At 70.0% G+C, this 54,639-nt stretch carries 56 protein-coding genes (2 of these 56 only partly in view); 34 read left to right on the top strand and 22 right to left on the bottom strand.

The window, feature by feature from the left end; all coding sequences use genetic code 11:
- The 7 genes from C8P66_RS10085 to C8P66_RS10115 form a co-directional block, all read right to left on the bottom strand.
- Positions 1 to 58, bottom strand: partial view of an acyl-CoA dehydrogenase family protein gene (locus tag C8P66_RS10085; RefSeq protein ID WP_111398132.1) — the 5' portion only. 1,043 nt of this gene lie to the left of the window's left edge; only the first 58 of its 1,101 coding nucleotides appear in the window; the start codon lies at positions 56 to 58; the stop codon falls past the left edge of the window.
- 21 nt (positions 59 to 79) lie between these two features.
- Positions 80 to 733, bottom strand: a complete 654-nt coding sequence (locus tag C8P66_RS10090) for a 3-oxoacid CoA-transferase subunit B (RefSeq protein ID WP_281271342.1) — start codon at positions 731 to 733, stop codon at positions 80 to 82.
- 61 nt (positions 734 to 794) lie between these two features.
- Positions 795 to 1,484, bottom strand: coding sequence for a 3-oxoacid CoA-transferase subunit A (locus C8P66_RS10095; RefSeq protein ID WP_111398133.1), 690 nt, complete (start codon positions 1,482 to 1,484; stop codon positions 795 to 797).
- Between the two features lie 18 nt (positions 1,485 to 1,502).
- Positions 1,503 to 2,363, bottom strand: a complete 861-nt coding sequence (locus tag C8P66_RS10100) for a MaoC family dehydratase (RefSeq protein ID WP_111398134.1) — start codon at positions 2,361 to 2,363, stop codon at positions 1,503 to 1,505.
- Entirely contained in the window at positions 2,353 to 4,506 is a 2,154-nt protein-coding gene (locus tag C8P66_RS10105) for an acetate--CoA ligase family protein (RefSeq protein WP_111398135.1), read from the bottom strand. Before C8P66_RS10105 ends, C8P66_RS10100 begins: the two co-directional genes overlap by 11 nt.
- Positions 4,507 to 4,573: 67 nt before the next feature.
- Positions 4,574 to 6,397 (bottom strand): EAL domain-containing protein, encoded by a 1,824-nt coding sequence (locus C8P66_RS10110; RefSeq protein ID WP_111398136.1) that lies wholly within the window; start codon positions 6,395 to 6,397, stop codon positions 4,574 to 4,576.
- Positions 6,398 to 6,535: 138 nt separating this feature from the next.
- Complete coding sequence (locus C8P66_RS10115) at positions 6,536 to 7,945, bottom strand: lytic transglycosylase domain-containing protein (RefSeq protein WP_111398137.1); 1,410 nt, start codon at positions 7,943 to 7,945, stop codon at positions 6,536 to 6,538.
- 364 nt (positions 7,946 to 8,309) lie between these two features.
- Here C8P66_RS10115 and C8P66_RS24700 point away from each other — a divergent pair, with 364 nt between their 5' ends.
- The 5 genes from C8P66_RS24700 to C8P66_RS10140 all read left to right on the top strand — a co-directional run bounded on the left by C8P66_RS24700 (position 8,310) and on the right by C8P66_RS10140 (position 13,015).
- Positions 8,310 to 8,867, top strand: a complete 558-nt coding sequence (locus C8P66_RS24700) for an outer membrane lipoprotein (RefSeq protein ID WP_111398138.1) — start codon at positions 8,310 to 8,312, stop codon at positions 8,865 to 8,867.
- 89 nt (positions 8,868 to 8,956) lie between these two features.
- Positions 8,957 to 9,808: an ABC transporter permease gene (locus tag C8P66_RS10125; protein ID WP_111398139.1), complete on the top strand. Its 852-nt coding sequence runs from the start codon at positions 8,957 to 8,959 to the stop codon at positions 9,806 to 9,808.
- 4 nt (positions 9,809 to 9,812) lie between these two features.
- Positions 9,813 to 10,547 (top strand): ABC transporter ATP-binding protein, encoded by a 735-nt coding sequence (locus tag C8P66_RS10130; protein ID WP_245903409.1) that lies wholly within the window; start codon positions 9,813 to 9,815, stop codon positions 10,545 to 10,547.
- A gap of 42 nt (positions 10,548 to 10,589) precedes the next feature.
- The gene (locus tag C8P66_RS10135) at positions 10,590 to 12,131 is read left to right on the top strand and encodes a glycosyltransferase (protein ID WP_111398141.1); all 1,542 of its coding nucleotides are present in this window, start codon (positions 10,590 to 10,592) and stop codon (positions 12,129 to 12,131) included.
- Positions 12,128 to 13,015, top strand: a complete 888-nt coding sequence (locus C8P66_RS10140) for a glycosyltransferase family protein (RefSeq protein WP_111398142.1) — start codon at positions 12,128 to 12,130, stop codon at positions 13,013 to 13,015. Before C8P66_RS10135 ends, C8P66_RS10140 begins: the two co-directional genes overlap by 4 nt.
- Before the next feature lie 13 nt (positions 13,016 to 13,028).
- Here C8P66_RS10140 and C8P66_RS10145 read toward each other — a convergent pair whose 3' ends face one another.
- The 7 genes from C8P66_RS10145 to C8P66_RS10175 all read right to left on the bottom strand — a co-directional run bounded on the left by C8P66_RS10145 (position 13,029) and on the right by C8P66_RS10175 (position 20,619).
- Positions 13,029 to 13,988 (bottom strand): NAD-dependent epimerase/dehydratase family protein, encoded by a 960-nt coding sequence (locus C8P66_RS10145; RefSeq protein WP_111398143.1) that lies wholly within the window; start codon positions 13,986 to 13,988, stop codon positions 13,029 to 13,031.
- A 12-nt stretch (positions 13,989 to 14,000) separates the two neighbouring features.
- Positions 14,001 to 14,981: a GDP-mannose 4,6-dehydratase gene (gene gmd, locus C8P66_RS10150; RefSeq protein WP_111398144.1), complete on the bottom strand. Its 981-nt coding sequence runs from the start codon at positions 14,979 to 14,981 to the stop codon at positions 14,001 to 14,003.
- Positions 14,982 to 14,987: 6 nt separating this feature from the next.
- Positions 14,988 to 16,205 carry a glycosyltransferase family 4 protein gene (locus C8P66_RS10155; protein ID WP_111398145.1) on the bottom strand — a complete coding sequence of 406 codons (1,218 nt, stop codon included), beginning with the start codon at positions 16,203 to 16,205 and terminating at the stop codon, positions 14,988 to 14,990.
- The gene (locus C8P66_RS10160; protein WP_111398146.1) at positions 16,202 to 17,278 is read right to left on the bottom strand and encodes a glycosyltransferase family 4 protein; all 1,077 of its coding nucleotides are present in this window, start codon (positions 17,276 to 17,278) and stop codon (positions 16,202 to 16,204) included. The genes C8P66_RS10155 and C8P66_RS10160 overlap by 4 nt, the downstream gene beginning before the upstream one ends.
- Before the next feature lie 79 nt (positions 17,279 to 17,357).
- Entirely contained in the window at positions 17,358 to 19,484 is a 2,127-nt protein-coding gene (gene fusA / locus C8P66_RS10165) for an elongation factor G (protein WP_408882035.1), read from the bottom strand.
- Positions 19,485 to 19,612: 128 nt separating this feature from the next.
- A complete protein-coding gene (dksA, locus tag C8P66_RS10170) occupies positions 19,613 to 20,029 on the bottom strand; it encodes an RNA polymerase-binding protein DksA (RefSeq protein ID WP_111398148.1) in 417 nt (138 codons plus the stop codon).
- A gap of 137 nt (positions 20,030 to 20,166) precedes the next feature.
- Complete coding sequence (locus C8P66_RS10175; protein ID WP_111398149.1) at positions 20,167 to 20,619, bottom strand: flagellar assembly protein FliX; 453 nt, start codon at positions 20,617 to 20,619, stop codon at positions 20,167 to 20,169.
- A 197-nt stretch (positions 20,620 to 20,816) separates the two neighbouring features.
- Between C8P66_RS10175 and C8P66_RS10180 the strand changes: the two genes are divergently transcribed.
- The 10 genes from C8P66_RS10180 to otnC are packed head-to-tail and all read left to right on the top strand — an operon-like array spanning position 20,817 to position 28,682.
- Complete coding sequence (locus C8P66_RS10180; protein ID WP_245903423.1) at positions 20,817 to 21,881, top strand: flagellar basal body P-ring protein FlgI; 1,065 nt, start codon at positions 20,817 to 20,819, stop codon at positions 21,879 to 21,881.
- Positions 21,881 to 22,159 carry a rod-binding protein gene (locus C8P66_RS10185; RefSeq protein ID WP_111398151.1) on the top strand — a complete coding sequence of 93 codons (279 nt, stop codon included), beginning with the start codon at positions 21,881 to 21,883 and terminating at the stop codon, positions 22,157 to 22,159. The genes C8P66_RS10180 and C8P66_RS10185 overlap by 1 nt, the downstream gene beginning before the upstream one ends.
- Positions 22,156 to 22,560, top strand: a complete 405-nt coding sequence (locus C8P66_RS10190) for a hypothetical protein (protein ID WP_111398152.1) — start codon at positions 22,156 to 22,158, stop codon at positions 22,558 to 22,560. Before C8P66_RS10185 ends, C8P66_RS10190 begins: the two co-directional genes overlap by 4 nt.
- A gap of 52 nt (positions 22,561 to 22,612) precedes the next feature.
- A complete protein-coding gene (locus tag C8P66_RS10195; protein ID WP_245903411.1) occupies positions 22,613 to 23,407 on the top strand; it encodes a RibD family protein in 795 nt (264 codons plus the stop codon).
- Positions 23,404 to 24,384, top strand: a complete 981-nt coding sequence (locus C8P66_RS10200; protein WP_111398153.1) for a zinc-dependent alcohol dehydrogenase — start codon at positions 23,404 to 23,406, stop codon at positions 24,382 to 24,384. The genes C8P66_RS10195 and C8P66_RS10200 overlap by 4 nt, the downstream gene beginning before the upstream one ends.
- A gap of 15 nt (positions 24,385 to 24,399) precedes the next feature.
- Positions 24,400 to 24,813 (top strand): 6-pyruvoyl trahydropterin synthase family protein, encoded by a 414-nt coding sequence (locus C8P66_RS10205; protein WP_111398154.1) that lies wholly within the window; start codon positions 24,400 to 24,402, stop codon positions 24,811 to 24,813.
- Entirely contained in the window at positions 24,813 to 25,859 is a 1,047-nt protein-coding gene (locus tag C8P66_RS10210; RefSeq protein ID WP_111398155.1) for a glycosyltransferase family 4 protein, read from the top strand. Before C8P66_RS10205 ends, C8P66_RS10210 begins: the two co-directional genes overlap by 1 nt.
- Positions 25,856 to 26,740: a methyltransferase domain-containing protein gene (locus C8P66_RS10215; RefSeq protein WP_111398156.1), complete on the top strand. Its 885-nt coding sequence runs from the start codon at positions 25,856 to 25,858 to the stop codon at positions 26,738 to 26,740. Before C8P66_RS10210 ends, C8P66_RS10215 begins: the two co-directional genes overlap by 4 nt.
- A gap of 59 nt (positions 26,741 to 26,799) precedes the next feature.
- The gene (gene otnK, locus C8P66_RS10220; protein ID WP_111398157.1) at positions 26,800 to 28,050 is read left to right on the top strand and encodes a 3-oxo-tetronate kinase; all 1,251 of its coding nucleotides are present in this window, start codon (positions 26,800 to 26,802) and stop codon (positions 28,048 to 28,050) included.
- Positions 28,047 to 28,682, top strand: a complete 636-nt coding sequence (gene otnC / locus C8P66_RS10225) for a 3-oxo-tetronate 4-phosphate decarboxylase (protein ID WP_111398158.1) — start codon at positions 28,047 to 28,049, stop codon at positions 28,680 to 28,682. Before otnK ends, otnC begins: the two co-directional genes overlap by 4 nt.
- Here the strand turns inward: otnC and C8P66_RS10230 are convergent, their stop codons facing one another.
- The 4 genes from C8P66_RS10230 to C8P66_RS10245 all read right to left on the bottom strand — a co-directional run bounded on the left by C8P66_RS10230 (position 28,683) and on the right by C8P66_RS10245 (position 33,307).
- Positions 28,683 to 29,147 (bottom strand): GNAT family N-acetyltransferase, encoded by a 465-nt coding sequence (locus C8P66_RS10230; RefSeq protein WP_211314104.1) that lies wholly within the window; start codon positions 29,145 to 29,147, stop codon positions 28,683 to 28,685.
- Between the two features lie 81 nt (positions 29,148 to 29,228).
- Positions 29,229 to 30,068: a hypothetical protein gene (locus C8P66_RS24110; RefSeq protein ID WP_211314105.1), complete on the bottom strand. Its 840-nt coding sequence runs from the start codon at positions 30,066 to 30,068 to the stop codon at positions 29,229 to 29,231.
- A gap of 453 nt (positions 30,069 to 30,521) precedes the next feature.
- Positions 30,522 to 31,649 (bottom strand): bifunctional 2-methylcitrate synthase/citrate synthase, encoded by a 1,128-nt coding sequence (locus C8P66_RS10240; RefSeq protein ID WP_111398159.1) that lies wholly within the window; start codon positions 31,647 to 31,649, stop codon positions 30,522 to 30,524.
- Between the two features lie 134 nt (positions 31,650 to 31,783).
- Entirely contained in the window at positions 31,784 to 33,307 is a 1,524-nt protein-coding gene (locus C8P66_RS10245) for an MmgE/PrpD family protein (protein WP_111398160.1), read from the bottom strand.
- 112 nt (positions 33,308 to 33,419) lie between these two features.
- Between C8P66_RS10245 and C8P66_RS10250 the strand changes: the two genes are divergently transcribed.
- The 7 genes from C8P66_RS10250 to C8P66_RS23535 all read left to right on the top strand — a co-directional run bounded on the left by C8P66_RS10250 (position 33,420) and on the right by C8P66_RS23535 (position 38,946).
- Complete coding sequence (locus C8P66_RS10250) at positions 33,420 to 34,346, top strand: LysR family transcriptional regulator (RefSeq protein ID WP_111398161.1); 927 nt, start codon at positions 33,420 to 33,422, stop codon at positions 34,344 to 34,346.
- 37 nt (positions 34,347 to 34,383) lie between these two features.
- Entirely contained in the window at positions 34,384 to 35,790 is a 1,407-nt protein-coding gene (locus tag C8P66_RS10255) for a dihydroorotase (protein WP_111398162.1), read from the top strand.
- Positions 35,790 to 35,990: a hypothetical protein gene (locus tag C8P66_RS10260; RefSeq protein ID WP_111398163.1), complete on the top strand. Its 201-nt coding sequence runs from the start codon at positions 35,790 to 35,792 to the stop codon at positions 35,988 to 35,990. Before C8P66_RS10255 ends, C8P66_RS10260 begins: the two co-directional genes overlap by 1 nt.
- A gap of 10 nt (positions 35,991 to 36,000) precedes the next feature.
- Entirely contained in the window at positions 36,001 to 36,951 is a 951-nt protein-coding gene (locus C8P66_RS10265; RefSeq protein WP_111398164.1) for an N-carbamoyl-D-amino-acid hydrolase, read from the top strand.
- 11 nt (positions 36,952 to 36,962) lie between these two features.
- Positions 36,963 to 37,928, top strand: coding sequence for an N-carbamoyl-D-amino-acid hydrolase (locus C8P66_RS10270; RefSeq protein ID WP_111398241.1), 966 nt, complete (start codon positions 36,963 to 36,965; stop codon positions 37,926 to 37,928).
- A 189-nt stretch (positions 37,929 to 38,117) separates the two neighbouring features.
- Complete coding sequence (locus C8P66_RS23530) at positions 38,118 to 38,546, top strand: hypothetical protein (RefSeq protein ID WP_146422802.1); 429 nt, start codon at positions 38,118 to 38,120, stop codon at positions 38,544 to 38,546.
- Between the two features lie 4 nt (positions 38,547 to 38,550).
- A complete protein-coding gene (locus tag C8P66_RS23535; RefSeq protein ID WP_158537195.1) occupies positions 38,551 to 38,946 on the top strand; it encodes a hypothetical protein in 396 nt (131 codons plus the stop codon).
- A gap of 90 nt (positions 38,947 to 39,036) precedes the next feature.
- Here the strand turns inward: C8P66_RS23535 and C8P66_RS10275 are convergent, their stop codons facing one another.
- Entirely contained in the window at positions 39,037 to 39,678 is a 642-nt protein-coding gene (locus C8P66_RS10275; protein ID WP_111398165.1) for an aspartate/glutamate racemase family protein, read from the bottom strand.
- Positions 39,679 to 39,796: 118 nt separating this feature from the next.
- Here C8P66_RS10275 and C8P66_RS10280 point away from each other — a divergent pair, with 118 nt between their 5' ends.
- From C8P66_RS10280 to C8P66_RS10295, 4 genes are read left to right on the top strand one after another with little or no spacing between them, the layout of a single operon-like run.
- On the top strand, positions 39,797 to 40,252 hold the full coding sequence (locus C8P66_RS10280; protein ID WP_111398166.1) for a DUF983 domain-containing protein: 456 nt from the start codon (positions 39,797 to 39,799) through the stop codon (positions 40,250 to 40,252).
- A 7-nt stretch (positions 40,253 to 40,259) separates the two neighbouring features.
- Entirely contained in the window at positions 40,260 to 40,730 is a 471-nt protein-coding gene (locus C8P66_RS10285; protein WP_111398167.1) for a UPF0262 family protein, read from the top strand.
- 28 nt (positions 40,731 to 40,758) lie between these two features.
- Positions 40,759 to 41,847, top strand: a complete 1,089-nt coding sequence (gene mtnA, locus C8P66_RS10290; RefSeq protein ID WP_111398168.1) for an S-methyl-5-thioribose-1-phosphate isomerase — start codon at positions 40,759 to 40,761, stop codon at positions 41,845 to 41,847.
- Positions 41,848 to 41,874: 27 nt separating this feature from the next.
- Positions 41,875 to 42,834, top strand: coding sequence for a hydroxymethylglutaryl-CoA lyase (locus tag C8P66_RS10295; protein ID WP_111398169.1), 960 nt, complete (start codon positions 41,875 to 41,877; stop codon positions 42,832 to 42,834).
- Here C8P66_RS10295 and C8P66_RS10300 read toward each other — a convergent pair whose 3' ends face one another.
- On the bottom strand, positions 42,835 to 44,034 hold the full coding sequence (locus C8P66_RS10300; RefSeq protein WP_158537196.1) for a Bcr/CflA family efflux MFS transporter: 1,200 nt from the start codon (positions 44,032 to 44,034) through the stop codon (positions 42,835 to 42,837).
- 232 nt (positions 44,035 to 44,266) lie between these two features.
- On the opposite strand from C8P66_RS10300, the gene C8P66_RS10305 reads away from it, so the two are divergent.
- From C8P66_RS10305 to C8P66_RS10315, 3 genes are read left to right on the top strand one after another with little or no spacing between them, the layout of a single operon-like run.
- A complete protein-coding gene (locus C8P66_RS10305; protein ID WP_111398171.1) occupies positions 44,267 to 45,142 on the top strand; it encodes a transporter substrate-binding domain-containing protein in 876 nt (291 codons plus the stop codon).
- 24 nt (positions 45,143 to 45,166) lie between these two features.
- Positions 45,167 to 45,853 (top strand): amino acid ABC transporter permease, encoded by a 687-nt coding sequence (locus tag C8P66_RS10310; RefSeq protein ID WP_111398172.1) that lies wholly within the window; start codon positions 45,167 to 45,169, stop codon positions 45,851 to 45,853.
- A complete protein-coding gene (locus C8P66_RS10315) occupies positions 45,850 to 46,530 on the top strand; it encodes an amino acid ABC transporter permease (protein ID WP_111398173.1) in 681 nt (226 codons plus the stop codon). The genes C8P66_RS10310 and C8P66_RS10315 overlap by 4 nt, the downstream gene beginning before the upstream one ends.
- 3 nt (positions 46,531 to 46,533) lie before the next feature.
- Here C8P66_RS10315 and C8P66_RS10320 read toward each other — a convergent pair whose 3' ends face one another.
- Entirely contained in the window at positions 46,534 to 46,947 is a 414-nt protein-coding gene (locus C8P66_RS10320; RefSeq protein ID WP_111398174.1) for a rhodanese-like domain-containing protein, read from the bottom strand.
- A 156-nt stretch (positions 46,948 to 47,103) separates the two neighbouring features.
- On the opposite strand from C8P66_RS10320, the gene C8P66_RS10325 reads away from it, so the two are divergent.
- The 5 genes from C8P66_RS10325 to C8P66_RS10345 all read left to right on the top strand — a co-directional run bounded on the left by C8P66_RS10325 (position 47,104) and on the right by C8P66_RS10345 (position 53,828).
- A complete protein-coding gene (locus tag C8P66_RS10325) occupies positions 47,104 to 47,727 on the top strand; it encodes a TetR/AcrR family transcriptional regulator (RefSeq protein ID WP_111398175.1) in 624 nt (207 codons plus the stop codon).
- Positions 47,728 to 47,805: 78 nt separating this feature from the next.
- On the top strand, positions 47,806 to 48,891 hold the full coding sequence (locus C8P66_RS10330; protein ID WP_111398176.1) for an efflux RND transporter periplasmic adaptor subunit: 1,086 nt from the start codon (positions 47,806 to 47,808) through the stop codon (positions 48,889 to 48,891).
- 7 nt (positions 48,892 to 48,898) lie between these two features.
- Complete coding sequence (locus C8P66_RS10335; RefSeq protein ID WP_111398177.1) at positions 48,899 to 51,985, top strand: efflux RND transporter permease subunit; 3,087 nt, start codon at positions 48,899 to 48,901, stop codon at positions 51,983 to 51,985.
- Between the two features lie 153 nt (positions 51,986 to 52,138).
- The gene (locus tag C8P66_RS10340) at positions 52,139 to 52,969 is read left to right on the top strand and encodes an ABC transporter ATP-binding protein (RefSeq protein WP_245903413.1); all 831 of its coding nucleotides are present in this window, start codon (positions 52,139 to 52,141) and stop codon (positions 52,967 to 52,969) included.
- Positions 52,959 to 53,828 (top strand): ABC transporter permease, encoded by an 870-nt coding sequence (locus C8P66_RS10345; protein ID WP_111398178.1) that lies wholly within the window; start codon positions 52,959 to 52,961, stop codon positions 53,826 to 53,828. The genes C8P66_RS10340 and C8P66_RS10345 overlap by 11 nt, the downstream gene beginning before the upstream one ends.
- Here C8P66_RS10345 and ypfJ read toward each other — a convergent pair.
- Positions 53,825 to 54,639, bottom strand: partial view of a KPN_02809 family neutral zinc metallopeptidase gene (gene ypfJ / locus C8P66_RS10350; RefSeq protein WP_111398179.1) — the 3' portion only. The gene runs 13 nt beyond the window's last position; 815 of the gene's 828 nt are visible here — the last part of the coding sequence; the start codon falls outside the window, past its right edge — the gene reads right to left on this strand; the stop codon is at positions 53,825 to 53,827. The genes C8P66_RS10345 and ypfJ overlap by 4 nt on opposite strands.

A 54,639-nucleotide genomic window follows, 5' to 3' on the forward strand; every position in this document is an offset into this window, starting at 1 on the left:
TGTCACGGATCATGCGGATGCTTTCCGCGCGATCATCCTCGGCCAATTGCTGGCTCATGCCTGTCGTTTCCTCTTGTCGTCAGTCGGGGAGGTGAAGCTTCGCCCCGGTGCGGGCCTGCAACGCGTCGAAGCTCACGCCCGGCGCCATCTCGCGCAGGAGAAACCCCTGGGGCGCGATGTCGATCACCGCGAGGTTGGTATAGATCCGCGTCACCGCCTTCAGCGCGGTCAGCGGGTAGGAGCAGGTCTCGACCAGCTTGGGCTGCCCGTCCTTGGTCGTGTGTTCCAGCACGACCCAAAGCCGCTTGGCCCCCGCGGCCAGATCCATCGCCCCGCCCACGGCCGGGGCCGTGTCGTTGTTGCTGGTCGCCCAGTTGGCGAGGTCGCCATTCTGCGCGACCTCGTAGCCGCCGAGCACGCAGAGATCGATGTGCCCGCCGCGGATCATCGCGAAACTGTCGGCGTGGTGCACGTAGCTGCCGCCGGGCTTGAGCGTGATATAGGCCTTGGAGGCATTGATCAGCCAGGGCTGGATATCCTCCCGCGCCGGGGCCGGGCCGACGCCGAGCACGCCGTTCTCGGATTGGAAGATCACCTCGCGGTCCGCGACATGGTCGGCGACCATGGTCGGGATGCCGATGCCGAGGTTGACGCACCAGCCCTCGGGGATGTCGGCGGCCACGCGGGCGGCCATCTGCGCGCGGGTCAGCGGGGGGCGGGCCAGCGGGATCATGGTGGGCGGGATCATGGTGGGCGGGATCATGGTGGGCGGGATCATGGTGGGCGCGTTCATGTCACTTCCCCTCGATCGAAGGATCGCCATAGGGCAGGTGCAGAACCCTATCCACATAGACGCCCGGCGTCACGACATGCTCCGGGTCGATGTCGCCCAGGTCGCGGATATGCTGGGCCTGCACGATGGTGAGGTCCGCGGCGGCGGCGACCACCGGGTTGAAGTTCCGCCCGGCCTGGCGATAGGTGAGATTGCCCCAGCGATCGGCCTCCCAGGCCTCGACCAGCGCCACGGCGCCGCGCAGCGCGCGTTCCAGCACATAGATGCGGCCGTCGATCTCGCGCTCCTCCTTGCCCTTCGCCAGCAGGGTGCCAGCGGCGGTGGGGGTGTAGAAGGCGGGGATGCCGGCGCCGGCGGCCCGCATGCGCTCGGCCATCGTGCCCTGCGGGCAGATCTCAAGCTCCAGCTTGCCGGCCTTGTACAGCTCCTCGAACACCACCGAGCCGGCGCTGCGCGGGTAGGAGCAGATGATCTTCCGCACCCGCCCCAGGGCCATCAGCTTGGCCAGGCCCTCGCGCCCGGCGCCCGCATTGTTGGAGACGATGGTGAGGTCCGTCGCCCCATGCTCGATGAGCCCGTCGATCAGCGCATTCGGCGTGCCGACATGGCCAAAGCCGCCGAGCAGCACGATGCCGCCATCCGGCACGCCGGCCATGGCATCGGCCATGGTTTGAACGATCTTGTTGATCACGCGCGCATCATCCTTCTCTCAACCCGCGAAGCGGAAACGGCCGTTGCTGACGACCACCTTATCGCGCTCGACTACGCGGGCGCGGAACGCCGCCCCGCCATCCTGGTGCCAGATTTCAGTGCGGATCGTCTCCCCCGGATAGACCGGGGAGGAGAAGCGCAGGTCCATCTCGCCGAAGCGCGCCGGATCGCCCTCGCACAATGCCAGGACCAGCGCGTGGCAGACCACGCCGAAGGTGCAGAGCCCATGCAGGATCGGCCGCTCGAACCCCGCCCGGGCGGCGAGGCCTGGGTCCATGTGCAGCGGGTTGTAGTCGCCGTTCAGCCGGTAGATCAGCGCCTGCTCCGGCCGTGTCGCGAGGTCGAGCGACAGCTCCGGCGCGGCGTCCGGCTCGGGATGCGCGACCTTGACCGGGCCGGTGTCGCCGCCGAAGCCGCCGTCGCCGCGCATGAAGGTGGTGCTGGTCAGGGTCGCGAGCTTCTCGTCGGTCGCGCCATCCAGCACCACGCGCTCGGAGTAGAGCAGCGCCCCCTTCCCGGGGCCCCGATCCACGAGGCCGGTGACGCGGGTGCGCCCCAGGATCTCGCCGGTCACCGGCAGCGGCTTGTGGATGGTCAGCCCCTGCTCGCCATGCACGAGCTTCACCGCATCGACGCCTGTGGCGGGGTCGCCGAGCCAGAAGCCCGGATAGCCCAGCACGACGGCCATCGCGGGCAGCGCGATCAGTTGGCGCTCATCCAGGAAGCGCAGCGCCGCGGTGTCCATCGGGTCCTGCCCGATGCCGACCGAGAGGGCGTAGAGGATGGTGTCCTTGGCCGTCCGCACCTCGCGGATCTCCGGCACCGGCCAGTTCAGCAGCGTCGTCGCATCAATGGCCATGCGGCCCTCCCCCGATTTCAATCACCGCATCCGCGGCCCAGGCGCCCTGCCCGGCGGGCAGGACCAGCATCGGATTCACATCCACCCCCAGCAGCGTCGGCCCCGCCCCGGCGGCGAAGCGCGACAGTACGGAGAGTGCTGCCGCCAGCGCCGGCACATCCGCCACCGGCCGCCCACGCGCGCCATCCAGCAGCGGGAAGCCGCGCAGCGAGCGGATCATGGTCTCCGCCTCCTCCACGCCGAAGGGGCAGCGGCGGAAGGCGGTATCCTTGAAGATTTCGATGAAGATGCCGCCCAGGGCGACCATCGCCACCGGCCCGAACACCGGATCGCGCAGGATGCCCATGGCGATCTCGACGCCGCCGGAAATCTGGCGGGCGACGAGCACGCCCTCGATCCGCGCCTTGGGCGCGGCCGCCGTGGCACGCTCCATGATCCGCGCGAAGCCGGCCCGCACCGCCTCCTCGTCGGCGACGCCAAGCAGCACGCCGCCGATCTCCGATTTATGCAGGATGTCGGGCGACAGGATCTTCATGACCACCGGGAAGCCGATGCGGGTGGCGGCGGCCACGGCGGCCTCCGCATCGGCGCAGGCGAATTCCTCGACGATGGGGATGCCGGCCTCGGCCAGGATCTGCTTGGCCACCGCCTCGGTCGGCGTCACATCGGGCAGTTCGATCTCCAGCGCCGGCGGGGGTTCCGGGGCCGGGATGGCGAAGGCCTGGCCGAAGCGGCCCATCGCGGCGGCCGCGACCACCGCCCGGGTCGGGTCCTCGAAGCAGAGGAAGCCATCGGCTTCGTATTCGCGCAGGCGTTCGACGGGGGCGACGATCGACAGGATCCAGAGCCGGTCGGGGTGGGCATCGCGCACCGCCTTCAGATGCCGCCGCAGCTCCGGCGCGACCGTCGAGGACGCCCCGACCTGGGTGAAGAAGGCGATCACCGAGGCATAGCCGCCATCCTCGACCATGCTGCGGGTGAAGTCGCCGACCAGCGTCATGTCGTTGAAGATATGCGCGGTGCAATCGACCGGGTTGCGCGGGCTGCTGAAGGGGATTTTCGCGCGCAGCGCATCCTGCGCCGCCTGCGGCATCGGCGGCATCAGCAGGCCGAGGCTCTCCGCCGCATCCGAGATCAGCACCCCCGCGCCCCCGGAGACGGTGACGACGCCGAGCGTGTTCACCGCCGGATAGACCTTCTGGGTCGCGGCATAGGCGATGTCGAGCAGCTCCTCGGTGGTGCGGGCGCGCACGACGCCGGCCTCGCGCAGCACCGCATCGGTCACCGCGTCATCGCCCGCGACCGAGGCGGTGTGGCTCTGTGCCGCCGCCTGGCCGAGCGCGCTGCGCCCGACCTTCATCATCACCACGGGCTTGCGATTGGCCCGCGCCAGGGCCAGCGCCTCCAGGAAGCGCGGGCCGTCCTTGATGCCCTCGGCATAGGCCATGATCACATCGACCTCGGGCGCCGTGGCCATCCAGCCGATCACCTCGGCCAGGCCGACATCGGCCTCATTGCCCGTGGTCACCAGCAGCGGCGTGCCGATGCCGCGGTCGCGGGCGATGGCGAAGAGATGCGTGCCATAGGCGCCGGACTGGCTGGCGATGCCGATGCGCCCGCCATTGGTCCCGGCGGCATGCGGCCAGCCATTCTCGAAGCTGGAGGAGAAGATCCCGTAATGCCCGATCGCGGCATTGAACACGCCGAGGCAGTTCGGCCCGAGCATGCGGATGCCGTGGCGCCGGGCGATCGCCAGCAGCTCCTCCTGCGCGCGGGCGCCGGCGGCATCGACCTCGGCGAAGCCCGCGGTGAACATGATCGCGGCGCGGCACCCCTTGGCGCCCAGCGCCCCCAGCGCCTCGGCCGCCGCGGCGGCGGGCACGGCGATGATGGCGACATCGGGGACGACCGGCAGATCGGCGATGGAGGCATAGGCGGGCAAGCCCTGCACCGTCGCGCGGCGCGGGTTCACCGGCAGGATCGCCCCCGTGAAGCCTTGGTCCAGCATGTAGGAGATGGGACGGCCGCCGATGCGGGTCGGGTCGTCGGAGGCCCCGATCACAGCGACCGAACGCGGCCGGATCAGCGGGTCCAGTGCCGAAAACCCAGGCGCCCCAGCCCCACCCGTCGCGTCATCCGCCATGCCAGTGCCCCAAGTCGTTTCCCTCGCACTTCTCTGCCCCGCTGGGCAGCGATGGGCAAGCCGGGGATCAGCCCAGGGGCGGCGCGAACAGGGCCGTCAGGCGGGCCTCGGGCATTGGGGCGCCGAGCAGGAAGCCCTGCACCGCCGTCGCGCCCGCGGCGGTCAGGAAGTCGAGCTGCGCCTGCGTCTCCACCCCTTCGGCGACGGTGCGGATCGACAGCGCCTGGCCGAGCTGGATGATCGCCCGCACCACCGCTTCCGCCCGCTCGCCCGAATCCAGCTGGCGGATGAAGGCGCGGTCGATCTTCACGGTATCGAAGGGAAAGGCGTTCAGATAGCCGAGCGTGCCGTGCCCGCCGCCGAAATCATCCAGCGCGATACGCAGGCCAAGGCCGCGCAGCCGGTCGATCTGCTGCCGCACCCCGTCCGGGTCCTGCAGCAAGACCGTCTCGGTGACCTCGATCTCCAGCCGATCGGGCGACAGCCCCGACTCCGCCAGGGCCGACATCACGATCGGCAGGAGATCGGTCAAATAGAAATTGGCCGCCGACATGTTGATGGAGATCGGCAGGTCGCTGTCCCAGCTCGCGGCGGCGGCGCAGGCGGTCCGCAGCACCCAGCGGTCGAGATGGGTGATCAGCCCGGTCGCCTCCGCAACCGGGATGAAATCATCGGGGACCAGCGGCGCCCGGCGCGGCCGCGGCCAGCGCACCAGCGCCTCGGCGGCCATGAGCGTCCCGTCGTTGCTATGGAAGATCGGCTGCCAGGCCAGCACGAAGGGCTTGGGGGCGTCCCCGGTCAGGCTGGCGCGCAACGCGGCCTCGATGTCCTGCCGCCCGGGCAGGCCCTTGGCGGTGTCGCGTCCCAGAAGATGTGCCCCGGCCAGCCGCAGGGTCCGGCCGCGCCCGGTGCGCTTGGCGCGGTACAGCGCGGCATCGGCGATACGCAGCAGTCCCGCCGGCTCAATGGCGTCGAAGGGCGCGAGGGCGACCCCGATGGAACAGCGCAGCGCCACCGGCATGCCATCGATCATGCAGGGCGCGGCCAGGGCGCCGTGCAGACGGCCGGCAATCGCCAGCGCCTGGGCGGGGCTGGACAGGTCCCGGATGACGACGGCGAATTCATCCTCGCCCAGCCGCGCGGCCAGATCGGCGTCCCTGAGGACGCTGCGGATCCGGCGACCGACCTCGCGCAGCGCCGCATCGCCGCCGGCATGGCCGAACAACTCGTTGATCTCCTTGAACCGATCCAAATCGATGAGCAGCAGCCCCACCGCGGCGTCGCTCCGGCTGCCGAGCGCGCCGATGGCCAGCTTCAAGGTCTGCTCAAGCGTGTGGCGGTTGGCGAGGCCCGTCAGCGGATCGGTCGCGGCCATGGTGCCCATGCGGCGCAGGGCCGCATTCAGCTGCATCGCCGAACTGACCCCGGTCGCGAGATCCTTCAGCATACCAAGCGCCGCCCGGCCCGGCAGCCGGGGCACCCGGTCCATCACGCAAAGCGTGCCGAGCGACAGCCCCGAGACATCGCGGATCGGCGCGCCGGCGAAGAAGCGGATGCCGGGCTCGCCGGTCACCATCGGATTGTCCTGGAAACGTTCGTCCCGCGTGGTGTCGGGGACCAGCAGCACGTCCTCGCCCTCGACCAGCCCTTCATTGCCGAAGGCAAGGCCGCGCGGCGTTTCCCGCAGATCGAGCCCATGCGCCGATTTGAACCACTGGCGGTCAGCGTCGATCAGCGAAATCAGCGAGATGGGCATCCCGAACACGCCGGCAGCGATACGGGTGAAGATGTCGAACCGCTCTTCGGGCGGGGTGTCGAGGATGTCCAGCGCGTGAAGCGCGGCAAGCCGCCGATCTTCACACGCCGGTAAGGTGGCATCTAACACACGCACATCTCCGGGATGCGGAATACCGCTTGCGGCGGCAATCTATACCTCGGCGTGGCCTCAGCACAACCTCTGCGTGTATATCATCCGGTAACGAATTCAGCCTTATCGTCTCGATTGTTACGATATGGTGTTACCGAAAATTCACCCTTGCGCGTCGGGCGTCAGAACCATGCAGGCACCCTGGGCACGCAAGCGACCGCAGGCGGCCTCCGCCGCAACCCGCGAAAGCCCGGTGACACGGGCGCGCCAGAGCGTCGAGCGACCCTGGCTCACGGGCATCACGAGGGCACGGGCCTGGGCGACGGGGACGGCAGACCGCGCCCGGCTGGCCGCGCCCCGCGCCAGACGTTCAGAGCCGAAGGCGCCGACCTGGACGGCCCAGCTCGTCTCGGACTGAGCCTGGGCCTGGGCCTGGGCTTGAGGCTGGGGCGCATGGCGCGCCAGCACGGCCTGCAACCCGCCCGGCAGGGTATCGGCCGAGGCTGTGGGAACCAGGCGGAACCCGCGTGGCGCGGCGGCGGGGGCGGCGCTGGCCAGCACCGTCGCGGCGCGGGGCGCCGGGGCGGCGGCCGGTGGCGGCGGCAGCGACTCGGCCGTGACCGGGGCGGGCTGAGGCGCCAGATCGCCGGGGCTGACGATCGGCTCCATCCGCATCGTCGGCGCAAGGCGCGCATCGGCGAACTGGCGCGCCGGGGCTTCGGCCGGCGCCGCGGCGGAGAGCAAGGAGCCGGCCGGCGCATAGCCGCTGCTGACCAGCGGGGTCGAGGCATAGGTGCTGCCGTCGGGGATCGGCGCCATGGCCACGACCGGCCCCGGCGGCAGCGTCGCCACCTGGATGCCGGGGTCGAGGTTCTCACGCTGCTCGCGCAGCGCCAGCATCGTGCTGCGGTCCATGCGGCGCGGCCCGGACGGGATCGAAAGCGGAATTTCGGCCGCCGCGTAGATTTCCGGCGCGGCGCGTCGGCGGGGGCTCGCATCGACCACGCGCGGCCCGATGCGGGCGACGTAGTTGCGCGTCTCGGCCGGCAGGCCGCGCCCGTTCCAGAGGTAATCCTCCAGCCGGCGCGGGCCGGCGTTGTAGGCGGCCAGGAAGGCAGGGCTGCCATACAAATCGTACATCTGCCGCAGATAGGCAGTGCCGGCCATGATGCTGTCCCAGGGGTGATAGGGATCGCTGCCAAGGCCGTGCCGCGCGCGAAGCTCGGAATAGGTCGCCGGCATCACCTGCATCAGCCCCATGGCGCCGACCGGCGACGTCGCGGTGGTGCGGCCCGCGCTTTCCTGGCGCATCACTTCGCGAATCCAGCGCTGCGGCACATCGAAGCGCTGCGAGGCCTCGGCGATATACGGGCCCCAGGGATCCCCCGGCGGCCCCGGCGGATCATAGGATGAAGGCCGCGAAGGGCCGCCGGCCGCGAAACTCGGGCTGACCTGGCGCGGCTGGGAGCCGCAGGCGGCAAGGCCGAGCAGCCCGACCAGCAGCGCGGAGCGCCAGGCGCCTCCAGCGCTGAACCAGGTCTTGGGGCTCGGGCAGGACTGGATGCGGTACACTGGCGGCTTCCCCTTCTCTCCGGACCCACGCCTTGGGGCCCGAGCAGCGACCGTGCGGCAAACCGCCCAGCCGTCCCTCAGACGCGTGCCACCCCCCGGCACCGCGCGCCTGATTTCGTGCCCCGGCTCTCCGGGCGCACGACGGGTCTTCCCTTTGAGGATTTCCCGCTCCGGTTGCTTATCCGAAGCCGGGCGTCATCAGCAAGCACCAACCATGATGTCGCGCATCAGCGGGCGCCTGTAACACGCTGCTCACGCGAGGTTGCGTTTGGCGCAGAAGCATTGCGGCATCACTGTACGGCCTGGACTTCGCGCCCATGGGGGCCAACATCGCTACGCCATAACCAGCTGGAGACCCGCCAACATGTTCCATTTCCGCGCTTCCGCCCCGCTTCGTGCACTTGCGGTGGTGCTGGTGCTTGGCGGCGGGCTTGCCGCCTGTGCTCCGCAGAACACGGGTTCGACCTATTCCGCCGGCAGCCTCGGCCGCGCCGCCTCGATCTCCTACGGGACCATCGTCGGCGTGCGCCCGGTGCAGGTCGCGGGCTCGCAAAGCGGCCTTGGCGCGCTCGGCGGTGCCGCGGCCGGTGGCGTCGCGGGCTCCTTCGTTGGCGGCGACTGGCGCTCCCGCGCGCTGATGGGCCTCGGCGGGGCGGTCGTCGGCGGCCTGGCCGGCAATGCGATCGAGGGCGGCGTGACCCGCGGCAGTGCCGTGGAATTCGTGGTCCGCGAGGATCGCGGCGGCGATATCGCCGTGGTCCAGACCAATGAGGAAGGGCTCCAGGCCGGCGATCGCGTCGTGATCAACCGCGGCGATCGCACCCGGCTTTCCCGCGCCGCGGGCAATGCGCCGCCGCCGGCCGGTGCCTACAACCCGACCAGCGGCGGTGCCGCCTATGGCGCGCCCGTCTACAACAAGTAGCGCCAAGGCGGGAACAAGTAGCGCCAAGGCGGGCCGGGTGGCGGTGGACGCTGGCGGCGAGGGCAACGGGGCGGTATAGGCGGCCCCATATGCTGGCGACCGCCCCCACCCTCCTCCCCCCTCCCACGATCCATGTGATCGATGCCAACAACCCGAATCTGCGGGGGCGGGCGATCGAAGATCTGCGCGAGGGCTTCGCCACCTGGCGCCTGGCCTTCACCTTGGCCCGGCTGGACCTGCGCAACCGGTATCGCGGCTCGGTGCTCGGGCCATTCTGGTTCACGCTGTCCGCGGCGGCGATGATCGGCGGCCTCGGGCTGCTCTATTCGCAGTTGTTCAAGGTCGATCTGGTCGGATATTTGCCGCATCTCGCGGTCAGCCTGATCGTCTGGCAGGTGATGGCCGGGCTCGCCAATGACGCCACCACCTGCATGACCCAGGTCGATGGCGTGATCCGGCAGTTGAAGCTGCCCTACACGATCCACGCCCTGCGCTGCACCTTCCGCAACGCGCTGACCGCGCTGCACCAGTTGCCGCTGATCCTGATCGTCTTCCTCATGCTCGGCCATAATCCCGGCTGGGCGGCCTTGCTGGCGCTGCCGGGGCTCGTGCTGCTCTGCGTGAACGGCTTCGCCGCCTCGATGCTGCTGGGGATGCTCTGCGCCCGGTTCCGGGACATCGGGCCGATCGTGGGCAATGTGCTGCAGCTCGCTTTCTTCCTGACCCCGATCATGTGGAAGCCCGACCAGCTTGGCGCGGTGAAGGTCTGGCTGCCGTTCAACCCCTTCTATTCGATCCTGGAGACGATTCGCGGCCCCTTGGTCGAGGGCGGCGGCGGCATCCTCGCCTGGGTGGCGGCGATCGTGTTCACCGCGCTGCATGCGGGCATCGCCTTCAGCTTCTTCGTCCGGTTCCGCGGACGTATCGCGTTCTGGGTCTGAGGCGATGACTGCAAGCATCGAGGCGTCGAGCCTCTCGATCGACTTCCCGCTCTATCACGCGCCGGCGCGCAGCCTGAAGAAGCGGCTGCTGGCCAAGGCCGGCATCCGCGTCCGCACGGATGAGAGCAACCGCGTCGTGGTCCAGGCCCTACGCCAATTGACCTTCTCGATCGGGCGGGGCGAGCGTGTCGCGCTGGTCGGCCAGAACGGTGCCGGCAAGACCACGCTGCTGCGGGTGCTGGCCGGCATCTATGAGCCGGTCGCGGGCTCGCTGCGGGTCGAGGGCGAGATCGGCAGCCTGATCGACCCGGGCGCCGGCATGGACCCGGACAGCACGGGGCGGGAAAACATCCGCCTGCGCGCGCTCTACCGCAATATGGACCATGCCAGCGCCATGGCGCTGGAGAACGAGGCGGCCGAATTCTCCGGCCTCGGCGAATTCCTGGACGTACCGATCCGCGGCTATTCCGCCGGCATGGCGGTGCGGCTCTCCTTCGCCATGGCCACGGCGATCCGCCCGCAGATCCTTCTGATGGACGAATGGTTCCTGGCAGGCGACGCTGACTTCATGGGCCGCGCCGAGGAACGCCTCGCGCGGCTGGTTCAGGAAGCCGAGATCATGGTCATCGCGACGCATGAGATGTCGATCGTCCGGCGCTGGTGCACGCGGGTGCTCCGGCTGGATTCGGGCCGGCTGGTGCAGGACGGCACGCCGGACGAGGTGCTTGGCCCGGCCTGACCGTCATTCCGCGTTGCACCAAGCGCCTGGGAGAGCCGGTTAATGGGCAGGGAGGCTGAACCGAGCGGGCACCGGCCCGCCCCTGCGGTCGTCTTCCTCGACGTCACGCTCAGCCTGCTGCACGGCGGCCGCTTGCCCGTGGGCATCATCCGCGTCGAACAGGACATCGCCCGCCGCCTGTTGGCGCGGCGGGACGTGGCCTTGCGGCTGGTCGTGTTCGACCGCCGGCTCCGTGCCTATCGCGCCGCCACCCCGGCGGAAAAGGCCATGCTCGGCGACATCCTCGCGGGTGCCTTCACCCGCCTCGTGCCCGAAACGGCCGAGACCGATCCGGCCGGCACCGATGGCCATGCGCTGCGCGCGCTGCGGCTCGGCCTCGCCACCGTGCGCGAGCTGGCGAACGGGCTGCGCCGGTTGCTCGGGCGCCTCGCCCGGACCCCGCCCAATGTGATCGCGGCGCAGGCGGAGGCCTTCGTGCGACGGCGGCTGCCGCCCTCAGCCGGAGGGGCGGTGTCCCACGCCCTGCGCGCCGGGCTGCGCAACGTGTTGATCGCGGGGCTGCGGGCCGCGCATCTGATCCTGGTCGGCGGCGCCGGCGTCGGCCGGGTCGGGCGGCACCTTGCCGCGCGCCTGACCCGCTGCCCTCTGCCGGCGGCCGATGCGCAGGCACCGCTCAGCCCCGACCTGCCGCCGGATGCGGTGCTGGTGATCGCCGGCAACCCCTGGGACTGGCTGGATTTCGACCATCTGGACCGGATGGTGCGCGAACGCGGGCTGAAGGTGATCTCCGTCGTCTATGACGTCATCGCCGTGGACCTGCCCTGGGCCACGCCCGGGACGCCCGACATCTACCACCGCTTCTTCGTCGAGATGGGGCATCTGGCCCATGCCATCGTCACCATCTCCGCCTATACCGCCGAGCGGTACCGGGCGGTGATCGCCACGCCCAACGACCTGTCGCCACGCCTCAGCTCCTGCCTGCTGCCGGTGGGGCTGGCCGAGGAGCTTGTCCCCCTCGCCGTGCCGGCGCTGGAGGGGCAGCGTTTCGTCCTCTACGTCTCGACCATCGAGGCGCGGAAGAACCACCGCTTGCTGATCGACCTGTGGGAGAGGCTGCGCCAGGAGCTGCCGCCCGGGACCCTCCCCGCTCTCGTCTTCGTCGGCCAATGGGGCTGGGGCACGGCGGATGATCGCAACCGGCTGGAGCGGAACTGGCGGCTGCGACCGCATCTGCGGGTGCTGAGCCGCGTCGGCGATGCGGAGCTGGCCTGGCTCTACCGCTCGGCGATGTTCACGGTGTTTCCCTCCCATGCCGAGGGCTTCGGGCTTGGGGCGGCGGAAAGCCTCGCCTTCGGGACGCCCTGCATCATCAGCACCTGCCCGGCCCTGGTCGAGGCGACCGAGGGGCTGATGCCGGCGCTCGATCCGCTCGACTTCCCGGCCTGGCACGCGATGGTCTCCCGGCTGGTCACCGACCCGGCCGCGCTGGAGGCGTTGCGGCGGGCGGCGGGCCGCTTCCGGCCTGTACCGCGCGATGCCTTCGCCGATCATCTGGCCGAGATCGCCCTGGCGGCGGTGGCATGACCACAACGCGCCGCTGCCTGTTCATCGCCGCCCCGGGCGGCGGGCCATGGTCCGCCGCCCTGTGCCGGGGGATGCGGGCCGATGGCTGGGAGGTCACGGGCACGATGCCGCCCGGGGTGGCGCCGGATCTGATGCTGCTGGCGCGCGGCTCGGCCTCGGCCTGGGTGTTCCAGGGGCCCGCGGGGCCGCGGCCGGACGCCGCCCGGTTGGAGCAGGCCGATCTCGTGCTCTGCGCCTCGGCGCGGGCCTTGCCGGGGATGCGCGCGGCCGGGGCGCGGCGGGTGCTGCATCTGCCGCTCTGTTCGGAGTTGGCCGAAACCGCGTTGCCGGAGGCGGCCGCCGCGCCCTATTGCGCGCTGAGCGGCGACGACGGGCCGGGGCGGATCGAGGGTGTCTTCGCCCTGTTCCCCGAGGGGCTGGGCTTCCTCACCCGGCGCCAGCAGATCCGGGTGGCGGGGGCCTTGGGCCTCGCCTTGCCCGCGGATCCGCGCTGGCGCCCCTTCGCGGCCACCAATGCGGCGCGCTTCCAGGCGATGGGGCCCTTGTCGCGGGAGGGTCTGGCCCGCTTCTACCAGGGGGCGCGGGCCGCGCTGCTGCCGATCACGGCCGCAGGCTGCGCGGGGGCGGATATCGCGGATGCGCTGGTCGCCGGCTGCCCGGTGATCGCGACCAGCCGGGTGCTTGAAGAGACGGGGGCGCTGCCGGATGGGGTGCTCGGTGCCGGGGTCTGGGCGGCCGATACGCCCCAGGCCTTTCGCGCCCTGGTCCGCGCCGCATTGGCGGGGGACCTCGCCCGGCCAGGACCAGGCCTGCGGGAGGCCTTCTCCCCGCAACGCTTCGCCGCCGTGCTCGGCGCGGCCGTGGCGGCGCTGGCACCCGGTTAAGCGCGGGGCGGGGCTAGTCCTCGTCGAGGCGGCCGCGCCAATCGGCCAGGACATTGCCCAAGGTCGTCTCCCAGGGCACCGCCGGTGCCCAGCCGAGCGCCGCGCGTGCCGCCGAGGCATCCGGCACCGCGCGGACGACATCGGTGCTGCGCAGCCGGTTGGCCGCCTCCTCGATCTCGGGGCTGACCCCGGCGAGGCGCAGCAGGTCGTCCAGCACATCCCCGATCCGCCGCAGGCTGCCGCTGGCGAGGTTCAGCACCGTCCCCGGCGCCAGAGCATCGCCCCGCGCGATGGTCGCGGCATAGGCGGCGCAGACATCCTGCACATCCAGGAAGTCGCGCCAGCGGTCGAGTGCTCCGACCTGGAGCCGGGGCGGCTGTACCCCGGCCGCGATGCGCGCGGCCTGGCGGGCGAAGGCGGGCACCGCATAGGCCGAGGACTGCCCCGCGCCGGTATGATTGGCCGGGCGCAGGCGGATCGCGCGCAGGCCGCGCAACGCCATCTCGCCCACCGCGAGGTCGGCTGCGGCCTTGCTGGCGGCATAGGGGTTGGCCGGGCGGGGCAAGGCCGTCTCGTCGAGCGGCAGGCCCGACTGGAAGCTCAGCCCGTACACCTCGACGGTCGAGACATAGATGAACAACGCATCGGGCGCCTCGGCCATGACCGCCTCGGCCAGCGCCAGGGTGCCGCCCAGGTTGATCTTCCAGGTGCCCGCCGGATCGGCGAAGGACACCGGGACCGAGGCCTGGGCCGCCAGATGCAGCACCGCGGTCGGTGCCGCCTCCCGCACCGCCGGCCGCCAGCTGTCCGGCTCCAGCAGATCCGCCACGATCGCCGCATCGGCGCCGACGGGAACGCGCCCGCTGCGGCTGGCGGCGATCAGGCGCGATTGCGGGAACGCTTCCCGGAGCACCGGCAGCAGATGGCGTCCGACGAAGCCATCGGCGCCGGTGATCAGGATGCGCGCGGACATTGCGGACGCGGGTCAGGCCATGCGGGCGCGATGACGGACGAGATCGGCTTCCACCATCTCGGCGATCAGATCCTCCACCGCGGTCTCAGCCTCCCAGCCGAGCTTGACCTTGGCCTTGGTGGCGTCGCCGTGCAGCACATCCACCTCGGCCGGGCGCAGGAAGGCCGGATCGACCTTCACGTAATCCATGTGGTTCAGCCCGACCGCATCGAAGGCCATCCGGCACATGTCGCCGACGGTGGTGGTGACGCCGGTCGCCACGACGTAGTCGTCGGGCACCTCCTGCTGCAGCATCAGCCACATCGCCTTCACGTAATCCCGCGCATGGCCCCAGTCGCGCTTGGCGCCGAGGTTGCCGAGCGGCAGCGTGTCAGCCAGCCCGAGCTTGATGCGGGCCGCCGCGTCGGTGACCTTGCGGGTCACGAACTCGATGCCGCGCAGCGGGCTCTCATGGTTGAACAGGATGCCGCTGCTGGCATGCATGCCGAAGGATTCGCGGTAGTTCACCGTCATCCAATGCGCGTAGAGCTTGGCCACCGCGTAAGGGCTGCGGGGGTAGAACGGCGTCTTCTCGCTCTGGATCGGTTCCTGGATCAGCCCGTACATCTCGGAGGAGGAAGCCTGGTAGAAGCGCGCGCCGGGGGCCGCGATACGCACCGCCTCCAGCATGTTGGTGGCGCCAAGCCCGGTCACCTGGCCGGTGAGCAGCGGCTGGTTCCAGGAGGTCTTCACGAAGGACTGCGCGCCGAGGTTATAGACCTCGTCCGGCTTCACATCCTGCATCGCCCGGATCATGGAGGAGAGGTCGGTGAGGTTGCCGTCGATCATGCGCACGTCACGCTCGATGCCGAGCCAGCGCAGCCGGCTGTCGATCACCTCCGCCGAGGCGGAGCGGCGCAGCAGGCCCCAGACTTCGTAGCCCTTCTCGAGCAGTAGCTTCGAGAGATAAGCACCATCCTGACCGGTGATGCCGGTAAGCATTGCACGCTTCATATCGTCTCACTCTGTCTCATGCGTTGGTTGGTAACCCGTCGGAAGCGGTCTTGCCAGCCGCGTTCTCGCCAAGTCGAGAAGGACAGCATAATCCGGCGCGGGAAAAGCGACCGGAGGCGGGTGGCGCAGCCCCTCTGTTCCGGCGATCCGCCGCAGGATGGCGGCCGCTGCATCGAGGTCGGGATCAGCCCAGGACATCGCCGGAAAATCATACGTCGCCTGCGGGTCACGCGCGGGGATCAGGCGGGCCGGCACCGGATGCACGCCGGGGCCATGCATGAAATCGCGGTTGCCCGACCAATCCGTGGCCACCACCGGGCGGCCCAGTGCCATGGCCTCGGCGATGGCAAAGCCGAAGCCCTCGGCGCGATGCAGCGAGACCACGACATCCGCCGCGGCCATCAGCGCCCACATCTCCGCGCGCGGCAGATCGGCGTCGATCACGCGGATATTCGGCCGGGCCGCGGCGGCGGCGGCCACCTCGGCCCAACCGGGGCCCGCCGTGGCGGTGCCATGGGTCTTCAGCACCAGGATACGGTCGGGCTGGTCGCCGAAGGCGCGCTCATGCGCCGCGATCGCCCCCAGCGGATTTTTTCGCGCGAGGGAGGAGCCGGCGTCGAACAGGCAGAGGCTGATGAACGCCGCCTCCGGCAGGCCGAAGGCCGCCCGCCCGATCGGCGCGCAGATGGGCTCAGGCAGCGGATGCGGCACCACCCGCACCGGCGGACCCGTGGGGCGGCGCATCGCCGCGGCGCAGAAGCTGGAGGGGGCCCAGATCTCATGCGCGAAGCGGAAGCCCCGCGCCCAATCCGCCGGCAGCCCCGGCAATTCCCAGGCCCAATAGGCGATCACCCGCTTGCCGGCGACGGCCCGGCGGCCGAGCGCCAGCAAGGCCCAGGGCAGCATCGGGCCGTTCACATGGAGGATGAGCGTGCCCGGCCCCCGCGGCACCTCGGGCGGCGCATGGCGCGGCCCCTGGCGATGCGCCCAGGTCAGGTCGGCCGGATGCACCGCGAGACCCTGCGCCCGCATGGCCGCCAGCATGCGGCGCGCGCCCTCCCCAAGCCCGGTCGGCGCGGTGAGGTAGCCGGCGAGGATGATCGGCTCCGAGGGGGCCGGCGCCGGGCGGGTGGGACGCGGGGCGAGCAGCGCCATGCCGCCGAACAGCGCCCCGCGCCGGGCCTCGCGCGGGATGGCGCGCCACAGACGGTGCAGTTGGTTCATGCCAGGGCCCGCACCAGGGTCGCCGCCTGGGCATCCCAATCGGACAGCCCCCGCCCGACCCGCAGCGCGGCCGCGGCCATGCGGGCGTGGGCCTCCCGGTCCAGCATCCGCGCCATGGCGCCGGCCAGCGCCGCGGCCTCCGGCGCCACCAGCAGGCCGCCGGCGCCATCGCCCATCTGCTCCGAAAGCCCGCCCACCGCGGTCGCGATCACCGGCACGCCGCAGGCCATGGCCAGCGGCAGCACGCCGGATTGGCTGGCTTCGCGATAGGGCAGCACCAGGGCGCGGGCGGAGGCGACGAGGCCGGGCATCTCGGCCTCCGATACCCAGCGCGCCTCGACCGTGACACCAGGCAGCGCCGCGAGGCCGGGGGCCACCGCTTCAGGATTGCCCTGCCCCACCACCCGCAGCCTGGCGCCGGGATGGGTTCGCAGCAGCAGCGCCCAGGCATCGCGCAGCAGGTCCAGGCCCTTGTAGGCCCGCATCCGCCCAAAGAAGAGGAAGTCCTCGCCGGCCGATTCGGCAGGGGCCGGCACGCCATTGGGCAGATGCGCGCCGAGCGGCAAGCGGATCAGCGGCAGGCCCGGAGCCTCCGCCGCCACCACCTGTGCCACGGCATCGGAGAGCACCACCGCCGCGCGCGCGGCGCCGAGTTCGCGCCGCATCCGCCACCGCCACAGCAGGGCCGGGTCGCCGGGATGCGGCCGGGCGTCATGGATGATGGGGACGAAGGCGATGCCATCGCGGGCGAGCAGCGGCGCAGCCAGGGGCGTCCAGACATGGCTCATGACCGAGAGCACCACATCGGCGCCCATGGCCCGCGCCTGCGCCCGCAGGGTGCCGATGATCCAGGGCAGGCGCAGCGTCGCGGCAAGAAAGCCCGCTGGGCCATTGAAGGTATTGATGAAATGCACGGGCACGCCGAGCCCCGCGAAGCGGTCGGCCAATTCTCCCTGGGCGGAGACCGAAAGCTCCAGGGATACGTCCGGGCGGGCCGCCAAAGCACGGGCGAGGCAGAAGGCATGCTGGGCGCCGCCACCGCGCCGCCCCCAGTACCAGAGCAGAATTCTCATCCGGCGGTCCGAGCCCGGAAACGACAAGGGCCGCACATCCCTTCCGGCATGTGCGGCCCCACGGTTCAAGTCCTCGAAATCAGGCGCTCTTGGCCATGATCTCGTCGGCGATGTTGCGCGGCACCGGGTCGTAGTGATGGAACTGCATCGAGAAGGACGCACGCCCCTTGGTCATGCCGCGCAGGTTGGAGATGTAGCCGAACATCTCCTTCAGCGGGACATGGGCGCGAACGATGACCGAGGTGCCGGCCATGTCCTGGGACTGGATGACGCCACGGCGACGGTTGAGATCGCCCACCACGTCACCGACGTGGTCCTGCGGGGTGGTCACTTCCACGTCCATGATCGGCTCCAGGATCACCGGGCCGGCCTTCTTCATGCCTTCGCGGAAGCAGGCCTTGGCGGCGATTTCAAACGCCAGCGCGCTTGAGTCGACGTCATGGTACTTGCCGTCGATCAGGCTGTACTTGAAGTCCACGGTCGGGAAGCCGGCCATGACGCCGGTATCGGCCTGCACCTTGATGCCCTTTTCCACCGCCGGGATGTATTCGCGCGGGACCGAGCCGCCGACCACGCCGTTGTGGAACTCGACGCCGGTGTTGCGCTCTTTCGGCTCGAAGGTGATCTTCACCTCGGCGTACTGGCCCGAACCGCCCGACTGCTTCTTGTGGGTATAGGTTTCGGTATGCGACTTGGTGATCGTCTCGCGATACGCGACCTGCGGGGCGCCGATGTTGCAATCCACGCCGTATTCGCGGCGCAGACGATCGACGATGATCTCCAGGTGCAGCTCGCCCATGCCGGAGAGGATGACCTGGCCGGTCTCCTGATCGGTCTTGACGCGCAGGCTGGGGTCTTCGCCGGCCAGCTTGCCGAGGCCCATGGTCATCTTCTCGACCGCTTCCTTGGTCTTCGGCTCGACCGAGATGTCGATGACCGGGACCGGGAAGGCCATGCGCTCCAGCACCACCGGATCGGAGGCGTCCGCCAGCGTGTCGCCGGTCCCGGTGTCCTTCAGCCCCACGAAGGCCGCGATGTCGCCGGCGGTGACTTCCTTGATTTCCTCACGCTTGTCGGCGTGCATCTGGAACATGCGGCCGATGCGTTCCTTGTGGTCCTTGGTCGTGTTCATGACCGTGTCGCCCACCTTCAGCACGCCCGAATAGACGCGGACGAAGGTCAGGTTGCCGTACTTGTCATTGATGATCTTGAAGGCGAGGCCGGCGAAGGGCGCATCCACATTCGCCGGGATCACGCGGCGGTCGTCGCCGACCGTCTCTTCCTGGCCTTCCTCACCGGCGACCTTGATGCCGGGGACGTCGATGGGGCTCGGCAGATAATCCAGCACGCCATCCAGCAGCGGCTGCACGCCCTTGTTCTTGAAGGCGGTGCCGCACATCACCGGGCGGAAGGCGCCGTCGATGGTGCCGCGCTTGATGGCGCGCTTCAGCGTCGCGACCGAGACGTCGCCATGCTCGAAATATTCCTCCATCCCGGCGTCATCCACCGAAAGCGCGGTGTCGAGCAGGATCTGGCGGTATTCCTTCGCCTTCTCCACCAGATCGGCGGGGATGTCGGCGTAGTGGTAGGCGGCGCCAAGCTCGTCGCCTTCCCAGATGATCGCCTTCATCTCGACCAGATCGACGACGCCGAGGAAGGTGTCCTCGATGCCGATCGGGAGTTGCAGGGCCACCCAGTTGATGCCGAGCTTCTCGGTCAGCGTCGCCGCCGCCTTGTAGAAATCGGCGCCGGTGCGATCCAGCTTGTTGATGAAGATCAGGCGGGGGACGTTGTAGCGGTCGGCGAGACGCCAGTTGGTCTCCGACTGCGGCTGCACGCCGGCCACGCCTTCGATGATGAAGACGGCACCATCCAGCACGCGCAGCGACCGGTTGACTTCGATGTTGAAGTCGATGTGGCCGGGGGTGTCGATGATGTTGATCCGGTGGTCCTTCCACACGGCGGTCACGGCGGCGGAGGTGATGGTGATCCCGCGCTCGCGCTCCTGCTCCATGTAGTCGGTGGTGGTGTTGCCGTCATGGACTTCACCGATCCGGTGGCTCTTGCCGGTGTAGTAGAGAATCCGCTCGGTCGTCGTGGTCTTCCCGGCGTCGATATGCGCCGTGATGCCAATGTTGCGGATAAGATCCAGCGAAATGCGCGCCACGGGGGGCCTCCATACGAAAACGCGGGCCCGAGGCGGCATCCTTGCCGCCCGCCCGAGGCTGAAAGACAAAACAATAGCTAGGTCGGCCGCCTTCTGCGCTGGCGCGCCCGGAAATGCAAGCCGCTGTCGCCGCGCCCCGCCGCTATGGACGGGGCGGCGGCATAGGATCAGTCGTCGCGGTGGACGCGTTCCATGCGTTCGTGGCGCTCCTGCGCCTCGATCGACAGGGTCGCGATCGGCCGCGCCTCAAGCCGGCGCAGGCCAATCGGCTCGCCCGATTCCTCGCAATAGCCGTAGGTGCCGTTCTCGATCCGCTCCAGGGCCTGATCGATCTTGCTGATCAGCTTGCGTGCCCGGTCGCGGGTGCGAAGTTCCAATGCGCGGTCGGTCTCGACGCTGGCGCGATCGGTGAGATCGGCCTCGACGATTCCGCCCTGCCCCATGGAGGACAGGGTTTCCCCCGCCTCCCGGACCAGATCGCTGCGCCATCTCAGCAGCTTCTGGCGGAAATAGGCCAGATGCTGCGCGGACATGTAGTCCTCGTCAGCGGAGGGTTTGTAGTCCGGCGGCAGCGTCATGAGCATGCGTGAGTCCCCGAACGTGACCGGTGAAAGGATCACCACCAGCCCCTTGTTGGGGCGCCTTTATCGCGCGGCGCGGCTGGTGCCAAGGGGTAACCAATGGGTGATTTTTGTGACAACGGCTTGATCTGCCGCGCTTTTCAACCCGGGCGTAAGCAATGTGCCTTTGCGCGCGCCAGTTCTATGCGGGCGCGAAGCCGGATCGAGGCCGTAACTTCCGCCAGGAGGGGGTCCAAGGGCTCAGGCAGGGCCACCAGGGTGGCAAGCACCGCCCGCCCGTCCTCCCCCCCGCCACCGCCCAGCATGGCCAGCTGCAGCCCCCCCAGCCCGTCGAGCGCCGCCTCGGCCCGCGAGGCAATATCGGCGTCGGAGGGGGGCGGGGCGGGGCTGCGCGCCGCCTCCTGCAACTCCAGCGACAGGCTGGCGGCAACCGCACCGGATTCGTCCGGGGACTCGGCCGCGGGCGCCCCGGGCAGGCGGAAGGCCGCCCCACCCCGCCCGGCCCGGCGCGTCGGCTCCTGCGCGATGCGACCCGCTCCCTGAATTCCCAACGCCAGCATCACCGCCTCCTGTCTCTCTCCGCCCCACGCCATGCGGCAGTTCCTGCCTCATCCCCGGCGCTTTCCTGCCGGGCGGCGGGCAGGGCCTGCCGCCGCGAGGCCCAATCGGGCTGGCATGGGCTTCGCCATGTGCCGTCCGGCCACCGGCGTTCCGTCGGCTGGCCCGGAGGCGCATCGTGGCGAGTAATACTTTCGCAAGGATCAAGATCGCTGCCGTGCTGCTGCTCGCCATGGCGCTTATGGCCCCGGCCATGGCGCAGGTGCGCATCAAGGACATCGCGGATCTGGAGGGGATCCGGGACAACCAGCTGGTCGGCTATGGCCTGGTGGTCGGGCTGCCGGGGACCGGCGACCGGCTGCGCTCCTCGGTCTTCACCCGCCAGTCGCTGGTCGGCATGCTGGAACGGCTCGGCGTGAACACCCGCGACTTCGAGCGCCAGATGGACACCAAGAACGTCGCCGCGGTGATGGTGACGACCAATTTGCCCGCCTTCGCCCGGCCCGGCAGCCGGATCGATGTCGCGATCTCCTCGCTCGGCGATGCCCAGAACCTGACCGGCGGGCTCCTGCTGGTCACCCCGCTGCTCGGCGCGGATGGGGAGGTCTACGCCGTCGCCCAGGGGCCGGTCGCGACCGGGGCCATCGCCGCGCGCGGCGCCGGGGCCAGCGTGCAGCGCGGCGTGCCGACGAGCGCACGCATCGCCAGCGGCGCCATCGTGGAGCGGGAGGTGCCCTATTCGCTCGGCGCGCAGCAGGCGATGCGCCTCGCCCTGCGCAACCCGGACCTGACCACCGCCCGCCGGATCGCGGCCGCCATCAACCGTGCCTCCGGCGCCACCGTCGCCACCGCGACCGACCCGCGCACCGTGGCCCTGGCCCTCGGCGGCCGCGACCCGGTGGGCTTCCTGGCCGGGATCGAGCAGCTCCGCGTGGTGCCGGACCAGGTGGCGCGCGTGGTGATCGAGGAAGCCTCGGGCACCATCGTCATGGGCAGCAACGTCCGCATCAGCACGGTGGCCATCGCCCAGGGCAACCTGACCATCCGCATCACCGAGACGCCCCAGGTCAGCCAGCCCAACCCCTTCTCGGACGGCGAGACGGTGGTGACGCCGCGCACCCAGATCGAGATCGACGATCAGCGCGAGCGCCGGGTAGGGGTGCTCGCCGGCTCCATCACCTTGGCGGAGCTGGTGCGCGGGCTGAACAGCCTCGGCGTCGGGCCGCGCGACCTCATCACCATCCTGCAGACCATCAAGGCCGCGGGCGCGCTGCAAGCCGAGCTGGAGGTCCGCTGATGACCATTGCCGCCCCAATCACCGCCATCACCCGCGTCGCCCGCCAGTTCGAGGCGCAGGCCCTCGGCGCGCTGTTGCAGCCGATCTTCGCCACGGTGAATGCGGCCGCTGGCCGCTTCGGCGGTGGCGCGCCGGAGGCGGCGTGGCAGCCGATGCTGGTCGATGCCATCGCCACCGCCATGGCCGGCACCGGCGGCATCGGCCTCGCCTCCGCCGTCCAGGCGGAATTGCTGCGGGCCCAGGCCGCACAACAGACACCGGAGACCCCGACCCCATGATGCATGCCCTGCTCACCGCCGGCCTGCGCCTCGCCGAGGCGCTGCGGGCCGAGAACGCCGCCTTGGCCGCCATGGATCTCGGCCGCGCCGCCGGCATCACAGCGGCCAAGGCCCGCGCCTCGGATGCCTTCGCCGCCGCCTGGGCCGCGGCCCAGAAGACCGGCGCCCGGCCCGGCGGCGAGGAGGCCCATGCCGCCGCCACCGCGCTGGCCGACCGGCTCGCGCATCTCTCGGCGGAGAACCGCCGGCTGCTGGAATATGCCATCACCCTGCAGGCCAAGGTGATCGAGACCATCGCCGGCGCCGCCCTGCCGCGCGCGAGCCCGCCGACCTATGGCGCCTCCGGCCTGCGCCCGGCGCCGCGGGTGACGCCCGCCGTGGCCTTCGTCGCACGCGTCTGAGACGGCCCCTGCCCTTTCGATGCCACGATGGCTGGGCCATATACCGCCCCGCATGACGCAGCCCGCCGCCGACGCCGAAATGGACCGCCTCTGGACAGCGCTGCTGGACCGCGCGGCGGGGGGGCATGCGGCCTTGCCGGAGCATCCGCTCCGCGCGCTGTTCGCGCCGCTCTTCGCCGCGCCGCGCCAGGCCGGTGGCGCCGTGGTGGTGGGGCGGCTCGCGCAATCCCTCGATGGCCGGATCGCGGCCTGCAATGGCGCGTCACAATGGATCGGGGGTGCGGGCGACCTGCGCCACACCCATCGCCTGCGCGCGCTCTGCCATGCCGTCGTGGTCGGCGCCGGCACCATCGCCGCGGATGATCCGCAGCTCACCACGCGGCTGGTGCCGGGTCCGCATCCGCTGCGGGTGGTGCTGGACCCGCGGCGCCGGCTCGCCAGCCACTACCGCATCTTCACCGAGGGTCCGCCGACCCTGCTCGTCACCACGACCGAGGGCCCCGACCGGCATGGCCAAGCCGAGGTGCTGCGGCTGCCGGCCGATACCGACGCGCGCTGCGATGTCGCGGGGCTGATTGCGGCGCTTGCCGCGAGAGGGCTGACCCGCATCTTCGTCGAGGGCGGCGGCGTCACCGTCTCGCGCTTTCTCCGCGCGGGGTGTCTGGACCGGCTGCACATCACCATCGCGCCCCTGATCCTCGGCTCCGGCCGTCCGGCCTTCGTGCTGCCCGAGGTCACCTGCATTCAGGATGGGCTGCGCGCGCCCTGGATGGTGCATCCGCTCGGCGACGACATATTGGTGGATATGGCGATCGACGGCGCCCGGCCCTGGAGCAACGCAACATGATCGGCCGCGCCTTCTGGACCATCGCCGCCGGCCAGGGCGAACTGCGCGAGGAGCGCCTGCCCCCGCGCGCGCCCGACCAGCTCCTGATCCGCACCCTTGCGACCGCGATCTCGCGCGGCACCGAGCGGCTGGTCTTCTCCGGCCGCGTGCCGGAGACGCAATGGGGCGCCATGGCCTGCCCGCTGATGGCGGGCTGCTTCCCCTTCCCGGTCAAATACGGCTACGCGGCGGTCGGCGTGGTGGAGGCCGGCCCGGAGGAGATGATCGGTCGCCGTGTGTTCGTGCTGCACCCGCATCAGGACCGTTTTCTCGCGCCCTCCGCGATGTGCGTGCCCGTGCCCGATGCGGTGCCGGATAGGCGCGCGGTGCTGGCGGCGAACATGGAAACCGCGCTGAACATCATCTGGGATGCGCGGCCGCTGCCCGGCGAACGCGCGCTGGTGATCGGCGCAGGCGTGGTCGGGCTGCTGGTGGCGCATCTGCTGTCGCGCTTTCCCGGCATGGAGCTGACGCTCTGCGACGCCGATCCCTCGCGCGAGGTGATCGCCCGCGCGCTCGGGCTGCGCTTTTGCCTGCCCGAGGCTGCGCCCGGCGATCGCGAGTTGATCGTGCATGCCTCGGCCAATCCGGAGGGGCTGCGCCTCGCGCTGCGCTCCGCCGGTTTCGAGGCGCGCATCATCGAGGCCTCCTGGTTCGGCGATGCGCTGTGCAACCTTCCGCTCGGCGAGGCCTTCCACTCCCGCCGGCTGTCGCTGGTCAGTTCCCAGGTCGGCGCGGTCAGCCCGGCCATGCGCGGCCGGCGCAGCTATGGCGAGCGTCTGGCCTTGGCCTTGACGCTGCTTGAGGATACGCGCCTGGACGCCCTGCTCGGCGTGCCCACAGCCTTCGCCGATCTGCCGGCGCGGATGGGGGCGCTGCTCGGGCTGGATGGATCTGTTGCCGCTGCCCCCTGCCCCGTCGTTACCTATGATGCCTGAAGGATCGCGCCTGCCATGTTCAGCCTGACCGTCGCCGACCACGTCATGATCGCGCATTCCTTCCGCGGCGAGGAATTCGGCCCGGCGCAGCGCGTGCATGGCGCGACCTTCGTGGTCGAGGCCGAGTTCCGCGCCAAGGCGCTGGACCAGGCGAACCTGCTGGTGGACATCGCCGCCGCGCGGGTGGAACTGCGCAAGATCCTCGACGGCTTCGACTACACCAACCTCGATACCCTGCCGGTCTTCGCCGGGCAGAACACCACGACCGAATATCTGTGCTTCCACATCCACGCCGAGCTTTGCGCGGCGCTGAAGCAGGGCAAGCTCGGCGCGGGCGGCCACAAGGTCGAGGCGCTGAAGGTGCTGCTGCGCGAAAGCCCGCTCGCCTGGGCCGCGTACGAGGCGCCCATCGACGCCGCCCTCGCCTGATGCCCGCGCCGATCGCGCTGCTGGTCCCGGGGCCGTTCGACGCCATCAGCGGCGGCTATGTCTATGACCGACGCATCGTGGCGGGGCTGCGGGCGGATGGGCGGGAGGTCGCGGTGATCGAACTCGCCGGCCACCATCCGCTGCCCGATGCCGCCGCCGAGGATTTTGCCCGCGCGACGCTGGCGGCGATCCCGGCCGGCACGCGGATCGTCGTGGATGGGCTCGGCCTGCCGGCCTTCGCCCCCGTGGTGGAGGATCTGGTGGCGCGTGGCGCCGTCGGGCTGATCCATCACCCGACGGCGCTGGAGACCGGCTTCGCCGAGGCCGACCGCGCCGCGCTGAAGGCGCGCGAGCAGGCGATCTTCCCGCGTCTCGCGGGTCTCATCACCACCTCCCGCCTCACCGCCAGCCGCCTGCCGGATGAATTCGCGGTGGACCCGGCGCGGGTGACGATCGTCGAGCCTGGCACCGACCCTGCCCCACGCAGCACCGGCAGTGGCGGGCCTGGCTGTGCCATCCTCTCCATCGGCACGCTGGTGCCGCGCAAGGGCCATGACGTGCTGCTGCGCGCCCTGGGCCGGCTGACCGATCTCGACTGGTCCCTGACCATCGTCGGCGCCCCGCGCGATACCGCCCATGCCGATGGGCTGGTGGCGCTGGCCGAGGAGCTTGGGCTGACCAAGCGCGTCACCTTCGCCGGCGAAGTGGATGAGGTCGGCATCGAGGCGCTGTATGCCAAGGCCGATCTCTTCGCGCTGGCCACCCATTGGGAAGGCTATGGCATGGTCGCGGCCGAGGCGCTGGCGCGCGGCCTGCCGCTGGCGATCACGGCGGGCGGTGCCATCGCCGATCTGGCGACGCAGGGCACCGCCATCGTGGCCCCGGTCGGGGATGCCGACAGCCTGTCACGCGGGATGCGGCGGGCGATCCTGGACCCGCTGCTGCGCGCCAACATGGCCAAGGCCGCCTGGACCGCCGGACAGGGGCTGCCGCGCTGGTCGGATCGCGCAGCCCTCTTCGCCGCCGCATTGGATGCCGCAGCATGAGCGAGAGTTTCGATGCCGAATGGCTCGACCAGCGCGAGGGCTTCGATGCCGTCTCGCGCGACATCGAATTGGCGGAACTGCTCGCGCAGGCGCTGCCGGCCCGGCCACGCCTGCTGGACCTCGGCGCCGGCACCGGCAGCCTGTTCCGCTGGCTGGCGCCGATCATCCATCGTGCCCAGGCCTGGACCCTGGTCGATGCCGATCCACGGCTGATCGAGGAGGCCTTCGAGGCCATCGCCGGCTTCGGCGCCGAGATCGGGCTGACCATCACCTTCCCCAGCCGGCGCACTTTGTTGCTGCATGCGCCGGGCGGCGCCTGGCGGGTGGAGGGGCTGGTCGCCGACCTGCGCGGCAGCCCGGCCAACCTGCCGCTGGTCAATGCCGATGCGGTGGTGAATTCAGCGCTTTGCGATCTGGTGTCGGAGCCCTGGGTGGCCCGCATGGCCGCCGCCATCGCCGCGCGAAAAATCCCCTTCTATGCCGCGCTGAACGTGACCGGGCGCGACGTCTTCTCGCCACCCTGGCCAGGCGATGCCGAGGTCGCCCGCGGCTTCCGCCGCGACCAGGGGCGGGATAAGGGCTTCGGCGGCCGCGCGCTGGGCGCGGCAGCCCCCACGGCGCTGGCCGCGGCCTTTACGGCGCATGGCTACAGCGTCCGGACCGCACCCTCCGACTGGCACATCCCGCGCCAGGCGCCGGGAATGGCGGCTGATCTCGCCGAGGGCCATGCCGGCGCGGCGGCGCGCAGGGAACGCCGCGCGCAGAAGCGCATCCAGGCCTGGTACGAGGCCCGCACACGGCAGGCGATGGAGGGCCGCCTCTCCGTGCGCGTCGGCCATCGCGACGTGCTGGCGCTGCCGCCGGGCCACGCCACGGCTTGACGCGGGGCGCCCGCTGGCTCCCCATCCGCCAGGCCAAAGAGAATTAAGGGGGAGAGTTCATGCCGCTTCTGGGCTGCATCGCCGATGATTTCACCGGGGCCACCGACCTCGCCGCCATGCTGGTGCAGAACGGCATGGCGACGGTGCAGACCATCGGCGTGCCGGATGGCGAGATGCCCGAGGCCGATGCCATCGTCGTCGCGCTGAAGTCGCGCACCATCCCCGCCGCGGATGCCGTCGCGCAGTCGCTCGCGGCGGCCGAGGCGCTGCTGGCGGCCGGCGCGACGCAACTGCTGTTCAAGGTATGCAGCACCTTCGACAGCACCGCCGAGGGCAATATCGGCCCGGTCGCGGATGCGCTGATGAAGCGGCTCGGCGCCTCCATCGCGCTGGTCTGCCCGGCCTTCCCGACCAATGCCCGCACGGTGTTCCAGGGTCACCTGTTCGTCGGCGACAAGCTGTTGAACGAGAGCGGCATGCAGCACCACCCGCTGACGCCGATGACCGATGCCAACCTCGTGCGCGTGATGGCGGCGCAGACGCCGGGCGGGGTTGGGCTCATCCCCTTCGCCATCGTGGACCAGGGGGCGGCCGCGATCCGCACCGCCGTCGCCGGGTTGAGCGACCGCGACCGGCGCTATGCCATCGTCGATGCCGTCACCGACACGCATCTGATGGCGATGGGTGAGGCCGCCGCGCGGCATCCGCTGCTGGTCGGCGGCTCGGGCATCGCCATGGGCCTGCCGGAGAATTTTCGCCGCGCCGGGGTGCTGCCAATCCGCGCGGATGCGGCGGCGCTACCGCCGGCACAGGGGCTTTTCGCGGTGCTCGCGGGGTCCTGCTCACGCGCGACGCTGGCGCAGATCGGCTATGCGCGCGACCAGGTGCCGACCCTGGAACTGGATGCGCTGGCGACGCCGGATGCGGCGGCGCTGACCGCGCAGGCGCTGGCGTGGATGGAGGGGAAGCTGTCGGCGTCACGGCCCGTGGTGATCGCCGCCTCGGCGCCGCCCGAACAGGTTGCCGCGTTGCAGCAGAAACTCGGCCGCGATGTGGCGGGCGCGCTGGTCGAGGATGCCATGGCCCGCATCGCGCGCGCCTTGGTCGCGGCCGGCGTCGGGCGGTTGGTGGTCGCGGGCGGCGAGACCTCGGGTGCCGTGGTGCAGGCGCTGGATGTGCGGAGCCTGCGGATCGGGCCGACCATCGATCCCGGCGTGCCCTGGACCTATGCCGAACCGGGGGGGCTGCATCTGGCGCTCAAGAGCGGCAATTTCGGCGGGCGCGATTTCTTCCTCAAGGCCTTCGCATGAGCAAGGAAGCCGACCTGCGCGAGAGCCTCTGCCGTCTCGGCGCCAGCCTGTTCGCGCGCGGCTACTCGGTCGGCAGCGCCGGCAACATCAGCGTGCGGCTGGATGACGGCTACCTGATGACGCCGACCAACAGCAGCCTCGGCAGCCTCGATCCCGCGAGCCTGTCCAAGCTCGCGCCGGACTGGTCGCATGTCTCGGGCGACAAGCCGACCAAGGAGGTCTTCCTGCATCGCGCCGTGCTGACGGCGCGGGCGGAGGCGGGGGCCGTGGTGCATCTGCATTCCACGCATGCGACCGCGATCTCCTGCCTCGCGTCCCCCGGCGACACCGCGCCGATCCCGCCGCTGACGCCCTATTTCGTCATGCGCGTCGGGCGCAGCCTGCCCGTCGTGCGCTACTGGCGCCCGGGCGATGCGCGGATGGAGCCCGAGATCCATGCCGCCGCGCTGACGGCGCGCGCCATGCTGCTGGCAAACCACGGCCCCGTCGTATCCGGCAAGAGCCTGATCGATGCGGTCTATGCCGCCGAGGAATTGGAGGAGTCGGCGCGCCTCGCGCTGATGCTGCGCGGCATGGGCGCGCGCGGCCTGACCGAGGCCGAGGTCGAGGATCTGCTCGGCACCTTCGGCTGACTACAGCGAGGCGCTCGGGTCGAGCCGGATGACGTAGCTGCGCCAATCGGCGCGCGCGGCGATGCGCTCGTACAGCGCGATGGCGTCCTGGTCGCCTTCCGGCACGATCCAGCGCAGATGCGACCAGTGGCGGTTGCGACCAAGCCCGGTCAGCGCCTCGATCAAGGTGCGGGCGATGCCGCGGCCGCGATGCGTGGGCAGCACGAACAGATCATCCAACGCACCACAGCGGCGCGCGAAGACAGCCTCCGGCAGGTCGAAGAAGATGGCGAAGGCGACCGGCTGGCCATCGGCCCAGGCGACGAGCAGTTCCGTATGGGGATCGGCGTCGAGCATGGCGGCCGTGGCGGCGCCGGAGGCCGGTGCGGTGCCGGCCAGCACATCCCGCATCTCATCCGCATAGGCATCGAACAACGCTGCCAACAGGACGCGGTCGCCGGGCGGAAGGGGGGTGATGGTGATCATCGCAAAGCGCGCCGGCGATGCCATCCAGGGGAAGGCATCGCCGGGCTATGGGCCGCGATCAGGCGCGGCCCATGGTGCCGATCAGGCCATCGGCTCGTCGGTGGGCTCAGGCGCCGGGGCGGGCGCGGGCGTCGGAGCAGCCGCGGCGGCGGCAGCCTTGCGGGCGGCGCGGGTCTGCGCGCCCTTCCGTGCGGCTTCGCTGCGCGCGCTGGGGGCGGCGGGCTTGGGCGCGGCGACGGGGGCAGCAGGGGCGGCCTTCGGCGCGCGGCGCGTCGCGGGCTTGGCGGCAACGGCGGCCTTGCGCGGCGCGGCCTTGGGGGCAGCAGCCTTGGGGGCAGCGGCCTTGCGGGGCGCGGCCTTGGGGGCAGCGGCGGCAGCGCGACGGGCGGGCGCCTTGGCGGCAGCGGCCTTCTTCGGTGCGGCCTTGGCGGCAGCGGCCTTCTTCGGCGCGGCCTTGGCGGCAGCGGCCTTCTTCGGCGCGGCCTTGGCGGCAACGGCCTTCTTCGGCGCGGCCTTGGCGGCGGCGGCCTTCTTCGGCGCTGCCTTGGCGGCAACGGCCTTCTTCGGCGCGGCCTTGGCGGCAACGGCCTTCTTCGGCGCGGCCTTGGCGGCGACGGCCTTCTTCGGCGCGGCCTTGGCGGCGACGGCCCGCTTCGGCGCGGCCTTGGCGGCAACGGCCCGCTTCGGTGCGGCCTTGGCGGCAACGGCCTTCTTCGGAGCAGCCTTGGCGGCGGCCTTCTTCGGCGCGGCCTTGGGGGCGGCGGCAGCGGCCTTCTTCGGCGCGGCCTTCGGTGCCGTCACCTTGCGCGAGGTCGCGGCCTTGCGCGCGCCACCGCCACGACGCGTGGTGCTGGACATCGCCATCGCGCAAGCGCGGCTCGGGGTTTCAGTCGCGGTCGGGTCGATCATGTCGTCGTTCACTTCAGGCGTCTCCTTGTCATCGAGGTTCCGTGGCGCATGCGATCAAGACGCGGCAATCCGCGAGGGAGCTTGTGGACGCCACGTCATTGCCGAAGCGGTAACGCACCGCGCCACGCAAAGTCGCGCCATCCGCCGCACCCAAATGCGCGACATGGCGAAGGGGTGTCCGGCGCAACTTCCAGATGCCCAACAGGATTTCGGCATGCACGACATGCGATGATCCCTCCTTGCCACGGCGCCTCATCCGGCTGCGTTTCCATCGCCGCGTACCTGGCTCTGCATCGCTACCGCAGTCGCCTCGACACGCTGGTTCCGAATCGCATCATTCATCGGTGCACGTCGGGCGCAGGCTATCTGGCCGCGCCCGAGGCTTGTCAACGAAATCCATCTCGGAACCAGTGCATTTTTGCGCGCATCGCATGCAGGGACATCATGCGATGGCGCAATTTCGCGTCAGCCGCGTTCGGCTGCACTCGGCACACTGCGCTGCGCCTTGCCGATGTAGTGCGACAAGGGACGGATCAGACGGTTGTTCGCGGCCTGCTCGATGACATGCGCGCTCCATCCCGTGACGCGGCTCGCGACGAAGATCGGCGTGAACAGCGGGATGTCGAAGCCCATCAGGAAGTAGGCGGGGCCAGCAGGGAAATCGAGATTGGGATGGATGTTCTTCCGCTCCAGCATCACCTCCGCCAGCACGCGCGACGTCTCCATCCAGCGGCGGTCGCCCACCACCTCGGCCATGATGTTCGCGTATTTCGTCATCGTCGGGACGCGGCTGTCGCCGCTCTTGTAGACGCGATGGCCGAAGCCCATCACCAGCGCCTTGTGGTCGAAGCGGCTCTCCAGCCAGGCCGCCGCGGCCTCGGGCCCCGGGATCTCCTTCAGCATATGCATCACCGCCTCATTGGCGCCGCCATGCAGCGGGCCCTTCAGCGCGGCGATGCCCGCCGTGATCGCGCCATGCAGATCCGCACCGGTGCTGGTGACCGTACGCGCGGTGAAGGTCGAGGCGTTGAACCCGTGCTCGGCATAGAGGATCAGCGAGACGTCGAAGGACTTCACCACCTCCTTCGCCGGCACCTTGCCGAAGACCACGTGGAAGAAGTTCTCGGCGAAGGTCAGCGAGGGATCGGGGTCGATCGGCGGCAGCCCCTTGGCGGCACGCGCGGCGGCGGCGATCGCCGTCGGCACCTTGGCCAGGATGCGCATCGCCTTGCGCCGCGTCGCGGGCTCGGACACATCCGCGGTCTCGGGGTCTTCCATGCCGAGGAAGCTGACGGCGGTGCGGATCGCATCCATCGGATGCGCGTCCTTCGGGAAGTCGGCGATGACGCGGTGCAGCGCGGGGCTGATGGCGCGCTGGGAGGCTTCCTCGGCGCGGAAGGCAGCAAGCTCGGCCTTGGTCGGCAGTTCCCCGTTCCAGAGCAGGAAGGCCACCTCCTCGAAGGCGCAGGCCTCGCACAGTTCCTGCACGGGATAGCCGCGATAGGTCAGGCTGTTGGTCTCGGGCACCACCTTGGACACGGCACTCTCATCGGCGATCACGCCAACCAGGCCCCTGCGGATTTCTTCGCTCATCGTCGCGTCTCCTAGTTCTTGATTGCGGGCCGGCCATGGGGCGCGGGCGAAGGCCCGGCGCGGCTTGCTGGTCTTTGGTGATGTCGCCCATGCGGGCAGGCACGCCACGGCGCGCCTGCCCTGGTCGCCCCGGCTCAGAAGATGCCGGGCTTGCCCTCCAGCAGCGTGCCCTTGGGCAGGCTCACATTCAGCAGGGAGAGGTCGCCGGCCGCGAGGCGCGGCAGGTCCTGCACCACATCGAGGAAGCGGTTCGCCTCCCGCGCGCTGATGATGCCGTCGGTCAGGGTCTGGAACTTGCGGATGTAGTCCTGGCGGCCGAAGGGCCGCGCGCCGTTCGGATGGGCATTGGCGACACCCAGCTCATCGACCAGCGAGGTGCCGTCCTTGAACTGGATCTCGACGCGGCCGCCGAAGGCGAGTTCGTTGGGGTCCGTCGCATGGTAGCGGCGGGTCCATTCGGGGTCCTCCTGCGTCTCCACCTTGTGCCAGAGCCGCACGGTATCGGCACGGCCGGCACGCTTGGGAGAGTAGCTCTCGACGTGGTGCCAGCTCCCGTCCTGCAGAGCGACGGCAAAAATGTACATGATCGAATGGTCCAGCGTTTCGCGGCTGGCCTTCGGGTCCATCTTCTGCGGGTCGTTGGCGCCGGTGCCGATCACATAATGCGTGTGATGGCTGGTGTGGATGATGATCTTCTCGATCTTTTCCAGGTCGGCGATCTGCTCGCGCATGCGGAAGGCGAGGTCGATCAGCGCCTGGCTCTGGTACTCGGCCGAATGCTCCTTGGTGTAGCTGTCCATGATGGCGCGCTTGGGCTCGCCCTTCTCGGGCAGCGGCACCTGGTAGTAGGTCGGGCCGAACACGTCGTCGCGATTGCTGCGCCCGGCGAGCACCCAGGCGATGACGCTGTCCTCGCCCTCGTAGATCGGCGAGGGCGCGCCCTCTCCACGCATCGCGCGATCCACCGCCTCGATCGCGAGCTTGCCGGCATGCGCCGGGGCGAAGGCCTTCCAGGACGAGATCTCGCCCTTGCGCGACTGGCGGAAGGTGATGGTGGTGTGCAGCGCCTGCTGCACGGCCTGGAAGATCACCTCCTGCTTCAGCCCGAGCAGCGCGCCGATGCCGGCGGCGGCGGAGGGCCCGAGGTGGGCGATGTGATCTACCTTGTATTCATGCAGGGAGATCGCGCGGACCAGGTCCATCTGGATCTCGTAGCCGGTGGCGATGCCGCGGACGAGGTCCTTGCCCGACTTCTCCATCGCCTGCGCGACCGCGAGCACGGGGGGGATGTTGTCGCCCGGATGCGAATATTCCGCCGCGAGGAAGGTGTCGTGCATGTCGAGTTCACGCACCGCGGTGCCATTGGCCCAGGCCGCCCATTCCGGGCTGACCGTCTTGGTCGCGGGCATGCCGAACACCGCCGCACCACCCTTGCTCGGATGGCCGAGCGCCATGGCGCGGGCGGAGACCACCGGCGAGCGGTTGATCGCGGCGATGGCGACCGAGGCATTGTCGATGACCCGGTTGATGATCATCGCGGTCACGTCCTTCGGGACGGCAACCTTGTCGGTGGCGACACCGGCGATCTTCCAGGCAAGCTGGTCCTCGCGCTTGAGCAGTGCCTTGGAGGGATGGACCTTCACGCCGTGCAGCTTCATCGGGCGTCCTTTCTTGCTTGTCGTCAGGCTTGACCGGGGCCTTGTGCGCCGCGGCTTGCCTATCGTCCATTCCGATTGACGTGGCAGAGCGATAGCGTTTCCGTATCGCCCTATGGATTTTCGCCTGGTTCGCCGTCTCGGTCATTTCCTCGCTGTCGCGGAGGAGGGTCATTTCGGCCGTGCCGCCGCGCGCCTCGGCATCTCGCAGCCGCCGCTGACCGCGCAGATCCAGGCGCTGGAGCGCGAACTCGGCGTACGCCTGCTGGAACGCAGCGGCCGCGGCACGCGCCCGACGCGGGAGGGCGAGGCGCTGCTGCCGCTGGCCCGGCGCCTCGCGGAGAATGCCGCGGCCCTGGAGGATCTGGCGCGTGAACTGCGCGCGGGGCGGCATGCGCCGGTCTCGCTCGCCTGCGTCACCTCGGCCTTGTTCGATTATCTGCCGCCGCTGGTCCGCGCGCTGCAGGGCGCGCGCCCCGATGCCGCCATCGCCGTCCGCGAACTCGACACCGCCGATGCGGTCGAGGCGCTGCGGCGCGGCGAGGTGGATCTCGCGCTGCTGCGGCTGGACCGCGAGCGCCATCCGATCCGCCTGCGTCCGCTCGGCACCGATGTGCTGGTGGTCGCGCTGCCGCTTGGGCACGCCTTGCTGGACGCCCCCGATCCGCTGCCGCTCGCGCTGCTCGCCGATGCGCCGATGCTGGTGCTGCCGCGGGCGATCAGCCCGGCCTATTCCGATGCGATGGTCGCGGCCTGCCGCGATGCGGGCTTCGCACCGCGTGCGGCGCGCGAGGTGGGCTCGGCCATGGCGCAGCTCGGCTTCGTCGCGGCGGGGCTCGGGGTCGCGCTGGTTTCGGCCGGCATGGCGCGGCTGCGGCCGCCGGGGGTCGCCTTCCGTGCCCTGGCCGGGCCGATCCACGCCGTCGGTGTTGCCCTGGCGTGGAACGGGGAGCGCGAAAGTGAGGCAGTTCAGCTCGCCCTCGCCCATGCCGACCGCTTATTCCCGATGCCGGCGGTTGGCGAGCCCGGCGCCTCGCCGTAGTTTGCCGCGGTCCCGCCCTCTTGGAGCCTGAGCCCGCATGAGCAGCCCCTATGATCTCGTCCTGCGTGGCACGCTGGTGCTTTCCGACGGGATGATCCCGGATGGCTATGTCGCGGTGCGGGGCGCGACCATCGCCGCGATCGGCCAGGGCAGCCCGCCGCCGGCGCTCAGGACCGTGGACTACGGCGCCGCGCTGATCCTGCCCGGGCTGGTCGATGGCCATATGCATACCGGCAGCGCGATCGGCTGGCCGGGGATCGAGGGCGCGACGATGACCGCCGCGGCCGGCGGCGTGACCACCGTCTGCGACATGCCCTATGACGTGCCGCGCGCGACCACCGATGCCGGCATCTTCCGCGAGAAGGTGGCGCAGGTCGAAGCCCTCGCGCATGTGGATGTCGCGCTCTATGCGACGATCACCAAGACCGACGGCATCCATGCAATCCCCGAATTGGCGGAAGCCGGGGCCTCGGCCTTCAAGCTCTCCACCTATGAATATGATGCGGTGCGCTTTCCGCGCATCGACCACCCGACCATGGCCGCGGCCTTCCGCGAGATCGCCAAGACCGGGCTGATGGTCTCCATCCACAATGAGGATGAGGAGCTGGTCACCCGCCTGACCAATGAGGCACGCGCCGCGGGCCGCACCGATCCCATCATGCATTGCCGCACGCGTCCGCCCTTGGCGGAAACGATGGCCGATCTGGAGATTTTCGAGATCGGGCTGGATGCGGGCGCGCATGTCCATATGGCCCATTCCTCCCTGTCCCGCGGCTTCGAACTCGCCACGATGTTCCGTGGCATGGGCGGCAAGGCGAGCGGGGAGGCCTGCGTGCAGTACCTCTGCATGACCGAGGAAGACATCATCCGCCTGCGCGGTTTCGGTAAATGCAACCCGCCGTTCCGCACCACGGAGGAGGTGGAGCGGATGTGGAAGGCGCTGCTCGCGGGCAGCATCGGCTATATCTCGACCGATCACGCCCCCTGGGGCCGCAGCCGCAAGGTCTATGAGGGCGACATCTTCACCGTCGGCGCCGGGCTGACGGGCTTGCAGTCCTTCGCGCCGAACATGTTCACCATGCTCGCCGATCGCGGCCTCTCGCCCAGCTATATGGTGCGCTACTGCGCCGAGCGCCCGGCGCGCTTCCACGGGCTGTTCCCGAAGAAGGGCGCCCTGGCGCCGGGCTCGGACGCCGATTTCTGCATCCTGGAGGAAGGCCGCTTCCTGTTCGACGAAGCGACGATCCAGGATCGCGAGGACTGCCGCTGGTCGCCCTGGCATGGCGTGCCGATGCGCGCCCGCGTCGCCGCCACCTGGCTGCGCGGCACCGAAATCTGGGACGGCACGGCGGTGAAGGTGCTGCCGGGCAACGGCACCTTCGTGCCCCGCCAGCACCGGATGAGCGCGCTCGATGCGGGGGCGCCTGGCGGGGCGGCGCATTGATGCGCGTCGCGGTTCCCTGCCTGCTCGCCATTGCCGCCTTCGCGGCCTGGGTCTGGGTGACCGGCCCCGGGACGTCGGTCCTGATCGCCTTGGTGGGCCTGGCCATCGCGACCGCGGTGCTGCTCGGCGTGGCGCGCATCATGAACGGCCCGCGCGGCGTCGCCGAGGTTGGCGATGAGCCCCGGCCACCTGTCGAATGAGGGTCCATCCATGACACGTATCCTGACCGTCGCCGGCGCCCAGCTCGGCCCGATCCAGCACGCCGACACGCGCGCGGCGACGATGGCGCGGCTGATCGCGCTGCTGGAGCAATCGGCCGCACGCGGCGCGCGCTTCGTCGTCTTTCCGGAACTCGCCTTCACCACCTTCTTCCCGCGCTGGCTGATCGAGGACACCGCGGAACTCGACACCTATTATGAGCAGGGCATGCCGAATGCGGCGGTGCAGCCGCTGTTCGACCGCGCCAAGGCCCTCGGCGTCGGCTTCTCCATCGGCTTCGCGGAGCTGACGCCGGAGGGCAGGCGCTTCAACACCGCCGTTCTGGTAGGCGCCGATGGGGCGATCCTGCTGAAATACCGCAAGGTGCATCTGCCGGGCTCGGTGGAGCCGCGACCGCAGAACCGCTTCCAGCAGTTGGAAAAACGCTACTTCGAATATGGCGACCTCGGCTTCCCGGTGGCGCGCGGGTCGGCCGAATGGGGCGCGCCGGTGATGGGATCGCTGATCTGCAACGATCGCCGCTGGCCGGAAGCCTGGCGCTGCCTCGGGCTGCAAGGGGTGGAGCTGGTCGCGATCGGCTACAATTCCGCCGCCTATGACCCGAACGGCGGCGATGCCGAGGATGGCGCGCGGCGGGTGTTCCACTCCACGCTCGCGGTGCAGGCCAATGCCTATATGAACGCGACCTGGGCGGTCAGCGTCGCCAAGGCCGGCGTCGAGGATGGCGCGGGGCTGATCGGCGGCAGCGTGATCGTCAGCCCGGACGGGTTGATCGCGGCCCAGGCCACGACCGAGGGCGATGAGGTCATCGTCGCGGACTGCGACTTCGACGCCTGCCAGCAGGGGCGTGGCCCCGGCAAGATTTTCGATTTCGCTGCCCATCGGCGGCCGGAGCAGTACCGCCGCATTGTGGAACAGACCGGCGCCCTGCCGCCCGCGTGAAGGATCACAGCATGTCCCGTAAACTCGTCCTCGCCGCTGCCCAGCTCGGCCCGATCCAGCGCGCCGAGGGGCGCGAGGTCGCCGTCGCGCGCATGGTCGCCCTGATGGAAACCGCGCATCGCCGTGGCGCCGATGTGGTGGTCTTCCCCGAACTCGCGCTGACCACCTTCTTCCCGCGCTGGTACGAGGAGGATTTGACCAATGCCGATCATTGGTACGAGACCGCCCTGCCCTCCAACGCCACCGCGCCGCTGTTCGAGGCCGCGCGCAAATTCAACATCGGCTTCCACCTCGGCTATGCCGAGCGGACGCCGGATGGGCGGCGCTTCAACACCGCCGTCTATGTCCACCCCTCGGGCGAGGTGGTGCTGAAGTACCGCAAGATCCATCTGCCCGGGCACAGCGAATACGATCCGACCCGTACCGTGCAGCATCTGGAGAAGCGCTACTTCGAGGTCGGCGACCTCGGCTTCCCTGTTGTCCGCGCGCCGATCGGCAACGCGGGGCCGGTCAACATCGGCATGATGATCTGCAACGACCGCCGCTGGCCCGAGGCCTGGCGCTCGCTCGGGATGCAGCAGGTCGAGCTGGTGATGCTCGGCTACAACACGCCGAGCCTGAACATGGAGAACCGGGGGTTCGAGGCGCATCATCTGCGCGTCTTCCACAACCACCTCTCGATCCAGGCGGGCTGCTACCAGAACGCCTGCTTCGGCGTGGGCGTGGCCAAGGCCGGCACCGAGGACGGGCACGAGCTGTTCGGCCATTCGATCATCGTGAACCCCTCGGGCGAGATCATGGCCCAGGCGACGAGCTGGGATGACGAGCTGATCGTGGCCGAGGCGGATCTGGACATGTGCAAGCTCGGCCGCACCACGATCTTCGACTTTGCCAGGCATCGCCGGCCCGAGGCCTATGGCCGCATCCTGGCCAGTGCCGGTAGCGAGGCGCCGGAGGAATGGGCGCCAAAATCATAGTCGCTCTGTTCGTTCCATACAGGGCATCGCGTTAAGCGAGCCCCCCGCAGGGGGCCGTCATTCCCTCTTCCGAGACGTGTCGGGGATGTTGACGGCCGTCCCTGGCACATCCGGCGTCTGCTACATGTTGCGAGGGAGGATTGGTTAGCGCAGGCTGACGGCACCGGAACATAGAGCAATGCCATGTGGATGCGACGCCTCTTCATTGCCGCTGCGATGCTCGCTTTTCCCTGGCGCTCTTCACGTGGACAGGCGCCTGCCGGCAGCCTTCGCCCTCCGTTCAATCAGATGAGATCTCGTGACGTCATCGACTACCTGCCGGCCGTAGAACAAGTGCTCCGGATATCGGTCCGCAACAACGAGGCGGAGGCCAGGCGCCTCCTTGGTACAGTTCTAGAGGGGTTTTCGACGCTCGAGATTCCGGATGTTTCCCTGGAAACATTTGTTAAAGATTATCCTGAACGCGCAACAAATCTGATCGCCGCGCAACGTAATGCCACCACGCTACTCCTGGAAGTTCTGGTGGAAGGTCGTACGCCCGATGGGCAAGTCGCTATTTCGGAAGGCATAATTGATAGAGTTATCAGAAAAATATGCCCCCTCTACCCGTTCTGCTAGACAGATGGATATTCCGATGAATTCTGAATCTATAGAGGCTACAAAATTAGGTTTTTCATTTGCGAAAGATTTCAGCGTTCAACTCATCACGATATCTACAGCAATAGTTGTTTTATCTGTAACAATTGCAAAAGATGTTGTTAAGAAACACAGCAAAAGTGACTTTATAATTTTTCTATTTATTATTATCGGATCATTTTTATCGATACTGTCAGGAATAATTTGCCTAATGACGCTGACCGGAAATCTTATTCCAGCGGAAGGTCCATCCAATTTCGTTATCACCAGCGGAACCAGATTTTGGGCAGGCACACAGGTATTTTTATTCCTATTTGTTGTTTTTTTCTTTGGCTTGTATGGCGTGAAGGGCGCGTTTCGATTCTTGCGCAATGCGCCGTAACGCCTTTAGTCGAGCGTTCAAGACGTGACTTAGACGGGGGTCTGGGGCCTCAGGCCCCAGCGGGGTCCAGGGGCTGGCCCCTGGATCTTTTCAGCTGACCGCCAGCACCGCCGCCGCAGCCGAGGCGGCAATGGGCTCGATGACCGGCAGGCCGATGGTGCCCTCCAGGTAACGGCGATGCGCCGCGAGCCCGGCGCAGCCGAGCACCAGCGCCTCCGCCCCCATCCCCGCGAGCTGGCGCCCAACCTCGGCCAGCCTGGCCCGCGGCGCCTCCGCATCCAGCAGGGTCGCCATCGGCAGGTCCAGCGCGACCTGCCCCGCGAGCCGGCCCTCCACCCCCATCGCCTGGAGCACGCGGCGCTGGCGCTGCTTGCTGGCCTCGACGAAGGCGATCAGGCCGAAGCGGTCGGCGCGGGCCAGCGCCGCCGCGACGCCGCAGCGCAGCGCGCCCAGCACCGGCGCCCGGGTCTGGCTGCGGAGCAGGTCGATGCCGGGGTCCGACACGCAGGCGATGACGTAGGCGGCGGCGGGCTCCCGCGCGACCAGCGCCGCGAGCAGCGTGGTCGCCGCATGCCAGTCGGCCCAGGTCGCGATGGCGGGGGGGCCGTCGGGCAGCCTCACGGTGTCGAAATGGGCCAGGCCCGGCCGCGCGAAGGGCGCGACGGCGGCCGCGATTCCCGCAGTGCAGGGGGCATCCGAATTGGGGTTGATCACAAGGATACGGGCGCTCATGCCTCAGATGCTCGGCTGCCAAGCCCGGTTTCGCAAGCGCCCGCGCTTGAATCCGGCCGCCCGGAAGCCGATGATGCAGTGCACAACGGGGCATGAACCCCGAAGAGGAAGAACCACCATGCGCTGGGAGCCCGACCGGACCCCACCTGCCTTGCCCTACGCCCCGCCGCCGTTCCTGACGGCGATCCGCCGTGGCGCCATGAACCGCTGCCCGATCTGTGGGCAGGGGAAGGTGTTCGACGGCTATCTGAAGGTCGTCGCCGAATGCTCGGTCTGCCATGCGCCGCTCGGGCGGCTGCGGGCGGATGACGCACCGCCCTATTTCACCATCCTGCTGGTCGGGCATTTACTCGTGCCGGGCATCTTCCTGGTCGAGCGCGCCTATATGCCGCCGATGTGGCTGCACATGGCCATCTGGCTGCCGCTGTTCACGCTCGCGAGCATGGCGGTGCTGCGGCCGGTCAAGGGCGCGGTCGTCGGCTGGATGCTGTCGCTCGGCTTTACCGGCGACGAGCATGGACCCGATCCGATCCCCGCGCCCCTGGCCGCGGCCGTCGTCAGGCCGGATCACTGACGAGACCATGCCTGCGCAACGGCTGATCCGGATCGAACTCGACGAATGCGGCGATCTGCCCTCGGCCTATGCCGAGGCGGATCGGGCGCAGGCGGTCACGGATCTGCTCGCGGGCAATCATTTCGACCCGCCGGGGCTGAAGGCCGGGCCCTATGCGCTGCATCTGGCGCTGCGCGACGGGCGGCTGGTCTTCGACATCCGGGCCGCGGACGACACCCCGCTGCATGCGCTGGTCCTGGCCCTCGGCCCGTTCCGGCGGTTGATCAAGGACTACGCCATGGTGGTGGAAAGCCATGAGCAGGCGGTCCAGGACGGCGCCCAGGAGGCCCGTATCCAGGCCATCGACATGGGGCGGCGCGGGTTGCACAACGAGGGCGCCGAGCTTTTATGCGAGCGGCTCGAAGGCCGCATCGGCCTCGATTTCGAAACGGCGCGGCGGCTCTTCACCCTGGTCTGCGCCCTGCACCAGCGTATTTGAAGCCGGCGTATTTGAAGAGGGTCCCGGCATGAAGATCGACGGCGTCCCGCATCGTTCCATCCAGGCCGAGGACGGGGCGATCCTCATCCTGGACCAGACCCTGCTGCCCTGGCGGGTGGAGTGGCTGCGGATCGCGAATGCCGGGGCCGCCGCGCAGGCAATCCGTTCCATGCAGGTGCGCGGCGCGCCGCTGATCGGCGCGGTCGCGGCCTATGGGCTGGCGCTGGCGCTGCGGGACGATCCGGCGGCGCTGGAGCCCGTCGCCGCGATGCTGGGTGAAACCCGGCCGACCGCGATCAACCTGCGCTGGGCGCTGGGGCGGATGCTGACGGTGCTGCGCCCGCTGCCCGAGGCGACCCGCGCCGCCCGCGCCTGGGCCGAGGCCGGCGCCATTGCCGAGGATGACGTCGCGACCTGCCGCGCGATCGGCGCGCATGGCCTGCCGCTGATCGAGGCCATCGCGGCGGGAAAGCCGGGCAGGCCCGTCAATATCCTGACCCATTGCAACACCGGCTGGATCGCCACCGTCGATTTCGGCACCGCCCTGTCGGTGGTCTACCAGGCGCATGACGCCGGCATCCCCGTGCATGTCTGGGTGGACGAGACCCGCCCGCGCAACCAGGGCGCGCTGCTGACCGCCTGGGAGCTGGGCGCGCATGGCGTTCCGCATACCGTCATCGCCGACAATGCCGGCGGCCATCTGATGCAGCATGGCGAGGTCGATATCGTGCTGGTCGGCACCGATCGCGTGACCCGCCGCGGCGATGTCGCGAACAAGATCGGCACCTATCTCAAGGCGCTGGCCGCGCATGACAACAACGTGCCGTTCTGGGTCGCGCTGCCGCACTCGACCCTGGATTGGGCCGTGGCCGATGGCGTCAGCGAAATCCCGATCGAGGATCGCGGCGAGGCCGAGGTCACCCACACCACGGGCCTGCTGCCCGATGGCACCCCAGGCTCGATCCGCACCGCCGCCCCGGGCAGCCCCGCGCGCAATCCGGGCTTCGACGTGACGCCGGCGCGGCTGGTGACGGGGATCATCACCGAACGGGGGCGCTGTGCCGCGTCGGAGGTGGGGCTGCTCGGCCTCTATCCGGAGCGCGCGCTGGCGGCCTGACGAGTTCATCAAGGGAGAAAATACACAATGAGCGACCTGCCAAGCCATGTGACCATCGCCGAGGAAGGCCCGCGCGAGGGCTTCCAGATCGAGCCTGGCCCGATCGCCACCAGCGACAAGATCGCGCTTATCGACGCGCTCTCCGGCACCGGGCTGCACCACATCCAGGTCGCGAGCTTCGTGAACCCGAAGCTGGTGCCGGGCTGGGCGGATGCCGAGGCGACGGTCGCGGGCTTCACCCCGCAGCCCGGCGTCGCCTATTCGGCGCTGTGGTTCAATGCGAACGGGCTGGAGCGCGCTTTGGCCTTCCGCGACCGGCTGACCCTGTTCGGCTCGATCTCCTTCGCCGCCTCGGAGGCCTTCTCCAAGAAGAACCTCAACCGCGACCGCGAGGGCCAGAAGGTTGCCATGGCGAAGATGACCGCGGCGCATAAGGCGGCCGGCGTGCCGGTGACGCGGATCGGCATCCAGGCGGCCTTCGGCTGCAACTACCAGGGCGACATCTCGCCGGCCCAGGTGATCACGGCGGTGTCCGATGCGATGGCGGTCGCCAAGGACGCCGGCGAGACCATCAAGGACCTGACCTTGGCCGACACCATGGGCTGGGCGACGCCGATCCGCATCGAACGCACCGTCGGCGAGGTCCGCGCGCTGTGGCCCGATCTGGCGCTGACCCTGCATCTGCACGACACCCGGGGCCTCGGCATCGCCAATGCCCATGCCGGGATGCGCATGGGTGTCGCGCGCTTCGATGCCACGGTCGGTGGGCTCGGCGGCTGCCCCTTCGCGGGCCAGCCGGGCGCGCCGGGCAATATCGCCAGCGAAGAACTGGCGCTGCTGTGCCAGGAGATGGGGATCGAGACCGGCATCGACCTCGATGCGCTGATCGAGGCCGGGCGCCTCGCCGAGCGCATCATCGGGCGCCGGCTGCCCTCGGCGGTGCTGCGCGGCGGCGCGCTGTCGGCGTTCCGGGCGAAGGCCGCCTGATCAGACGGCGGGGCTGCGGCGCAGGATCAGCGCCCGCAGCCCCAACGCCGTGAGCGAGGCCGCCGCCATCATCGCCCCCAGGCCGGGCAGCCCCACGATACCGATCAGCGCCGTGGACATGCCCCCCGCCACCGCCCCGCCCAGCATCTGGATCGAGCCGCCGAGTGCGGCGGCGACGCCGGCCATGGCGCCGAAGGGCTGCAAGGCCGCCGCGGTCGCATTGGACGACACCAGGCCGAGCGAACAGCAGTTCGCGACCAGCAGCGGCATCAGCAATGCCAGCGGCGGCTGCCCAAACAGCGTCAGCACCAGCACCCCGCAGCAGGCCGTGGCCGACAGGAACAGCCCCGCCCGCAGCGCCACCGCCCCCGGCACGCCGCGCTTGGCCAGCATCCGGTTGGTCGCCGAACCGGCCATGATGCCAAGGGCGGTGATCGCGAACAGCGCCCCATAGACCGTGCCCGAGACGCCATAGATCCCCATCAGCACCAGCGGTGAGGCCGCGACCCAGGCGAAGAGCCCACCGAAGCAGAAGGCGTTGATCAGCGCGAACAACGGGCTGGTGCGGTGCCGCAGCCAGAGGAGGTGGTTCGCCTTCAGCCGCGCGGGTTCCAGCGCCGTCGGGTCGCGACGCGTGTGGCTTTCCCGGAAGCCGAGCCCAACGCCCAGGCAGAGCCCGCCACCGGCCAGGGCCAGCACGCCGAACACCGCGCGCCAGCCGAACCCCGCCAGCACCTGCGCCCCGATCGCCGGCGCGACCACCGGGGCGATCGACAGCACCATGGCGACGCTGGAGAGGCGCATGCGGGCCTCCGCCCCCTCGAACAGGTCGCGCACGCTGGCGAAGACCATCACGACCGCCGCCCCGGCCCCCGCCCCCTGCACCGCGCGCAGCGCCAGCAACCCCGGCAGCGAGGCGGCGAAAGCACAGCCGAGCCCCGCCAGGGCAAACAGCGCGGTGCCGGCGAGCAACATCGGGCGGCGGCCGAACCGGTCGCTGATCGGCCCCGCGACCAGCTGCGCGCAGGCAAAGCCGACCATGAAGAGCGAGAGCGTCAGCCCGATGCGGGGTTCCGCGACGCCGAGCGCCACGGCGATCGCACCATGCGCCGGCAACCCCATGTCGATCGCCAAAGGCGGCAGCGCCGCCAGGGCGCCGAGCAGCAAGGTCAGGTAGGGCGCGTGTCGGACAGGGGTCATGCCAGCACAGTGGCATCGGTCGCGGATGGGACGAAGGGGGCGTGTTGCATCGCAGCACTGCGGCGCGGAATGCCCCCGGATGCGGCAGCGTGCCGCGCCCGGCGCCAGCGGCATGTCCCGGCCGGCCAATTCGCGTGCCGAGCACCCTATGAATTGCAGGCGCGCCTGCGGCAGGTTGTCGTGAAGGCCCGTCAAGGGACATCTGCAACAAAACAAGAAAGGACCAAGCTTCATGTCCAGCCCGATCCTGGCGCGCTTCGCCGCACCGCTCGCCCTGGCGGCGGCCGTGCTGCTGGCCCCTGCCCTGGCACGCCCCGCCGCGGCCCAGGCCGCCGCCCAGCCGCCACTGCGCTGCGCCGTGGATGGCACCTTCGCCCCCCATGCCTTTCCGCGTCTGGAAGGCGGCGTGCAGGGCTTCAACGTCGATCTGTTCCGCGCCATCGCCCGCCAGATGGGCCGCGAGATCGTCATCGACAGCGCCACCTTCTCCGGGTTGGTCCCGGCGATGAACGCGGGGCGCTACGACTTTCTCTGCGCGCCGACGACGGTGACGGCCGAGCGCGCGCCGAACATGCTCTTCACCGAAGGCTACCTGTACACCGAATACCAGTTCGGCATCCGCCGCGGCACGCCGCCGATCACCTCGCTGGAGGATCTGCGCGGCAAGTCGCTCAGCGTGAACAAGGGCAGCAATTACGATTCCTGGGCCAAGGACAATGCCGAACGCTACGGCTTCACCGTCCAGGCCTATGACACCCAGCCCGATGCGGTGCAGGCGGTGATCTCGGGCCGCGCCTATGCCAACCTCGCCGGCAATACGGTGGTGCGCTACGCCGCCTCCCGCCAGCGGCAGTTCATCGCCGATTACGTGCTGACCGAGACGCGCGCGCATTGGTCCGCCCCCTTCCCGCTGGGCGCCGAGGCGCTGCGCGCGCAGGTCGAGAACGCGCTCGAATGCCTGAAGAAGGACGGCACGGTCGCCCGGCTCTCGGCGCAGTGGTTCGGTGACACGCCTGGCCCGGATTCGGCCGAGAACACCGTCTTCCCGGGCACCGGCGTCCCCGGCATGCCGCATTACGACCCGACGCCGCGCGAGCCGCGTTGCTGATCACAGGATAGGGGGCGTCACGGCATGAAAGGCTGGGACGCCTTCGTCTCCTCCTTCCTCAATCTGCAGGTCATCGGCACCTATTGGCCGGTGATCGTGCAGGGCTTCTTCGTCACCGTGGAACTCGCGGTGCTGATCGTGATCGTGGGGCTGGCCCTTGGGCTCGTCCTCGCGGTGATCCGGGCCTTCGGGATCAGGCCGCTGAACTGGCTGATCATCTTCATCGTCGATGTGTTCCGCGCCTTGCCGCCGCTGGTGATCATCGTGCTGCTGTATTTTGGGCTGCCGGCGGCGGGGCTCTCCTTCTCGGGCTTCACCGCCACCTTCATCTCGCTGGCGCTGATCCTCGCGGCCTTCTCCGAGGAGATCTATTGGGCCGGCATCACCGCCGTCCCGCATGGCCAGACCGAGGCCGCCCGTGCCCTCGGGCTGCGGTTCCTGCATGTGCTGTTCCTGGTGGTGTTGCCGCAGGCGTTGCGGATGGTCATCCCGCCCTTGGTCAACCGCACCATCGCCATCACCAAGGGCACGGCACTCGGCAGCGTGGTCGCGGTCAGCGAGATCCTGGGGGCGGCGCAATCCTCCGTCGCGTTTTCCTTGAATCCCTCGCCCCTGACGCTCGGGGCGCTCGCTTATCTGATACTGTTCCTGCCGGTGGTGATCGTGGGGCGCCGGATCGAGCTGCGCTTCGCCAGGCCCTTCGCCCGATGAGCTGGGAAGATTTCCAGGACGCGTTCCTCGACTGGTCCATCGTGGTCCAGGCTTGGCCGATCCTGCAGGCCGGGCTGATCTCGACCATCCTGCTGTCCGTCATGACCGTGCCGCTCGGCATCATCGGCGGGCTGATCCTGGCGGCGCTGTCGCGGGCGGAAAGCCGCTGGGTCAGCATCCCTCTCGGCATCTGGGTCGATGTGTTCCGCGCGCTGCCGCCGTTGGTGCTGCTGATCTTCCTGTATGCCGGCCTGCCCTTCGCGGGGCTGGACCTGGGGCCCTGGGGCTCGGTCGCGCTGGCCTTCTTCCTCAACACCGGGGCCTATTACGCGGAAATCCTGCGCGCCGGGCTGGAAAGCGTGCCGCGCGGCCAGTCCGAGGCAGCCCGCGCGCTGGGGCTGCGGCCGACGCCGATCTTCTTCCTGATCGTGCTGCCGCAGGCGGTGAAGAACGTGCTGCCCGACCTCGTGTCGAACACGCTGGAGGTGGTGAAGCTCACCTCCCTCGCCTCGGTCGTGGCGCTGCCGGAGCTGCTGTACCAGGCGCGGCAGGCGCAGAGCGTGACCTACAACGCGACGCCGGTGGTCGCGGCGGCGATCCTCTACTTCCTCATGCTCTGGCCGGTGGTGCGGCTGCTGTCGCGGCTGGAGCACCAGAAGATCGCGGGGAATCGCTAGAGGCTAGCGCTGCACCCAGGGCAGCCCCTCGGCCTTCCACCCGGCGGTGGCGCCACGATGGCCGCTCGCATCCACCGGGCCCTCAAAGCCATTGGCAACATTGTAGGCATGCGGGAACCCCGCCGCCTGCGCCGCCTGGCCCGCCGCCAGCGACCGCGCGCCGGACCGGCACAGGTAATAGACCTTGGACAGCGGCGTGACGCCGGCGCGGCGCAGATGCTCGGCGAAGGCGCCGTTGACCTGCATCGAGGGATAGACCTGCCACGGGATCAGCACCGTTTGCTTGCCGGCCTCGGACAGGTCCGGGACACCGACGAAGGTCCATTCGGCATCGGTGCGGACATCGACCAGCACCGCATCCGGATCGGATCGGATCGCGGCCCAGGCCTCAGTCGCGGAAATATCGGGCACGCCCATGGCACGGCTCCTCTGTCAGTGGGCGATAGATGGGCCGGTCCCGGGGTCGGATGCAATCCACGAGGGCACGGGTTTGCACACAAGCCGCGCAAGCTTCTCGCCAAGGCGCGGCGTTTCTGATAGACTGACGCTTCACATTATTCGTCAGAATCCATCATGTCGCCATTCCTTCCATCCGCCATCGAGCAACGCGCGGCCGAAACCCGCCGCCGTATCGAGACGGTGGCCGAGGCGCTGTTCCGCCGCATCGGCTACCAGAAGACCACCGTCGCCGACATTGCGCGCGACCTCGGCATGTCGCCGGCCAATATCTACCGCTTCTACCCCACAAAAAGCGCCATCAACGAGGCCATCGCCGCCAGCATGCTCAAGGGCGTGGCCGACGAGATGGAGGCGATCGCCTCCGCTCCTCTCCCCGCGCCCGAGCGCCTCCGGGCCGTGCTGCATCATCTGTTCGACAGCGACATGCGGCTGTTCATCCATGAGCGCTGCATGCACGACATGGTCCAGGCGGCGATGACCGAGCATTGGAACGTGATCGAACGCTTCATCGTCGCGGTCGAGGCGGTGTTCGCGCGACTGCTCGCCGATGGCATCGCCGAGGGCGTCTTCGCCCCCACCGATACGGCGGCCGGCGCGGAGATCATCAACACCGCGACGCTGGTCTGGACCCATCCGGTTCTGCTGGCCGACTGCCTGAACCACGGCAAGACCGAACCGGCGCTGAAGGCGCGGCTGGATGCGATGGTGGATTTCCTCATCCGGGGCTTTCGGGCCTGACACGCATCATAACTGATGATTCTTGACTTTCATCAATCGTCAGGGTTTTGATGCGGCCGTGTCACCGAGGCAAGCCGCATGTCCCCCTCCCGCCCTCTCCTTCTAACCCTGCTGGCCCTGGCCGCCTGCCGGCCCGAGGCCGCCGAGGCGCCCGTCGCCGAGGCTCCCCACCCGGTCCAGGTCGCCGAGGTCCACTTGGCGCCCGAGGCCCATGCCCGCAGCTTCACCGGCCAGATCCTGGCGCGGCGGGAGGCCGATGTCGGCTTCCGCACCGGCGGCCGCATCACTGCCCGGCTGGTCGATGCCGGCTCCACCGTCCAGGCCGGGCAGGTAATGGCGCGGCTGGATGCCGCCGACCTGACCCTGGCGCTGCGCAGCGCCCAGGCCGATCTGGAAGCCGCCGCCGCCGAGGCCCGCCGCGCCACCGCCGAGGCACAGCGCTCCCGCAGCCTGCGCGCCGCCGGCCACGTCGCCGCCGCCTATGACGAGCAGCGCATCGCCACCGCCCGCGCCGCGGTGGAACAGGTCGCCTCCGCCTCCGCGGCGCTGGACCTGGCCCGCAACCGCCTCGGCTATGCCGAATTGCGCGCGCCCTCCGATGGGGTGGTGATCGCGCTGCTGGCCGAGGCCGGGCAGGTGGTCGCCGAGGGTGCTGCGATCCTGCGCCTCGCCGATCCCTCCGAGCGCGAGGTGCTGGTCGCCCTGCCGGAACAGCTTGCCCTCCCGCCGGGGGCCGCCGCCGAGGTCACCCTCTGGTCCCGCCCCGGCGAGCCCCTGGCCGCGCGGCTGCGCGAGGCCGCGCCCCAGGCGGAGGGCGCGCTGCGCACCCGCGCCGCCCGCTTCGCGCTCGACAATCCGCCCGACTGGGCCGCCCTCGGCGCCACCGCGACGGTGCGGGTGGCCGAGGCCACTGCGGCCCCGGTCGCGACCCTGCCGCGCGGGGCGCTGCATGATCGCGGCCAGGGCGCCATGGTCTGGCGCCTGGCCGCGCCGGGCCGGGTGGAGGCGGTGCCCGTCACCGTCGCGCGCCTCGGGCCCGAGACGGTGGCGCTGCGCGGCGACCTTGCCGAGGGCGACCTCGTGGTGACCGCCGGGGTGCAGTTGCTGGATGCCGGCAGCGCGGTGCGCATCGCCGACCGCCGCCCCGCCGCGACCTTGCGGTGATCCCGCCATGGAACGCTTCAACCTCTCGGCCGCCGCGGTCCGCAACAGCGCGCTGACGCTCTTTGCCTTGCTGCTGGTGCTGGCGCTCGGCGCCACCGCCTGGCAGCGCCTGGGCCGGGCCGAGGACCCGGCCTTCACCCTCAAGGTCATGGTGGTCAGCGCGCAATGGCCGGGCGCCACCGCCGAGCAGATGCAGCGCCTGGTCGCCGACCCGATCGAGGCGCGGCTGCAGGACCTGCCCAACCTCGACATCCTGCAGACCTTCGCCCGCCCCGGCACCGCGACGATCCAGGTGACCCTGCGCGACACCACCCCGCCGCGCGAGGTCGCCGGGCTGTGGTACCAGGTCCGCAAGAAGGTGGGCGACATCGCCGGCAACCTGCCCAGCGGGCTGCGCGGACCCTATTTTGACGACGAGTACGGCGATGTCTTCTCGGCCCTCTTTGCGCTGACCGGTTCGGACAACGCCGATCTGGTGCGGCAGGCCGAGCGCATCCAGGCGCGCCTCCGCCGCATCCCCGGCGTCGGCAAGGTCAGCATCGAGGGCGAGCGCCCGCAGCGCATCCATGTCGAGGTGAGCCATGCCCGGCTGGCCACCCTCGGGGTCCAGCCCGCCCAGATCGTCGAGGCGCTGCAACGCTTCAACCCGGTGATCGCGGCCGGCGTGGTGGAGGGTGGCGCCTCGCGGCTGTTCCTGCGGCCGGGCGATGGCTTCGGCGGCTTGCAGGCGATCCGCGACCTGCCGATCGCAGTGGGCGGGCGCAACCTGCGCCTGTCGGACATCGCCACGGTGGAACGCGCGCTGGAGGACCCGCCGACCCGCGCGATCCGCCAGGATGGCGTGCCCGCCGTCATCATCGCGGTCGCCAAGCAGCCGGGCTTCGACGTGCTGGCGCTCGGCGCCGCGCTGCGGACGGAAGCCGCGGCGATCCGCGCCGACCTGCCGCTCGGCATCGGCCTGGCCGCGGTGAACGACCAATCGGCGGTGGTGGCCGAAAGCATCGCCGAATTCCTGCTGAAATTCGCGGTCGCGATCGGCGTGGTGCTGCTGGTGTCCTTCGCCGCCCTCGGCTTCGGGGCGGGGATCGTGGTGGCGCTGGCGGTGCCGCTGACCCTGTCGCTCACCATGGCGCTGATGTGGCGCTGGGGGATGGAGCTGGACCGGATCAGCCTCGGCGCGCTGATCCTCTCGCTCGGGCTGCTGGTGGATGACGCGATCATCGCCATCGAGGCGATGGTGGTGAAGCTGGAGCAGGGCTGGGACCGCGCCCGCGCGGCGGGCTTCGCCTGGACCAGCACGGCGGGGCCGATGCTGACCGGCACGCTGGTCACCATCGCCGGCTTCATCCCGGTCGGCTTCGCGGCCTCCTCGGCGGGCGAATACGCGGGCGGCATCTTCTGGGTGGTGGGGGCGGCGCTGATCGCCTCCTGGCTCGTCGCCGTCACCTTCACCCCCTGGCTCGGGATACGGCTGCTGCCGAAGCCGAGCGCGCATCACGCCGATCCCTACGCCGGCCGCTTCTTCCATCATTTCCGCCGGCTGGTCGGCTGGGTTCTCGACCACCGGCTGCTGGTGCTGGGGGCGACGCTGCTGGCGCTGGCCGGCGGCGGTGTGCTCATGGGCATGGTGCGGCAGCAATTCTTCCCGGTGTCCGAGCGGCGGGAATTGCTGGTGGATGTGACCCTGCGCCAGGGCGCGCCCTTCGCCGCGACCGATGCCGCCATCGCGCGGATCGAGGCGGAGTTGCGGAACGACCCGGATGCGACGCTCTTCACCGCCTACCTCGGTGCCGGGGCGCCGCGCTTCTTCCTGGCGCTGAACCCCGACCTGCCGAATGAGGCCTTCGGCAAGATCGTGGTGCTGACGCCGGATGTGCCGGCGCGCGAACGTCTGCGGACGCGGCTGCTGGCGCTGGCCGAGGCGGGGATCGCGCCCGAGGCGCGCATCCGCGTCTCCCGCCTCGACTTCGGCCCGCCGGTCGGCTTCCCGGTCCAGGTCCGCGTCACCGGCCCCGACCCCGCTGAATTGCGCCGCGCCGCCGACCAGGTGCTGGCGGTGCTGCGCGAGGTGCCTGGGGCGGCGCATGCCGAACTCGCCTGGTCCGAGCGCATGCCCTCGCTGCGGCTGGAGCTGGATTCGGCGCGGGTCGCGCAGCTCGGCCTCTCACCCGCCGAGGTGTCGCAGGCCCTGGCGACGCTGCTCTCCGGCACCACCGCGACCAGCCTGCGCGAGGGCAACCGGCGGGTGGATGTGATCCTGCGCGCGCCGGCGGCCGAGCGGCTCGACCCCGGCAGCCTGCCGGATCTGACGCTCTCGACCTCCGCCGGCGCGGTGCCGCTGGCGCAGATCGCGCGGCTGGTGCCGGAGGCGGAGGAGCCCATCCTCTGGCGCCGCAACCGTGAGGGCTTCCTCACGGTCCGGGCCGATGTGCAGCCGGGGTTCCAGCCGCTGGATGTGAGCAACGCGGCGATGGCGGCCCTCGCCCCCATCGTGGCCGGGCTGCCCGCGGGCTACCGGCTGGAGCCCGGTGGGGCGGCCGAGGAATCGGCCAAGGCCAATGCCAGCCTCGCGGCCCTGTTCCCGGTGATGGGCGGGGTCATGCTGCTGCTGCTGATGATCCAGCTACGGCATTGGGGCGACATGGCGGTGGTGGTGGCGACCGCGCCGCTCGGCCTGCCCGGTGCCGCGGCGGCGTTGCTGGTGATGGGCCAGCCCTTCGGCTTCGTGGCCTTGCTCGGCGTGATCGCGCTGGCGGGCATGATCATGCGCAACACGCTGATCCTGGTCGATCAGGTGCGGCAGGATCTGGCGGCGGGGGCGGAGCGCCGCACCGCCATCATCGAGAGCACGGTGCGCCGGGCGCGGCCGGTGGTGCTGACCGGGCTCGCGGCGGTGCTGGCCTTCATCCCGCTCACCAGTTCGGCGTTCTGGGGGCCGATGGCGGTGGCGATGATCGGAGGGCTGCTGTTCGCGACCGTCGCGACCTTGGTGGTGGTGCCGGCGGTGGCGGGGCTGGCGCTGGGCCGTCGCGGGCGGGCCGTGGTCCGGGGCGGTGCCGCCCCGGCAGGAACGGCGGCCGCCCCCGCCGAATAACGCGTGAATACAGCGCTATCCGCCTAAAGATTGGGCAATTTTCAGCGAACTCTGGAGGATGTAGAGATGGCATGGCCCGTTTGGCCTCGCCGCCCGTGGCACCGCAGGTGCTAGGGTCGGCGGACCTACGTCCATCCCGGAGAGCCCGCCGCAATGAGCAGCGCCATGGAACGCCCCTTCGTCGAGATCATGGATGTCGCCATGCGCTACGGCGGGGTGGAGGGCACGCTGGCGCTCAAGGATTGCTCCCTGACCGTCGGCAAGGGCGAATTCGTCGCCGTCGTCGGCCCCTCCGGCTGCGGCAAATCCACGCTGATGCGGCTGGTCACCGGCCTCTGGCCGATGACCCAGGGCAATGTGATCGTGGCGGGGCAGGAGGTGGATCGCCCGCTCTCCTCCGCCGGCATGGCCTTCCAGGCGCCGACGCTGCTGCCATGGCGCACCATCCTGGCCAATGTGATGCTGCCGCTCGAAGTGGTGGAACCCCATCGCCGCCGCCTGCGCAGCGAACGCGCGATGTATGACGCCAAGGCCCGGCGCCTGCTCGCCATGGTCGGGCTGAAGGGGTTCGAGGAGAAATTCCCTTACCAGCTTTCGGGCGGCATGCAGCAGCGGGCGAGCCTCTGCCGCGCGCTGATCCATGACCCGGCGCTGCTGATGCTGGACGAACCCTTCGGCGCGCTCGACATTTTTACGCGCGAGGACCTGTGGCTGGAATTGCAGACGGTCTGCCAGACGCTGAAGCCCACCGTCATCCTCGTCACCCATGACCTGCGCGAGGCGGTGTTCCTGGCCGATCGCGTGCTGGTCATGTCCTCCCGCCCCGGCCGCATCATCGCGGAGCGCAAAGTCCCCTTTCCGCGGCCGCGGACGATGGAGGACATCTACAAACCGGAGTTCCAGGCGCTGCTGCACGATCTGCGCGAACACATCAGCGATGCCCGCCGCGCCGGCGCCACCCTGGAGGCCAGCCATGCCGCGTGACGCCACCCCCGAGCCGATCCCGACCAACCGCGGCCCGACCCGGGCCGAGGCGATGGCGCTCGCCGCCCGCCGCCGCCGGCGCCTGCAGGCCTGGCTGCCCTGGATCATCATCCTCGGCACCTTCCTGATCTGGGAGGCGGTGGTCTTCGCCTTCCAGATCCCGCAGTTCATCCTGCCGGCGCCGAGCGATATCGCCGCCAGCATGTACAAATGGTGGTGGCCGCTGCTGGATAATTCCTGGCAGACCCTGATGACGACGCTGATCGGCTTCGCCTTCGCCATCGCCTTCGGCCTGGCGCTGGGGGTGGCGATCGGCTCCTCCAGCCTGCTCTATGCCGGGCTGTATCCGCTGCTGATCGCCTTCAACTCGGTGCCCAAGGTCGCGGTGGTGCCGATTTTGGTGATCTGGTTCGGCATCGGCACGGTGCCGGCGGTGATCACCGCCTTCCTGATCAGCTTCTTCCCGATCGTGGTGAATGTCGCGACCGGGATCGCCACCGTGGAGCCGGAGCTGCGCGACGTGCTGCGCGCCCTCGGCGCCAAGCCGACCGACATCATCCGCAAGGTCGGGCTGCCGCGGGCGATGCCCTATTTCTTCGCCAGCCTGAAGATCGCCATCACCGTCGCCTTCGTGGGCAGCATCATCGCCGAGACCGTCGCCTCCAACAAAGGCATCGGCCATCTGATGATCCTCGCCTCCTCCCGCTTCGACGTGCCGCTGGTTTTTGCCGGGCTGATCATCACCGGGATCATGGGTGTGGTGATGTATGCGATCGCCGTGAAGATCGAGGACCGCACCACCGGCTGGGCGATGCGCGGGCAGGAAGGCCAGAGCGTCGCGACCAGCATCGGCGGTTAGCTGTCGCAGGCCTCGGGGCGCCCGGCTCCCATGCCGCGCTTGAAGGCCGCGACACGCTGGGCGCTGCTGCCATGGGTGAAGCTCTCCGGCGTCACCCGACCCTCGCCCTGGCGTTGCAGCCGGTCGTCGCCCACGGCTGCGGCGGCGTTCATGCCTTCCTCGATATCGCCATCTTCCAGGATATTGCGTGCGGCATCGGCCTGGTTGGCCCAGACCCCGGCGTAGCAATCGGCCTGCAATTCGGTGACCACCGAGGCGGCATTGCCCTGACCGCCGCGCAGCCGCCCGGTCAGGTTCTGGACATGGTGCCCGACCTCATGCGCCACGATATAGGCCGCGGCGAAATCCCCGCGCGCGCCGAGGCGCTGCTGGAGCGCGGCCATGAAGTCGAGGTCGATGTAAACCTTGCGGTCGTTGGGACAGTAGAAGGGCCCCATCTGCGCCTGGGCATAGCCGCAGCCCGATTGCGTGGCGCCGGTGAAGAGCACCAGCGTGGGCGGCTCGTAGCGGCGATTGGCGCGGGCGAATTCGGCGGTCCAGACCTGTTCGGTCTCGCCCAGCACCTGGGCGATGAAGCGGCGGCCGCTGTCGGAGGCCTGCGGCCCGGCCTTGCCGGCAGCGGCGGGGCGCTGCTGTTGCTGAGTCGCCGCCGGGTCCATGCCTTGCAGAAGCTCGGTCGGGTCCACCCCCAGCAGGAGCGACACCACCACCAGAAGCACGCCACCGATGCCGCCGATGGCGACCCGGCCGCCGCCGAAGCCACCGCCACCGCCACCGCTGCGGCGATCCTCGACGTTCGAACTCTCAGGAC

Origin of the sequence: Humitalea rosea (assembly GCF_003253705.1) — a bacterium.
GTDB lineage: Bacteria > Pseudomonadota > Alphaproteobacteria > Acetobacterales > Acetobacteraceae > Humitalea > Humitalea rosea.

Excerpts from the sequence above, each read along its gene's own strand:
- C8P66_RS10300 (WP_158537196.1), bottom strand. The coding sequence starts at position 44,034 with ATGACCCCTGTCCGACACGCGCCCTACCTGACCTTGCTGCTCGGCGCC.
- C8P66_RS10130 (WP_245903409.1), top strand. The coding sequence starts at position 9,813 with ATGACTGCAAGCATCGAGGCGTCGAGCCTCTCGATCGACTTCCCGCTC.
- C8P66_RS10240 (WP_111398159.1), bottom strand. The coding sequence starts at position 31,649 with ATGAGCGAAGAAATCCGCAGGGGCCTGGTTGGCGTGATCGCCGATGAG.
- C8P66_RS10310 (WP_111398172.1), top strand. The coding sequence starts at position 45,167 with ATGAAAGGCTGGGACGCCTTCGTCTCCTCCTTCCTCAATCTGCAGGTC.
- C8P66_RS10295 (WP_111398169.1), top strand. The coding sequence starts at position 41,875 with ATGAGCGACCTGCCAAGCCATGTGACCATCGCCGAGGAAGGCCCGCGC.
- C8P66_RS10180 (WP_245903423.1), top strand. The coding sequence starts at position 20,817 with ATGGCGCTTATGGCCCCGGCCATGGCGCAGGTGCGCATCAAGGACATC.
- C8P66_RS10090 (WP_281271342.1), bottom strand. The coding sequence starts at position 733 with ATGATCCCGCTGGCCCGCCCCCCGCTGACCCGCGCGCAGATGGCCGCC.
- C8P66_RS10315 (WP_111398173.1), top strand. The coding sequence starts at position 45,850 with ATGAGCTGGGAAGATTTCCAGGACGCGTTCCTCGACTGGTCCATCGTG.
- C8P66_RS10345 (WP_111398178.1), top strand. The coding sequence starts at position 52,959 with ATGCCGCGTGACGCCACCCCCGAGCCGATCCCGACCAACCGCGGCCCG.
- C8P66_RS10250 (WP_111398161.1), top strand. The coding sequence starts at position 33,420 with ATGGATTTTCGCCTGGTTCGCCGTCTCGGTCATTTCCTCGCTGTCGCG.
- C8P66_RS10210 (WP_111398155.1), top strand. The coding sequence starts at position 24,813 with ATGCCCGCGCCGATCGCGCTGCTGGTCCCGGGGCCGTTCGACGCCATC.
- C8P66_RS10215 (WP_111398156.1), top strand. The coding sequence starts at position 25,856 with ATGAGCGAGAGTTTCGATGCCGAATGGCTCGACCAGCGCGAGGGCTTC.
- C8P66_RS10265 (WP_111398164.1), top strand. The coding sequence starts at position 36,001 with ATGACACGTATCCTGACCGTCGCCGGCGCCCAGCTCGGCCCGATCCAG.
- C8P66_RS10245 (WP_111398160.1), bottom strand. The coding sequence starts at position 33,307 with ATGAAGCTGCACGGCGTGAAGGTCCATCCCTCCAAGGCACTGCTCAAG.
- C8P66_RS10230 (WP_211314104.1), bottom strand. The coding sequence starts at position 29,147 with ATGATCACCATCACCCCCCTTCCGCCCGGCGACCGCGTCCTGTTGGCA.
- C8P66_RS24700 (WP_111398138.1), top strand. The coding sequence starts at position 8,310 with ATGTTCCATTTCCGCGCTTCCGCCCCGCTTCGTGCACTTGCGGTGGTG.
- C8P66_RS10140 (WP_111398142.1), top strand. The coding sequence starts at position 12,128 with ATGACCACAACGCGCCGCTGCCTGTTCATCGCCGCCCCGGGCGGCGGG.
- C8P66_RS10160 (WP_111398146.1), bottom strand. The coding sequence starts at position 17,278 with ATGAGAATTCTGCTCTGGTACTGGGGGCGGCGCGGTGGCGGCGCCCAG.
- C8P66_RS10185 (WP_111398151.1), top strand. The coding sequence starts at position 21,881 with ATGACCATTGCCGCCCCAATCACCGCCATCACCCGCGTCGCCCGCCAG.
- C8P66_RS10190 (WP_111398152.1), top strand. The coding sequence starts at position 22,156 with ATGATGCATGCCCTGCTCACCGCCGGCCTGCGCCTCGCCGAGGCGCTG.
- C8P66_RS10270 (WP_111398241.1), top strand. The coding sequence starts at position 36,963 with ATGTCCCGTAAACTCGTCCTCGCCGCTGCCCAGCTCGGCCCGATCCAG.
- C8P66_RS10145 (WP_111398143.1), bottom strand. The coding sequence starts at position 13,988 with ATGTCCGCGCGCATCCTGATCACCGGCGCCGATGGCTTCGTCGGACGC.
- C8P66_RS10255 (WP_111398162.1), top strand. The coding sequence starts at position 34,384 with ATGAGCAGCCCCTATGATCTCGTCCTGCGTGGCACGCTGGTGCTTTCC.
- C8P66_RS23530 (WP_146422802.1), top strand. The coding sequence starts at position 38,118 with ATGCGACGCCTCTTCATTGCCGCTGCGATGCTCGCTTTTCCCTGGCGC.
- otnC (WP_111398158.1), top strand. The coding sequence starts at position 28,047 with ATGAGCAAGGAAGCCGACCTGCGCGAGAGCCTCTGCCGTCTCGGCGCC.
- otnK (WP_111398157.1), top strand. The coding sequence starts at position 26,800 with ATGCCGCTTCTGGGCTGCATCGCCGATGATTTCACCGGGGCCACCGAC.
- C8P66_RS10325 (WP_111398175.1), top strand. The coding sequence starts at position 47,104 with ATGTCGCCATTCCTTCCATCCGCCATCGAGCAACGCGCGGCCGAAACC.
- C8P66_RS10125 (WP_111398139.1), top strand. The coding sequence starts at position 8,957 with ATGCTGGCGACCGCCCCCACCCTCCTCCCCCCTCCCACGATCCATGTG.
- C8P66_RS10205 (WP_111398154.1), top strand. The coding sequence starts at position 24,400 with ATGTTCAGCCTGACCGTCGCCGACCACGTCATGATCGCGCATTCCTTC.
- C8P66_RS10330 (WP_111398176.1), top strand. The coding sequence starts at position 47,806 with ATGTCCCCCTCCCGCCCTCTCCTTCTAACCCTGCTGGCCCTGGCCGCC.
- C8P66_RS10155 (WP_111398145.1), bottom strand. The coding sequence starts at position 16,205 with ATGAACCAACTGCACCGTCTGTGGCGCGCCATCCCGCGCGAGGCCCGG.
- gmd (WP_111398144.1), bottom strand. The coding sequence starts at position 14,981 with ATGAAGCGTGCAATGCTTACCGGCATCACCGGTCAGGATGGTGCTTAT.
- C8P66_RS10100 (WP_111398134.1), bottom strand. The coding sequence starts at position 2,363 with ATGGCCATTGATGCGACGACGCTGCTGAACTGGCCGGTGCCGGAGATC.
- dksA (WP_111398148.1), bottom strand. The coding sequence starts at position 20,029 with ATGCTCATGACGCTGCCGCCGGACTACAAACCCTCCGCTGACGAGGAC.
- C8P66_RS23535 (WP_158537195.1), top strand. The coding sequence starts at position 38,551 with ATGGATATTCCGATGAATTCTGAATCTATAGAGGCTACAAAATTAGGT.
- C8P66_RS10175 (WP_111398149.1), bottom strand. The coding sequence starts at position 20,619 with ATGGCGTGGGGCGGAGAGAGACAGGAGGCGGTGATGCTGGCGTTGGGA.
- C8P66_RS10275 (WP_111398165.1), bottom strand. The coding sequence starts at position 39,678 with ATGAGCGCCCGTATCCTTGTGATCAACCCCAATTCGGATGCCCCCTGC.
- C8P66_RS10280 (WP_111398166.1), top strand. The coding sequence starts at position 39,797 with ATGCGCTGGGAGCCCGACCGGACCCCACCTGCCTTGCCCTACGCCCCG.
- C8P66_RS10260 (WP_111398163.1), top strand. The coding sequence starts at position 35,790 with ATGCGCGTCGCGGTTCCCTGCCTGCTCGCCATTGCCGCCTTCGCGGCC.
- C8P66_RS10195 (WP_245903411.1), top strand. The coding sequence starts at position 22,613 with ATGACGCAGCCCGCCGCCGACGCCGAAATGGACCGCCTCTGGACAGCG.
- C8P66_RS10200 (WP_111398153.1), top strand. The coding sequence starts at position 23,404 with ATGATCGGCCGCGCCTTCTGGACCATCGCCGCCGGCCAGGGCGAACTG.
- C8P66_RS10340 (WP_245903413.1), top strand. The coding sequence starts at position 52,139 with ATGAGCAGCGCCATGGAACGCCCCTTCGTCGAGATCATGGATGTCGCC.
- C8P66_RS10335 (WP_111398177.1), top strand. The coding sequence starts at position 48,899 with ATGGAACGCTTCAACCTCTCGGCCGCCGCGGTCCGCAACAGCGCGCTG.
- fusA (WP_408882035.1), bottom strand. The coding sequence starts at position 19,484 with ATGCCGCCTCGGGCCCGCGTTTTCGTATGGAGGCCCCCCGTGGCGCGC.
- C8P66_RS10135 (WP_111398141.1), top strand. The coding sequence starts at position 10,590 with ATGGGCAGGGAGGCTGAACCGAGCGGGCACCGGCCCGCCCCTGCGGTC.
- C8P66_RS10285 (WP_111398167.1), top strand. The coding sequence starts at position 40,260 with ATGCCTGCGCAACGGCTGATCCGGATCGAACTCGACGAATGCGGCGAT.
- C8P66_RS10305 (WP_111398171.1), top strand. The coding sequence starts at position 44,267 with ATGTCCAGCCCGATCCTGGCGCGCTTCGCCGCACCGCTCGCCCTGGCG.
- mtnA (WP_111398168.1), top strand. The coding sequence starts at position 40,759 with ATGAAGATCGACGGCGTCCCGCATCGTTCCATCCAGGCCGAGGACGGG.
- C8P66_RS10320 (WP_111398174.1), bottom strand. The coding sequence starts at position 46,947 with ATGGGCGTGCCCGATATTTCCGCGACTGAGGCCTGGGCCGCGATCCGA.
- C8P66_RS10105 (WP_111398135.1), bottom strand. The coding sequence starts at position 4,506 with ATGGCGGATGACGCGACGGGTGGGGCTGGGGCGCCTGGGTTTTCGGCA.